The following is a 57671-nucleotide window of genomic DNA, read 5'->3' as shown; positions in this document are numbered from 1 at the left end:
AAGTCATGCGTGGCGCGAACGGATGCTTCCCAGATTTCCGCCAGCGCATCAAAATCCGCCGGGTTTGCTTGTCTTATCGTTAACATTCTTGTTCCAAAGGTCGTTAGTTAAACGGCGCTTCTTTCTTCAGGATCTTGTCGATCACATCCAGCACGCCTTGTTGATTGCAGTGCCCTGCCTGGTAGCTGGCAATGCGTTTGATTTTGTCCGGGGCGTTGGCCATCGCAAACCCGTATTGCGCCTGAGTCAGCATCTCGATGTCGTTGCCGCCGTCGCCAAAGGTCACCACTTCGCTGTCCTGGATGCCCCATTTTTCCTGCAGGATTCGCAGGCCGTTAGCCTTATGGATCCCCGGAATAATCAGGTCGATAGAGCCGTGCCCGCTGGTGACCGGCACCATAATGCCTTCCAGCTCTGCGCCCAGGGCGTCCATAGTTTCATCGAGCTGGCTGTCCGGCAGGTTCAGGGCAAACTTGAAGAACACGTCGTCGAGGCCGGAGAAGTTTTCCACGTGCTCAAGGCGGTGATAGTACTTCGCCGCCAGCGCTTTAAAATCGTCACTATAGCCGTTGAGGGTATAACCGTTATGCTTGCCGCAGGCGATGATCTCCACGTGCGGCAGGGTCAGCAGGTGATCGACCACCGTGTTGAACTCTTGTCTGGTCAGCTCGCCGTTGAACAGATCTTCGCCTTCGCTGACCACCCAGCCGCCGTTATCGGCGACAAAAGAGATCTCGTGGGCAATCTCCGGGAAGAAGGAGATAAGCTGAAAATACTGGTTCCCGCTGGCCACCACAAAGCGGATGCCTTGCTCTTTCATCTGCTGATATTGCGCGGCAAAGCGTTCGCGGTTGTAGGTTTTTTCATCATTAAGAAAAGTGCCGTCCATGTCTACTGCAATCAGTTTGATGCTCATTGAACTCTCCATTATTCAGTTTCTAAAGTCTGGCCGGAAGATTGCCCCGGTTTGGCCACGGCGCGGGCGACCAGCGCCGCAATCACCATTAGCGTCAGCACAACTAGCATGGCCTGGCGCAGCCCGTAATGCTCGCCGAGGAAGCCCAGCAGCGGCGGCCCGACTAAAAAGGCGACATAGCCCGAAGCGGCAACGACGCTGACGCGGCTGGCCGGATCGGGGCCGGTATCACCCGCCGCTGAAATGGTCAGCGGGAAGCCTAAAGAGGTGCCCAACCCCCACAGAATCACCGACACGCCGGCAAGGAAGGCGTTGTCGACAAACACAATGGTGCCGATGCCAATAATGCCCATGATCGCACAGGCGCGGACCACAATAACCCGGCTGTAGCGGTCAATAAACCAGCCGCCGGTGAAGCGCCCGACCGTCATGCCGAGGGTAAAGCCTACGTAGATAAGCGACCCGGAAGTTGGGCTAAAGCCGTGCCCGTCCACCATCAGCAGCGGCAGCCAGTCGTTGGCCGAGCCTTCGGCAAAGGCCATCGCCAGCACGACAAAACCAATCAGCAATAGCTGAATATCTTTGTAAAACGGTCGGTGCGGCTCGTGGGCTTCGGTGTTCTCCGGGTTATCTTTGCCCACGCCGTGCGGCACGGCGATAAGCGCGATGGCAATCGGCGCAATGGTCAACAGACCAATCAGCAGCAGGTGCCCCCAGGACACGACGTTCCACGCGGTTAACGTCAGGCCAATCCCGGCGCCAACGAGCGTGCCGAGGCTAAAGAAGCCGTGCATCATCGGCAGCACAGTTTTCTTCATCAGGCTCTCGATAATGGCCCCTTCGACGTTCATAGCCACTTCTGATGAACCCATCCCGCTGCCGAGCAGCGCCAGGCCGAAGGCAAACAGCACCGGGGAGGCGAGGTACAGCGCGAAGCTCATCATTAACATTCCGGCGACCATCAGCGTCATGCCGCTGCGAATAATGGTACGGGTGCCAAAGCGTTTCACCAGCCAGCCGGAACAGAGAATACCGCCCATCGAGCCTATCGACAGGCCAAATAATACGATGCCCATCCCGGCCGTCGAGACGCTGAGCGTATCGCGGATGGCGGGCGTGCGTGTGGCCCAGGATGCCATCACCAGGCCCGGAAGGAAGAAGAAGGTGAATAACGCCCAGGTACGGAGCTGTAGGGCTTTTCTCTGCGAAACAGACATGAACAACAACCAGTGAAAGAGAAACAGGGGAGCAGACTAGCAAGCTTGTGTACATTTGTACACATCCCGGTATAGACTCTTTGTCATACTCTAAATTCAGGTAGGTAATGATGAGCAAAGCCCCGCGCCGTAATGACCCCGAACGTCGCTCGCGTATTTTGCAGGCGACGCTGGATATGGTGGTAAAGCACGGCATCAGCGATATCACGCACCGCAAAATTGCCGCTGAGGCTGGCGTTTCGCTGGGGTCAATGACCTACTATTTTGCTGGGATTGAATCGCTGCTTTGCGAAGCGTTTACCCTGTTCGCCCACCAGATGTCGGACAGCTACCGGGAGCGCATGCAGCAGGCCACCAATCGCGATGAGGCCTGCGAAGCGATTGTCGATATGATTTGCGGCGGCTGCGTGGCCACGCCGTATAACATGCAGGTGATGTACCAGCTTTATGCTTATGCCAGCTGTAATCCGCAGCTAAAAGATATCATGCAGGAGTGGATGATTCGCAGCCAGCAGGCGCTGGAGCCGTTTTTCGATCCGCTAACCGCCCGGGCGCTGGATGCTTTCCTGGAAGGCATGACGCTGCACTACGTCACCGATCGCGAACCGATGGGGCGCGATGATATGCGGGTGATGGTGCGCAGGATTGTAGGGACAGGGGATGCAAAATAAAGCGAGTGGAGGGGTTAGTAAGCGTTTGTTATTGATACCCTAAAAAATAAAAACCCATCAACCTTGAACCGAAAGCGGCGGGGTTGATGGGCTCCACAAATTGGGGACATCAAAGAAAAGCAGTGGCACTAATTCAGACTGACGCCCCGAAAGAAAGTTCGCTCAGGCATAAAAAAAAAGTATTTTTCTTTGTCTGTGGTTGCGATCACAAACCTGGCCATATCACAACAATTAATGTACCGGCCAGTGTTAACAACACGTTAGCGATGGCATAGGTGCCGGCGTACCCCAGCGCAGGAATGTTGCTGCGGGCGGTGTCGCTGATGATTTCCATCGCTGGCGCACAGGTTCTTGCCCCCATCATCGCGCCAAACAGCAGGGCGCGGTTCATTCGCAGCACATAGGCGCCGAACAGGAAGCAGATAATCACCGGCACCAGGCTCACGATAAGCCCGGAAATTAGCATCTGGCCGCCTACCGCACCGAGGCCGTTGCTGATGCCACTGCCGGCGCTCAAGCCAACCCCCGCCATAAACACCATCAGGCCGAACTCTTTCACCATATTTAGCGCCCCCTGCGGAATGTAGCCGAAGGTGGGGTGGTTGGCGCGCAGGAAGCCAAGCATGATGCCCGCAAACAACAGGCCAGCGGCGTTCCCGATGCCGAAGCTGAACGAGCTGAACTGGAAGGTGACCATGCCCACCATCAGGCCAATAACAAAGAAGGCGCAGAAGGCCAGCAGGTCGGTTATCTGGCTGTGAATGGAGATAAAGCCGATGCGCTCGGCAACGGTTTTCACGCGTCTGGCATCGCCGCTGACCTGCAGGACATCGCCTTTGTTCAGCACGATATTGTCGTCGATGGGCATTTCAATCTGGCTGCGGATCACGCGGTTCAGGAAGCAGCCGTGGTCGGTGAGCTTGAGCTGCGCCAGGCGACGGCCCACGGCATTGTGGTTTTTCACCACAATTTCTTCGGTGACGATGCGCATATCCAGCAGATCGCGATCGAAAACCTCTTTGCCGTTTCTGAAGCTTGGGTCGAGGCGCGAGTGAGAATCCGGGTAGCCCACCAGCGAGATTTCATCACCCATTTGCAGCACGGCATCGCCGTCCGGGTTAGCCAGAATGCCGTTGCGGCGAATACGTTCGATGTAGCAGCCGGTCTGGCGATAAATACCCAGTTCGCGCAGATTTTTACCGTCGGCCCAGGCAACCAGCTCAGGCCCGACGCGATAGGCGCGGATCACCGGGAGATAAACTTTGCGGCTCGCGTCGGTATCCAGACCGCGCTCGCGGGCAATTTGCTGGGCGCTGGTCTGCAGATCCTGATGCTGCAGCTTCGGCAAATAGCGAGCCCCCACGATCAGGCTGACCAGGCCAATCAGGTAGGTCAGGGCATAGCCGAGGCTCAGGTTATCCAGCGAGGTCGCAAGCTGCGCGGCGGGGATGCTTGAATGGCGCAGGGTATCGCCCGCGCCGACCAGTACGGGCGTGGAGGTCATGGCGCCGGCGAGCATACCGGCCGTCAGGCCAATGTCCCAGCCAAACAGTTTGCCCAGCCCCAGCGCAATCAGCAGGGCGCTGCCAACCATCACCAGGGCCAGCATCAGATAATTTTTGCCGTCGCGGAAGAAAATAGAAAAAAAGTTTGGCCCGGCTTCGACGCCTACGCAGAAAATGAACAGCATAAAACCCAGATTTAGCGCGTCGGTATTGATCGAGAAATGCTGTTGCCCGAGTAATAAAGAGACCACTAAAACACCAATGGAATTACCCAGTTGCACCGGACCGAGGCGTAATTTCCCCAGGCAAAGTCCGAGCGTTAGTACAACAAATAACAAAAGGATGTAATTCCCGTTTAACAAATCTGCGACGTTTATATTCACGAAGGCTAACTTCTTGTTTACCAGTAAGTTGTTGAAAGAGATAGAGTTATGCGCTAAGGTTTTGACGGTTCCGTCAGCGGCGACCGGCAAATTATCACGCATATAAATATCTCACGCGACGACCGAATTTCTGCCGCTAGTTTAATCTTTCTCTGTATCAGCGGCTAGTAAGAATATTGTGCTAAATGTGGCAATGCTTTATCGGCACGGATGGCCAGGCATTATCAAATCGGGTAAAGACGCTGCTGAATTTTCCGGCAGGGTATTTTCGAGCAAAAGCAGATGTCAGGAGGTAAAATGCACAGACGTGCGCAAAAGTGGTTAGGAATTACCTGCTGCTTCGTGCTCTTTATTCTGGTTTTTCTTTCTCTGCGCCTGAACGTGATGGGGCGGTTTATTGCCACCGGGCACTATGAGCTTGGGCTGCTGTTTTTCCTTCTCCCGGGTGCCGTGGCCAGCTTCTTTTCCCAAGGCGATCGAGTGGTCAAACCGCTGGTGGGAGCGATGCTTGCTTCGCCGTTCTGCCTGTTGATTGCCCACCTGTTTTTCCCCGTCACACGCTCGTTCTGGCAAGAAATGGCCTGGCTACTGAGCGCTGTCTTCTGGTCGTCCCTCGGTTCGCTGTGTTATCTGCTATTTTTTATGTGTAAGAACCGGAGTCGTACGCATAAAAAAACCGACTACTGAGAGTCGGTTTTCTGCATTCGTAAAGTTTACTGCGCGGTCTGGAACAGGTTCAGATGTTCTTTCGCGTAAGCTTCAAAATCGGTGCAGCCACCAATGTGCTTCTGATCCAGGAAGATCTGCGGCACGGTTTCAACCGGTTTACCCACGGTTTTTTCCAGATCAGCTTTGGTGATGCCTTCTGCGTGGATGTCAACATAGCGGAAGTTGAAGTCATCACGCTCGGCGGTCAGTTTCTCAGCCAGTTCTTTAGCGCGAACACAATATGGGCAGCCAGGGCGTCCAAAAATTACTGCAAACATGCTCTCTCCTCAGTTTTTATGGCCGATACGAACCGGCGAATGCGCTTATAATGCCGATATCCGTCACATTTTTAAAGAAGGTCGTGCCTGTTAGTTCGATGCCCGTAGGCTATCTCCTTTCAGTGGGAGGGGCGCGGACTCGATGATAGCTGGCCTGAACGCAGGAGGTGCCGCTATGCGCGCGGTCGGATCGTTACCCAAATCGGTGATTGTGCTGGAAGCGGTGGGGATAGGTTTTTTGGCGCTAGCTTTTCTCTCGCTGCAGGGATACCTGACGCTGCCCGCACCTGTGGCCACTGCAACGGCGGCCATAGTCATGGTATTTATTGGCCTTGGGCTGATGCTGCCGGCGGCAATCATCATGACGTGGCATATTGCTAAACGTCTTGCTCCGCAGCTGATGCAGCCTGATTCTGCTTCAAAACTCTCTGATATAAAAAAGCCAAAGGAAAATCGCGATGACGCCGACCATTGATCTGCTTCGTGCCCACCGTTCCATTCGTCATTTTACCGGGGAACCTATTACCGACGAGCAGCGCGAAGCCATTATTGCCAGTGCACAGGCAGCTTCTACTTCCAGCTTCCTTCAGTGCAGTTCAATCATTCGCATCACGGATAAAGCGCTGCGCGAGCAGCTGGTGCCGCTGACCGGCGGGCAAAAGCATGTGGCGGAAGCCGCCGAGTTTTGGGTGTTCTGCGCCGACTTTAACCGCAATCTTCAAATCTGCCCGGACGCCCAGCTTGGGCTGGCGGAACAGCTGCTGCTTGGTGCGGTCGATACCGCGATTCTGGCGCAGAATGCGTTTACCGCCGCAGAATCGCTGGGGTTGGGCGGGGTCTATATTGGCGGCATCCGCAACAACATTGAAGCGGTGGGAGAGCTGTTGGACGTGCCGAAATACGTGTTACCGCTGTTTGGCCTTTGCCTGGGCTGGCCTGCTGCCACGCCGGATATCAAGCCGCGTATGCCCGCTGCGATGCTGGTGCATGAAAACCGCTATCAGCCGCTGAACAGGCCGCTGCTGGACGAGTACGACGAGCAGCTGGCGCAGTATTATTTGAGCCGGGACAGCAATACACGGCGCGACACCTGGAGCGACCACATCAGCCGTACCATCATTAAAGAAAGCCGGCCTTTCATTCTGGATTACCTGCACAAGCAGGGCTGGGCGACACGCTGATTCACGCGGCTGCCAGGCCATCAAATCGGCGATCGATACATTTTCAGTATTAATCGTGGCCTCAAACGGTATTGGTTTCATCCGTCGGTGAGTCGTTATAACTGCTGAAGTTATAACGACAATCTGTCAAGGAACCTTCTATGCCAACCTCTGCTTTTGATAATTCGCCTTTCTACGCCGCCGACATTATTCGCGCCCGCATTAACGGTCTGGTACCCCGCATCGCTTTTATTCTGGGCTCCGGGCTGGGGGAGTTGGCGGAAAAAATCGACTCCCCTGTAACATTTTCCTACGAAGAGCTGCCCGGGTTTCCCGTCAGCACTGTCCACGGCCATGCGGGCGAACTGGTTGTCGGCACGCTGGCTGGCGTGCCTGTAGCCTGTATGAAAGGGCGGGGGCACTTTTATGAAGGGCGTGGAATGTCGGTGATGACCAGCGCAATTCGCACTTTTAAGCTACTGGGATGCGAAATACTGTTTTCTACCAACGCCGCCGGTTCTCTGCGCCCGGAAGTGGAACCTGGAAGCCTGGTGGCACTCAGCGATCATATTAATACGATGCCGGGCACGCCGACCGTTGGGCCAAATGATGAGCGGTTTGGTGAGCGCTTTTTCTCGCTGGCAAACGCCTATGATGCCGACTATCGCGCCGTACTACAGCAGGTTGCACATGAGCAGGGGTTCCCGCTGCACGAGGGAGTATTTGTTTCTTATCCAGGGCCAAACTTCGAAACCGCAGCGGAAATTCGCATGATGCAAATCATTGGCGGCCACGTGGTGGGGATGTCGGTTGTGCCGGAGGTGATCAGCGCCCGCCATTGCGGCCTGAAGGTGGTTGCCGTCTCGGCGATTACCAACCTTGCCGAAGGGCTGGGGAGTATTCAGCTTTCCCATGAACAGACGCTGAAAGCGGCTGCGCTGTCGCGGCAGAACTTCATTAACCTGATTTGCGGCTTCCTCGGCAAACTGGCCTGATCCTCACTGAGCAAGGCAGGGAAAACAGATGGCGATTAAACTCCGCTTAAAAATCATGCTGTTTTTACAGTACTTCATCTGGGGGGCGTGGCTGGTCACTTTGGGATCTTACATGATCAATACGCTCGGCTTTAAGGGGGCAGATGTTGGCATGGTTTACAGTACCAAAGGGCTTGCGGCGCTGCTGATGCCGGGTCTTATCGGAATTGTGGCCGATAAATGGCTCCCGGCCAATCGGGTGTACTCTCTCTGCCATCTGGTGGGGGCGGGGATGCTGGTCTGGGCGGCCAGCATCGACCAGCCGGGGTTGATGTTTTGGGCAATGCTGGGTAATGCCCTGGCCTTTATGCCGACCATTGCGCTGTCCAATACGGTGTCTTACGCCTGCCTGGAAAAAAACGGACTGGATACGGTGACGCATTTCCCGCCTGTGAGGGTGTTCGGTACCGTGGGCTTTATTGCGGCGATGTGGACCGTTAGCCTGATGTGCATAGAGCTGAGCAGCATACAACTCTATATTGCCGCAGGGGCTTCCGGTCTGCTGGCGCTGTATGCGCTCACATTGCCGACTATCCCGGTGATAAAAAGCCAGGCCACGCGCAGCTGGGTGAGCCGCCTGGGGCTGGACGCGTTTGTGCTGTTCAAAAAGCCACAAATGGCGGTTTTTTTCCTGTTCGCCATGCTGCTTGGGGCGGTGCTGCAAATCACCAATACTTTCGGTAACCCTTTCCTGCATGATTTTGCCCGTCAGCCTGAGTTTGCCAGCAGCTTTGTGGTGCAGTATCCCTCGATTTTGCTGTCCGTCTCGCAGATGTCGGAAGTGGTCTTTATTTTGACGATCCCTTTCTTCCTGCGGCGTTTTGGCATTAAACAGGTCATGCTGATGAGCATGGTCGCCTGGGTGCTGCGCTTTGCGCTGTTCGCCTGGGGCGATCCTTCTGTCTTTGGTTTTGTGCTGCTGTTGCTGTCGATGGTGGTGTACGGCTGCGCCTTTGATTTCTTTAATATCTCTGGCTCCGTGTTTGTTGAGCAAGAGGTGGAGTCACGTATTCGCGCCAGCGCTCAAGGGCTGTTTATGACGATGGTGAACGGGGTTGGGGCGTATTTCGGGGCGATTGTCAGCGGTTATGTGGTGGATTATTTCACCACCGATGGCGCCAAAGACTGGCCGACTATCTGGCTGGTTTTTGCTGGCTATGCGCTGGTGCTTGCCGTCGTCTTCCACTTTAGCTTCCACTATCGCCACCGTCAGCAGAGTGATTCTTCGGCATCGCTCGCACATTAAGGCTCCTGGCCTTACAGCAAGCGTAAGCGATGGTAATTTATGAGGCTTGCCACTCAGGGAGCCTCATGAATACATCTCAGCGTATCTATCGCACCGATCTTAAGCTGCTGCGCTATTTTCAGGCCGTAGCCGAGGAGCTGCACTTTGGCCGGGCCGCCGCGCGGCTGAACATGTCGCAGCCTCCCCTGAGCTTTCATATCAAAGAACTGGAAGCTCAGCTGGGGACGGTACTGTTTATCCGCCATTCCCGGCACGTGGCGCTGACTCACGCAGGCGAAGTCCTGCTGGAAGAGACAAAACAGCTGCTGAACAACGCAAGCCTTGCGCTGGCCAGGGTTGAGCAGATTGGCCGTGGTGAAGGCGGTCGAATTCAGCTAGGGATTGTTGGCACCGCTATTTGGGGTGGGCTGCGGCTTGGGCTACAGCGGTTTATTGCTGACTATCCCGCCATTGATGTGACCTTCCGCGAAAAGTCCCCGGGGGATCAGCTTGCTTTGCTTGAACGTCACGAGATTGATGCCGGGATCTGGCGGATGGAAACCAGCCCGCCCGGTGGCCTTAAGAGCGAAAAGTTGCATGAGGCGACATTTATGGTCGCGCTGCCGGAGCAGCACCCGCTAGCCCTGCAGCAAACGGTGGACATTACCCAACTGCGGCATGAAGCGTTCGTGACGATGACCGCCATTCACTCTGACTGGACTTTCCTGCAACGTGTTTGCCGTGAAGCTGGTTTTACCCCGAGGGTTGTCCGTGAGGCGGTGGAGCCGCAAACCGTCCTGGCGCTGGTGAGCATTGGTTTTGGGCTAACCATCATCGCCGACAGCTACGCACAGATGAACTGGCCTGGCGTGGTGTTTCGCCCCCCGGCGAGGCCGATACCCGCCGACCTGTATGCCGTTTTTGATCCCGTCCATCTCACCTCGACCACAAAGCAATTAATTGAGGCACTTAAGATGTCTCCCACCGATTAGTCCGTCGTTGAAAGGTGAAGGCAGTGGTATGATTAGCGGGCGGTTAATTTTGGTCTGGTTGCTCAGAGGTGCAGGTTGAAAATCGCTATTTTATCCCGGGATGGAACGCTCTACTCATGCAAGCGCCTGCGCGAGGCGGCAACGCGTCGTGGTCATCAGGTGGAGATCATTGATCCCCTTTCTTGTTATATGAACATTAATCCGGCCGCGCCTTCCGTGCATTACAAGGGGCGTCAACTGCCGCATTATGACGCGGTTATCCCGCGTATTGGCTCGGCTATCACCTTTTACGGCACGGCGGTGCTGCGCCAGTTCGAAATGCTGGGAAGCTACCCGCTGAATGAGTCGGTGGCGATCACTCGCGCGCGGGACAAGCTGCGCTCGCTGCAATTGCTGGCGAAGCAGGGGATTGATTTGCCGGTGACGGGGTTTGCCCACTCGCCGGACGACACCAGCGATCTTATTGATATGGTGGGTGGCGCGCCGCTGGTGGTGAAGCTCGTTGAAGGTACGCAAGGAATTGGCGTTGTGCTGGCTGAAACGCGGCAGGCGGCGGAAAGCGTGATTGATGCGTTTCGCGGTCTTAACGCCCATATTCTGGTGCAGGAATACATCAAAGAAGCGAAGGGCAGAGATATTCGCTGTCTGGTGGTGGGGGATGAGGTTGTGGCCGCCATTGAACGGCAGGCCAAGCCCGGCGATTTCCGCTCAAACCTGCACCGTGGCGGCGTCGCGCATCAGGTCACAATTACCGATCTTGAGCGAGAAGTGGCGCTAAAAGCGGCCAGCACGCTGGGGCTGGATATTGCCGGGGTGGACATTTTACGCGCCGAACGCGGGCCGCTGGTGATGGAAGTGAACGCCTCGCCGGGGCTGGAAGGCATTGAAAACACGAGCGGGGTCGATATCGCCGGACTGATGATCAAATGGATAGAGCGGCAGGCCCGCCCTGGGTACTGTCTTAAAACCGGGGGATAATTACCAAATCGGCGCTAATGCATAGTATGACGTGTCATTTTTGCGTAAGATGGCACGTTAATTTTTGAACAGGTAATGAGGTTTTTGCGTTTATGGATTCACTCGTGGTCCCGACTCTGGACACTTTACGCCGCTGGCTGGATGAAACTGGCGTAACCTTTTTCGAGTGCGATACCTGCCAGGCATTGCATTTGCCCCATATGCAGAACTTCGATGGCGTATACGACGCGAAAATCGATCTCGTGGACAACATTATTCTGTTTTCCGCATTGGCAGAAGTTAAGCCGTCGGCGCTGCTGCCGTTGGCGTCCGATCTCTCCTCGATCAACGCCAGCTCGCTGACGGTGAAAGCGTTTCTCGACATCCAGGATGATAACCTGCCCAAGCTGGTGGTGTGTCAGTCGTTGTCTGCCTCCGTGGGCATTACCCGCGAGCAGTTTGCCGCCTTTGTTCAGCAGAGCGAAGAGCAGGTTTCGATGGTGATCCTCGAGGCTTGCGCTAATCAGCTGCTTTTTGTGGCCGAAGAAGAAGAGCGCGACGGCACAATTATTCACACCCACTCTCTGCACTGATCCTTTCTTTTTTTAACGCAGCGGCCACCAGCGCCGCTGCGTTCTGCATGTTTTTATTCTGTCATAAAGCCGTCACAGCCAGACAAATCCCTGCCATAAGGCGCGTTTTTGCCGCCTGAATAGACGAAAGATGTCTAAAAAGTTGATAAAAGGCGTTTTTTCATCCGGGCTATAGTCGCCAACCCTGGCTACAGTTATTCTTGCTTGGCCGTAAAAACGAGCAACGTCTGCGTGAAGATTACCCAAATTCTTTTTCAGCAGAATGAATAGAGATGCATGAATTTTGCATGCTAAAAAAGCGTGCGGCGAATGCGGATAAGCCACATTGCGTAAATTCGGCTCATTCGAGTCTGGTTTGGCCTTTATTCAGAAGGAATGAAATTATGCTCTACCTACGTAAAAAAGGGTTGTTGGGGATGGTTGCTGGCGCGCTGATGGTGGCTTCTGCCGCCAGCTCTGCCGCCGAACAAAAGACGCTGCACGTTTATAACTGGTCTGACTATATAGCCCCGGATACCCTGGCAAACTTCACGAAAGAGACCGGCATCAAAGTGGTCTACGACGTGTTTGATTCCAACGAAGTGCTGGAAGGGAAGCTGATGGCGGGCAGCACGGGCTATGACCTGGTGGTGCCGTCTTCGCAGTTCCTTGAGCGCCAGGCGCAGGCCGGCATCTTCGAGCCGCTGGATAAAAGCAAACTGCCGAACTACAAAAACCTCGACCCGGAAATGCTCAAGCTGGTGGCGCAAAACGACCACGACAACAAATACGGCATTCCGTACATGATGGTGACGACCGGCATCGGCTACAACGTCGATAAAGTGAAAGCCGTGCTGGGGAAAGACGCACCGGTGGACAGCTGGGATCTGATCTTCAAGCCGGAAAACCTTGAAAAACTGAAAAGCTGTGGCGTGTCGTTCCTGGACGCGCCAAGTGAAATTTACGCGACCGTGTTGCACTACCTGGGCAAAGATCCGAACAGCACCAACGCCGCGGACTACACCGGGGCGGCTAACGATCTGCTGATGAAGCTGCGGCCAAATATTCGTTACTTCCATTCGTCGCAGTACATCAACGACCTTGCCAACGGTGACATCTGCGTGGCGATTGGCTGGTCCGGGGATATTCTGCAGGCGGCAAACCGCGCCAAAGAAGCTAAAAATGGCGTGAATGTTGCTTATTCCATTCCTAAGGAAGGCGCGATGGTCTACTTCGATATGTTTGCCCTGCCGGTAGATGCGAAGAATAAAGACGAAGCGTACCAGTTCCTGAACTACCTGATGAAGCCGGACGTTATCGCCAACATCAGTAATCATATTTACTACGCGAACGCCAACAAAGAAGCTACGCCGTTACTGAGCGAAGAGGTCCGCAGCAATCCGGGAATTTACCCGCCGGCGGATATTCGTGCCAAGTTGTTCACACAAACGGTGATGCCAGCGAAGATTGACCGGGTTATCACCCGCGCGTGGACTAAGGTTAAAACAGGCAAATAGTCCTGTGACACCCTGCACCGGGCGGTTGCACCAGAGTTGTGCAATCGCCCCAGCCTGAACGGAAGCCCTTGTTTCCAGAATGGCGAAAAGTACGGCAACCGGGCCGTATCTTCTTTTTGCTTTTGCCGGAGAGCAACAGAATTGAACGACGCAATCCCTCGCCCGCAGTCCAAAACACCCAAAGCGCTGACGCCGCTGCTGGAAATTCGTAACCTCACTAAATCGTTTGATGGTCAACATGCCGTGGATGACGTCAGTCTGACCATCTACAAAGGCGAAATTTTTGCTTTGCTGGGCGCCTCGGGCTGCGGCAAATCCACGCTGCTGCGCATGCTGGCGGGGTTTGAACAGCCAAGTGCCGGGCAAATCATGCTTGATGGCGTCGATTTGTCGCATGTGCCGCCTTACCAGCGCCCAATCAATATGATGTTCCAGTCCTACGCGCTGTTCCCGCACATGACCGTGGAGCAAAACATCGCCTTTGGCCTGAAGCAGGACAAACTGCCGAAGGCGGAAATTACCAGCCGGGTGGCAGAAATGCTGACCCTGGTACACATGCAGGAGTTCGCCAGGCGCAAGCCTCACCAGCTGTCCGGCGGCCAGCGTCAGCGCGTGGCGTTAGCCCGAAGCCTGGCCAAGCGTCCCAAATTATTGCTGCTCGACGAGCCGATGGGGGCGCTGGATAAAAAGCTCCGTGACCGGATGCAGCTGGAAGTAGTGGACATCCTTGAACGCGTCGGCGTGACCTGCGTGATGGTGACCCACGATCAGGAAGAGGCGATGACCATGGCCGGGCGAATAGCCATCATGAATCGCGGCAAGTTCGTGCAAATTGGCGAGCCGGAAGAGATTTATGAGCACCCAACCACCCGCTATAGCGCAGAGTTTATCGGGTCGGTAAACGTCTTCGAAGGGCTGCTGAAAGAGCGTCAGGACGACGGGCTGGTGATAGACAGCCCTGGACTTGTGCATCCGCTGAAGGTGGATCCTGATGCTTCCGTGGTGGACGGCGTACCGGTCTTCGTTGCGTTGCGCCCGGAAAAGGTGATGCTTTGCGAGGAGCCGCCCGCCGATGGCTATAACTTTGCCGTCGGAGAAGTAGTGCATATCGCCTACCTCGGCGATCTCTCCATCTACCACGTTCGGCTGAAAAGTGGGCAGATGATCAGCGCCCAGCTGCAAAATGAGCACCGCTACCGTAAAGGAGCGCCCACCTGGGGGGATGAAGTTCGCCTGTGCTGGGATGCCGACAGCTGCGTGGTTCTGACGGTTTAAGGGGGCAAGATGACAACACTTTCTGAAGGCCCGGCAGAGACGGCGGTTCCTCAGCCCTCGGGCGTGAAGCGTTTGCTTGCCCGTTTGCAGATGGCGCACGGGCGCAAGCTGGCGATCGCGCTGCCCTATTTGTGGCTGATCCTGCTGTTTATGCTGCCGTTCCTGATCGTCTTTAAGATCAGTTTTTCGGAAATAGCCCGGGCGATCCCGCCTTACAGCGATCTGGTAAGCTGGGCCGATGGCCAGCTGTCGATCACCCTGAATCTGGCGAACTACTTCCAGCTGACGGACGATCCGCTCTACTTCGAGGCTTATCTGCAATCTTTGCAGGTCGCTGCGGTGTCAACGCTGTGCTGCCTGGCGCTGGGCTATCCGCTCGCGTGGGCGGTGGCACACAGTAAACCCTCAACGCGAAACATCCTGCTGTTGCTGGTGATCCTGCCTTCATGGACCTCGTTCCTGATCCGCGTGTATGCGTGGATGGGCATCCTGAAAAACAACGGCATATTGAATAACGTGCTGCTTTGGCTCGGGGTTATCGACCAGCCGCTGACGATCCTGCACACCAACCTTGCAGTCTACATCGGGGTAGTTTATGCCTACCTGCCTTTCATGGTGCTGCCGATTTATACCGCGCTAACGCGCATAGATTATTCGCTGGTGGAGGCTTCGTTAGATCTCGGCGCGCGGCCGCTGAAAACGTTCTTCAGCGTGATTGTGCCGTTGACCAAAGGCGGGATTATTGCCGGTTCGATGCTGGTGTTTATTCCGGCGGTAGGGGAGTTTGTTATCCCGGAACTGCTCGGCGGGCCGGACAGCATCATGATTGGCCGCGTCCTGTGGCAGGAATTCTTTAATAACCGCGACTGGCCGGTGGCCTCAGCCGTGGCGATTATCATGCTTCTGCTGCTGATCGTGCCGATCATGTGGTTCCACAAATACCAGAACAAAGCGGGGGAGGACCACGCATGAACAACTTACCGGTTGTGCGCTCTCCGTGGCGTATTTTGATTCTGGTGATTGGCTTTACCTTCCTGTATGCGCCCATGCTGATGCTGGTTATCTACTCGTTTAACAGCTCTAAGCTGGTGACGGTGTGGGCCGGCTGGTCAACGCGCTGGTACGGGGAGCTGTTCCGGGATTCGGCGATGATGAACGCCGTTGGCCTGAGCCTGACCATTGCTGCGGCGGCCGCCACGATGGCCGTTATCCTGGGGACGATTGCTGCCGTGGTGATGGTGCGTTTTGGTCGCTTTCGTGGCTCAACCGGCTTTGCCTTTATGCTAACGGCACCGCTGGTGATGCCGGATGTGATCACCGGGCTTTCGCTACTGCTGCTGTTCGTGGCGCTGGCGCACGCGATTGGCTGGCCGAGCGACAGGGGAATGCTTACCATCTGGCTGGCGCATGTGACGTTCTGCACCGCCTATGTTGCGGTTGTCATTAGCTCACGCCTGCGGGAACTGGACCGCTCCATTGAAGAAGCGGCGATGGATCTGGGGGCGACGCCGCTGAAAGTGTTCTTTGTGATCACCGTGCCGATGATCTCGCCCGCCATTATCTCCGGCTGGCTGCTGGCGTTCACGCTTTCGCTTGATGACCTGGTTATCGCCAGCTTCGTGTCCGGGCCGGGTGCGACCACGCTGCCGATGCTGGTGTTCTCGAACGTGCGCATGGGGGTTAACCCGGAAATTAACGCCCTGGCGTCCATTATTCTCGGCGTTGTGGGCGTTATCGGCTTGATTGCATGGTGGTTTATGGCGCGGGCAGAAAAGCAGCGGCTGCGCGATATCCAGAGTGCAAGACGTGGTTAAAACGCCTAAAATCTGCAATGATGTGCCTCCGGTGCCGCGCTTGTCGCGGCACCGTGACGTAAGGAACGCGAGGTTGTGGAAATTATCAGGAAACAGCGGTCATCCCATGCAAAATTAAACGTCCCCACGCTGGTGATGGTGGCGGCTATCGGCATCGTCACTACCCGATGCCTCGACCTGCTGCTGCTGTTTAATATGCTCGGAGTTAGCGGGGTGATGGATTTTGTCCATCGCAGCGTGCAAACCTGGCCCCTGACGCTGGTTTTTCTCGGCAGCCTGTTGATGCTGTTTGTCGAACTGCGTTGCGCGTTCGTCATCGTCAAAGGGCGTAACTGGGGACGCTGGCTGTTCCTGCTGACCCAAATTATTTCCGTGACCTGGTTGTCTCTGTCCTCCCTGGGCTGGGGATACCCTGAATTATTCAGCGTTGCCGGGGGCACTAAGCGCGAGATCTTCCGTTCGCTGTTTACCCAAAAGCTGCCCGATATTCTGGTGCTGATTTTGCTGTTTGTCCCCGCCCGCAGCCGGCTTTTTTTCAGACTTCAGTAAGCGCGGAGTGCTACAATCTGCGCCCTCGTTTTTTCTCAGGGTTTTTCTATGCAATGCGCGCTCTATGATGCCGGCCGCTGTCGTTCCTGCCAGTGGATTGAACAACCGGTGGAAGACCAGCTTCTCGCTAAAATGACCGATCTCCGGCAGCTGCTGGAAGGCATTGCCGTGGGCGAGTGGTGCCAGCCGGTCAGCGGCCCTGAGCAGGCATTTCGCAACAAAGCTAAAATGGTGGTTAGCGGCAGCGTGGAAAAACCGCTGCTGGGGATGTTACACCGCGACGGCACGCCCGAGGATTTAACCGACTGCCCGCTGTATCCTGTTTCATTTGAGCCTGTTTTTGCGGCATTGAAGCCCTTTATTGCCCGTGCGGGATTAACGCCCTACAGCGTGGCGCGTAAGCGTGGAGAGCTGAAGTATCTCCTGCTGACCGAAAGCCTGGCGGATGGCGGCATGATGCTGCGCTTTGTGCTGCGTTCGGAAAGCAAGCTGGGGCAGTTGCGAGCGGCGCTGCCGTGGTTACAGCAGCAACTCCCTCAGCTCAAGGTGATTTCGGCCAACATTCAGCCCGTACACATGGCGATTATGGAAGGCGAGCAGGAAATTCTGCTGACCGAACAGCGTGCGCTCGAAGAGGTTTTCAACGGCGTACCGCTCTATATTCGTCCGCAAAGTTTCTTCCAGACTAACCCTCAGGTTGCTTCCCGGTTGTATGCCACCGCCCGTGACTGGGTGCGCGCGCTACCCGTCAACCATATGTGGGATCTGTTCTGCGGCGTGGGAGGTTTTGGCCTGCACTGCGCCACGCCGGAGATGAAGCTTACCGGGATTGAAATTGCCCCGGAGGCGATAGCCAGCGCACAGCAGTCGGCTGAAAAACTGGGCCTGCATAATATTCATTTTCAGGCGCTGGATTCCACTCAGTTTGCCGTCGCCCAGCAGGATATCCCGCAGCTGGTTTTGGTGAACCCGCCGCGCCGTGGGATCGGTAAAGCGCTGTGCGATTATCTGACGCAGATGGCTCCGGCGTTTATCGTCTACTCAAGCTGCAACGCGCAGACCATGGCGAAGGATATTCAGATGCTGCCGGGTTATCGCGTGGTGCGTACCCAGCTGTTTGATATGTTCCCGCATACTTCGCATTACGAAGTGTTGACGCTTCTGGTCCGGGACTAACATTTGGGAAGCGGAAGCCGCCGGGTTGGTGCCGTCACGATGCGTGTTTCCGCTTTTATATGTAGCCGTTAAGACTGTCAGAAGCCAGTAATCATGATATCACCCAGCCTGTGTTTAATGACGTTCATCTCTTTGATAAATAATGTGTTCCAATTTTTTGAACCATCTTTAAACAATTTAGCAACTTGCTGACGTAAGGGCAGCTCAGGCATTTCCGTTTCAGAAATCTCAATAGCGTTGCTGAGCATTTTGTTATTTTCAAGCATCAGTCCCAGTTCCCATGGGCTGGCGAAATGAACGGGATTGGTCGCTTTGTCGCTATACCAGATGCTAATACTGCCTGTGGGTGAGGAGGCCAGAGCCTGCATGCCCTGAAGCACAATTTTTAGATAACGGCGGGTAGCTTTTAATGCCACCGACTGATTCATTTTTTCCTCTAAATTTTTCAATCGCAGGGAATCATTGGCGAGTGGAAGCTGCCTGAACAAAATGTCATGTGCCTTTGAAACATAAGTTTCCTGCGAGGATATGGCTTCAATCAATGCGGCCAGCGTTAAAGATGTATCGATAACGTCAGGTTCAGTAGAAACATATTTGTCGAGCGCCGCGTCAAGTTTTTCATTTACTTCCAACTGGTAGATAAAGTCTCTTGTAGCGGCATGACTGCTGAGATATTTGGTGTTGGCCAACTGTTCGTTGTGCCCTTCAATAGGCAGTACCAGCAGACGGGATTTACATGGAGTATTACGATGTAAGTAACTGAATTCTCCGTTGGTACCAGCCCCTGCGGTGGTAATGCCATCAGCATCGGCCAGGTAGGCCAGATGCAGTGCGTTATAGTTTCCAACTGCTTTTGCACCGCAGAATAAAAATATGCGCCGGGAATAATGCTCATCGTTCTGACTGATTTTAGACAGAACATGCTGGGCAATGAGATTGCTTTTCTTATGCGCGTAAACATAAACAATGTTGCGTAGAGCCATGTTTGCCATGCATCTGCTCCCTGCTATCACTCCCGCAAAGAGAGCACCGCTCCCTAAGGCACTCGCGACCGCATTCAAGGGGAGAGCGTGAGCCTGCAGCAATTGAATAATTTTCGTATGTGCTTCTCTTATTCCGCTGGCGGAGGTGATCCGCAGCATGTCGGCGGTAGATTTGACCGAACTCAGCGTATTTTTTTCGCCAAGGGATATATGAGAAATATTTTCGAAAGTACCGCCCAATACCTTTGCTAACAACGCATATTTTGGCAGTAAGTTCATTGCCGAATTTTTGGGATCCAGCAGAATGGCGTGATTTTGCTGATCCAGACGGTGTATAGCCGGCACGCCAGCTTTGGCGGCTGATTTTTGCAGGGAATAATCCATATCAGTAAGTACATAGATACGTTTTTGAAACGCTTTTATGTCGAGATATTTTTTCAGATGGCTAAAAAGATCGGCGCTTTCAATAACGGGAAGTTTATTGATGTCGAGGATATTACTAAGAAACGTTTCCGGGGATAGGGTTCGCGTACGATGAGATATATCAGGTAGTAAGGCGGGACGATTGTTGCGATATCGTAAAGGGTTACTGGCCAGTCTTTCAAGTATTTTTGCATCGTCTGACCCTCCAGTTTTATCATCCAGATAACCGTAGACGGGCTTAGTTGACTCTGTCAGTAAGACGTGAATTCCTCGGCTTGCCAGCTTATTTGCAAGCGTCTGCAGTTCTCCCCGGCGCTGGACATTCTCCCAGGCGGGAGGTGCATGAAATATTACTATGGAGTCTTTAGGTAGCGTGTCTTGCTGAAGGGCATGATCGATTATTTGTAATAGTCGACCGGTATGCCCTCCACCCGTAGGCGAATAGCCGACGATTAGGAGCTTTGTTGTTTTTTCCAGATTAAATTGAGTTAATAGACGCGAAAGTGAGGATGCAGCAAGTGGCATAATTATCGTACCTCATCGATATTTCATTGTGGGCGCATTCCAGCCGGTGAACCGGTCGGAATTAGTTATCATTAACGATTCACTGAGCGGGCGATTCGGCTGTAGGTATGCCTGACTCCTCTGATAGCTATCCCGTAGGCGAAAATATTTTCTGGCAGCGCGATCCCCATATAACCGGTATCGCCAATATGATGCAGATCGGCACCGGCCATTTTGCTCATCAAGGCTATCTGGCGAACGGTATCCCGATCGGCACCTTCCTGAGAGGTACCAATAGCCGTCATTGCCATCATGCCGGCCGAGTGTGCGCAGCGAATTAGTGAGCTGGCTGCCTCAATACTCATGCCCGGTACAGTACCCGGGGCTGGGATCAGCGCAATATCAACGCCCTGGCGGGCAAATTCATGGAGATCGCTTTCATTTATAATGGCTGCACCGCTTTCCTGGACCACGCCCGCACCGTGCATTTTTCCACTGATAATGACGGCCTCGTCGCCAATGGCACTGCGGATTTTTCCTGCCGACTGAGCCAGAGCCATATTGCTGACGCCATTGTTTGGGTTACCAGTAAGAACTAAAATTTTTGCCCCCATCTGTACCAATTTGCGGGCATTCTCAGGTGTCGCCGCACGGCCTGGCTTCATTTTCCATAACTCATCATGTTCCGTGGCAAACCGTGGATCGACGGCTTCGAGATTGACGCCAATTACGCGGCCGGTTAGCTGTTGGAGCACATGTAAGGTCTGTGCCGGATCAATATCACCCGGCATGCCCTGTATCAAAGGTTGTTGGCAGTCGAACATATTGATCAGCAGAATATCGGCACCCTGAGAGGCTGCAAGTTCAGCATTCGTGATGTTCGCGAGCAGAGGTGGAGTGATAGCGATGGTTTCACTGACCATGACCCGACCCTCGCTAGCGCGGATAGCGTGAAGTAGCTGCGGTTTGGTGAGCGCAGCCAGCTCAGAAGCACTGCAGTCGAGTAAACGTTTCGATGTCATCATAGATTTCCTCATTGGCGCAGTAGTTAACGAAATCCTCCTGCGTTCTGCAGGGTATTTGTGTGGGAAAAAAACGGTATTTCACCGTAATAAACGTTCCTGCATAAAAACCATTTTCAAATTCAAATGTTCACTATGTACCGGTTGTGTACCACTTGTGTACCATAATGGTAATGTGGGGAATTTTCATACTTATTTTGTCTTTTTTGTGATCTTGTACGGCTCTTTAGATCGCCAGAACGATCAAAAATCACGTCGTTGATATTTGTGTTGTTAATAAGTGGTATAGTTGAATCGCTACCTGGCAAACTGGACGTAAAGAGAATGAAGTTGTTGCAACCTGCTGATTTAAAAATCGATGGTTCAAATGCCATGCCGCTGTATCTGCAACTGGCGAATGAGATCCAGCGCGTGATTGATGAAGGTCAGCTTCGCCCTGGAGATGCATTGCCTTCAGAGCGCACGCTGATGGAGGCGTTAGGTATTTCTCGGGGGACCACCAGAAAAGCTATTGAGCAGCTTATCGAGGATCGAAGCCTTGTCCGAAATCCTGGATCCGGGACCTATGTTGCTCCTCACGTTCGCCAGTCATTAGTCCAGCTGGAGAGTTTCAGTGAAATAGCCTTTGCCAGCGGGGGGGAGGCACAAAGCGAATTGGTGGGCTATGTTCGTCGAGCTGCGACTGAAAAAGAACAACAATTTTTACAGCTCGCAGAAAGTCATAAAGATATTGTCGAGCTGACGCGCCTGCGTAAAATTAGTGGCACCGTCGTTTCGGTGCAGAGGGCGATATTACCCGCGCCGTTGCTGAATAAAATCAACGAATTGAATGAATCGCTCTATCGCTATCTTGAGGAAAAAGGCGTCCCGGTGTTATCAGCCACCCAAAAATTTAGCGCAGTTGCCGCAGATAAGCACTTGGCCTATTACCTGAATATCTCGGAACGCGATCCTATATTATTGGTCACCCGTATCGGGTATAGCCATAATAATATTCCCGTGGAATATACGCAGACATGGTGTCTGAACGAATATTACGATTTCAAAATTGAACTCAAAACGACAGGTAAATAATCCATCAGGAAAATAAAATGCTACCCATTAGTGCCAGCATAATGTTATTTATTTTAAATTACCTGATGAATAAATATTATTTATCCAGAAGGGGATTTTATTATTCAGATTATTTTTTTTGTATTCAGAATAACTAGCGTCGAGCATGTGGCTTGCCGATTAGATGAGTGGCGGCTCGCAGATGTGAGCAGGGATAAACCTGAGAGTGTGTTGCAACCTCTCAGGTTAGAAGAATAGCTAATATAGATCAGGCTAATAACCGGGTACGAAAGGCCATCATTTATAATGAATACAGGAGTTATCAGCCTGGGAACCACTGAGTACTGATCTTCTGGTAAGTCCCGTCCGCTTTAATCGCCGCCAGCGCGTCGTTCAGCTTCTTCAGCAGGGCCTGATTATCCGGGCGAACCGCAATCCCTAAACCGGTGCCAAAGTACTGTGAGTCGGTCACATGCTTGCCCACGGTGCCCAGCTGCGGATTGGTCTTCAGCCATTCGTTCACCACGGCGGTATCGCCAAACACGCCATCAATACGGCCATTTTTCAGGTCAATAATCGCGTTCTGGTAACTGTCGTAGGAGACGGTTTTGATCTCAGGATGTTTATCCTGCAGGTATTTCTGGTGCGTGGTGCCGTTTTCCATCCCGATACGTTTGCCTTTGAGATCGTCCAGCGAAGCAAACTGGCCTTTTTTCGCAATCACCACCGCCGAGTTGGCGTAGTAAGGGTTGGTAAAGGCGACCTGTTTGGCACGCTCAGGTGTGATATCCATCCCGGAAATCACCGCGTCGTATTTACGAAACTTCAGGGAAGGGATCAGGCTGTCAAATGCGTGGTTGGTGAAGGTACATTCTGCCTGCATTTGTTTGCATAATGCTTTGGCCAGATCGATATCGAAACCGACGATCTGATTGCTGGCGTCCAGAGATTCAAAAGGAGGATAGGTTGCCGAAGAGCCGAAGTTGATTTTCTCCGCTGCGGCCGCGCTGAATGCGGTTGTAGCGAACATGGCGGCTAACAGTAACTTTTTCATGCGTGTTGCTCCTGTCTGTCAATATTGTTTTAAGTCGCCGTTTCCGGGCGTCAAACCACCATGCCAAAGAGTGAATTTATATGCAATAAAAATGTATATTTATAATTAAATGAGCGTAAAAAAAGCGGGTTGCCCCGCTTTGTCTGTTAGCTTGTCTAGCTGCGATGTTCAAAGGCCAGTGCCCGGCGTTCAATCAGGCGCATCAGCAAGGTAAGCAGCCCGTTGACGATGAGGTAGACCAGACCGGCTGCGCCGAAAACCGCCACATCATAGGTGCGGCCATACAGAAGCTGCCCGTAGCCCATCACTTCCATCAGCGTAATGGTGTAGGCCAGCGAGGTGCTCTTGAACACCAGCACGACTTCGTTCGAGTAAGAAGAGAGTGCGCGCTTGAAGGCGTACGGCAACAGGATGGCCAGCGTATCTTTCTTGCTCATCCCTAAGGCGCTGCAGGACTGCCACTGACCCTCCGGTATAGCGCGAATTGCCCCGTAAAACAGCTGCGTGGTGTACGCGGCGCTGTTCAGAGAGAGCGCAATCAACGCGCACAGCCACGGTTCGGAAAGCAGATGCCACAGCACCGGATAATGCTGAAGCGACGGGAACTGCCCTGGACCGTAGTAAATCAGGAAGATCTGCACCAGCAGCGGCGTGCCGGTAAACAGCGTGATGTAGGCGCGCACAATATGCACCAGCCCCGGCGTTTTCAGCGTCAGAACAATGGTGAACAGCAGCGACAGCACGAGCGCAACGGCAATGGAAGCGGCGGTGAGCGTCAGGCTGGTGTGCAGACCCTTCATCAGCTCCGGTAAATACTCGAGCATCAGCCAGGTCTCCGTTCAAAGCGCGTGGCGCGCAGGTCAATGCGCTTCAGGATGTACTGACTCAGCAGGGTGATGACCAGATAAATCGCCGCCGCAATCACATACCAGGTAAACGGCTCCTGGGTGCGCGTGGCGATACTTTTGGTTTGCAGCATCAGGTCATTCACGCTGATAAGCGACACCAGCGCGGTGTCTTTCAGCAGCACCAGCCACTGGTTACCGAGGCCCGGCAGCGCGTGACGCCACATCTGCGGCATGACCAGCCGGAAGAAAATCGCAGTTTTGGATAAACCCAGCGCCTGGCCCGATTCCCACTGCCCAACCGGCACCGCTTTCAGCGCGCCGCGCAGCGTCTGTGACGCGTAGGCGGAATAGAGCAGGGAGAGGGCAATCACGCCACAGAGAAACGGGCTGACGTCAAAGTTCTCAATCTCCATTTTGACCGGGATCGCGGTAAAACCGAGGTTGAGGGTGAAGCCATCAGAGAGTATCAGCAGCAGCTGGGAGGAGCCGAAGTAGATAAACAGCACCACCAGGATTTCAGGCAGGCCGCGGAAAAGCGTGACTACCCCGGAGCCTATCCATGCCACCGGGCGCCATTTGGCGGATTCCCAGACGGCAAAAATCATCGCCAGCACGAGGCCGACGATGAGGGCACAAACGGCAAGGCCGACGGTCATCCCGGCGGCGCTTGCTAATGGAAACAATTCGTTCATCGAGTCGATTACTTCTGGAACCATTTGTCGTAGATGGCTTTGTAGGTGCCATCTTGTTTCACTTTATCCAGCGCGGCGTTGAATTTGCTCTGCAGGTCAGTGTTGCCCTGGCGCAGGGCGATGCCGAGGCCGGTGCCGAAGTAATCTTTGTCGGTCACTTTGTCACCCACGGCAACCAGTTCCGGGCTGGCTTTCAGCCACTCGGTCACCACGGCGGTGTCGCCGAAGACCGCGTCGATACGACCGTTCTGCAGATCCAGCTTAGCGTTCTGGTAGCTGTCGTAAGGCACGGTGGTGATTTCCGGGTGTTTGTCGGTGATGTATTTCTGGTGGGTGGTGCCGTTCTGGATGCCCACTTTTTTGCCTTTCAGCGCGGCAATATCAGCGTACTTGCCCTTCACGCCAACGAACAGCGCGGAGTTGTCATAGTAAGGTTTAGTGAACAGTACTTGTTTTTCACGCTCAGGGGTGATGTCCATCCCCGCCATTACCGCGTCAATACGGCGGAATTTCAGGCTTGGGATCAGGCTGTCGAAGGCCTGGTTGGTGAAGGTACAGGTGGCATCGATCTGCTTGCACAGGGCGTTAGCGAGATCAACGTCAAAGCCGACGATCTTGTTGTTGGCGTCGATAGACTCAAACGGAGGGTAAGAGGCTTCGGTAGCAAAACGGATAGTCTGTGCGGCGGTAGCAGAAAGGCTCAGAGTGGCTAAAAGAGTGGCCAGCAAAACTTTTTTCATTGTCGTTTTCCCGTTCAACATCAGTGAGAGAGATAGAATTTAAACGCATCGGTTTGCGGGTTAGCAAAGCAGCTGGCATCACCTTGTTCGATGATGTGGCCGTTTTCCATATACACCACGCGGCTGGCGGTTTTACGCGCCACTTCTACTTCATGGGTCACGATGACCTGAGTAATGTTGGTTTCCGCCAGTTCGCGGATAATGCTGACGATCTGCGCGGTGATTTCCGGATCCAGAGCGGCGGTAGGCTCATCAAACAGCAGAATCTGCGGCTCCATCATCAGGGCGCGGGCAATGGCAACGCGCTGCTGCTGACCACCGGAAAGGTGCAGCGGATAGCGGTCCATGTACGGCTTCAGGCGCAGGCGTTCAAGCAGTTTATCGGCGCGTTCACGCGCCCGATCTTTGCTTAATCCAAGCACGCGGCACGGTGCTTCAATCAGGTTTTGCAGCACGGTTAAGTGCGGCCACAGATTGTATTGCTGGAAGACCATGCCGACGTTCTGGCGCAGATCGCGAATCGCTTTGTCGCTGGGGGCTTTGGCAAAATCGAAAGTTGTGCCCGCAATGCTCAGCTTACCGGAACGCGGCATCTCAAGCAGGTTAAGGACGCGCAGCAGAGAACTCTTACCGGCGCCGCTCGGGCCCAGCAATACCAGCGTCTCGCCCTGCGGGCAATGTAGTGTGATATCGAACAGCGCCTGATGGGCACCGTAAAAGCAATTAATGCTGTCTAGTTGAATACTCATGCGCTGAAGTTGAATAGCAATTGAGGCCGCAAAGGGTACCTTTAACAGAATAGTTATGCAATCTTTGTGCGTTAAAACTTATAAGCAACCACTTACACTGCCTAAAGTTAGCACAAAATAGTGAGGCGGGTGGTGGCTAAGTATAAAAAACCGGGATCCCTGAATATACCAGATTATTTACAGGGGTTACGTTTCTTCCACCCGCATAGCGTCAGAATAAATTGCCGCTATTTGCCTTCAACTGCCTGACGCAGCGTGCCGGTTGGTGCATGGCTCGCCGCGCCGAGGTAACGCACATCGTCCACTGCCCAGCATTGGCCTTCACGGACCATCAACACTTCATCTTTCCAGGTCTGGCTGCCGCGGGTCAGCTCGACGCGCAGAGGAATATTTCGCGCATCGGTGTTGGGGATAGTTGACGCCGAAGCCACGCTGGCTTTGTCAGGGCCTTCAGACTGGCTGGAGAAGATATCGCTGCGGGTAAACGCGCTTTGCGCCGCCGGAGAGGTGCTGGATTTTTGCAGAAGCTGGTACAGGGAATCGCTCAGATAGGGGCGCAACGCGGCAACGGAACTCAGGCCTTCGCCCTTGTGCGCGATACGGTAATCATAGAACTGCTGAGCGACATCATCCGGGCCGCCGCTGATGCAGGGGCCGCTGCGGGTGCCGATGTCTTTGAAGGCCGGAGTGACGGTGGTACAGGCCGACAACACCAGCGCACAGGGGAGAAGAGCCAAAGCTGAGCTGCGCATTTTTATTTCCTTATTTTCTCAGGAGGACTACCTTAGCATAGCGTATTGGCTCAAAATCGCGTGGCGATTGCCGGGCTAACATGTTGATGGCAAAGAGAGGAGAACGTGATGCAGTTTACAACGACGCCAGGCCTGGAAGGCCACACAATTACTGAATACTGCGGCGTAGTGACCGGGGAAGCTATCCTGGGTGCCAATATTTTCCGCGATTTTTTCGCCGGGGTTCGCGATATCGTCGGCGGCCGCTCCGGGGCTTATGAAAAAGAGTTACGCAAAGCGCGGGACATCGCGTTTCGTGAAATTCAGGCACAGGCCGAAAGCCTGGGCGCTAACGCCGTGGTCGGGATTGATATCGACTATGAAACCGTCGGCAAGGACGGCAGTATGCTGATGGTTTGCGTCAGCGGGACGGCGGTGAAAACGCGCAAATGAAAACCAGGATCTTAGCGCTTGCCCTGGCGCTGTTACTGGCGGGCTGCGCCGGGCAAAAAGGGATTGTCGATCGAGGCAGCTATAAAGTGGACACCCTGCATCAGGCTCAGGCCGCTTATCCGCGGGTGAAAATTCTGGTGATCCATTACACGGCGGATGATTTTTCAAGTTCGCTTTCCACGTTGACCGATCGTAACGTCAGCGCCCACTATCTTGTTCCCGCCGAGCCGCCGCTGTCCGGCGGGAAACCCGTTGTCTGGCAGTTGGTGCCGGAAGAGCAGCTGGCCTGGCATGCCGGGGTCAGTTTCTGGCGAGGGGCTACGCGGATTAACGACACGTCCGTAGGTATTGAGCTGGAAAACCAGGGCTATACCCGGGTTGGCGGTGTTCAGCGCTTTTACCCCTTCAGCCAGCCGCAGATTGCGGTGCTTGAGGATTTAGCGAAGCAGATTATTGCGCGCTATAACATCGTGCCGCAGAACGTGGTCGCTCATGGGGATATCGCGCCGCAGCGCAAGGTTGATCCTGGCCCGCTGTTCCCCTGGAAGCAATTTGCGGAAAAAGGGATTGGCGCATGGCCGGACGCCGCTAGAGTGGCGTTTTATCTTAACGGCCGCGGCCCGCTGCAGCCTGTGGATAAATCCGAGCTGCTGGATGTGCTTTCCCGGTATGGCTACGAAGTGCTGCCGGGCATGACCGAGGCGCAGCAGAAAAGAGTGATTACCGCCTTCCAGATGCACTTCCGCCCGGCCAACTACAGCGGCGAGGCGGATGCGGAAAGCCTGGCGATCGCCGAGGCATTACTGGAGAAATACGGCCAGGGTTAGCCCCGGTGCAGCGTGCCGTGATCTTTCAACCACAGCGCGGTACGGCGAATGCCTTCATCAAGGGTGACGATAGGCTGATAGCCCAGCTCCGTTTCCGCACGCGTGGTGTCCAGCGTTAAATCGAAGTTCAGCTTGGAGACGCCGTAGTGCGTGAGCACCGGCTCTTTGGCAGACTTATTGCCAAAGTGCTCCAGGCTGCGGGCGATGATATCCAGCATCGGGTACGGCACCGAGCGAATGCGGCATTTAATGCCCAGCTCGTCGATCAGCTTCTGCACGATGGTCCGCAGCGGGCGGGCTTCCATGTTGGTGATGTTGTAGGCGCGGCCAGAAGGTAAATTCTGTTTCTGTGTCGCCAGCCACATCGCGTGTACCGCGTTTTCCAGATAGGTCATATCCACCAGCGCATCGCCGCCGCGCGGCAGCAGCACGCTGCCGTAGTGGCGCATCATCTGCACAAGGCGCGGGAAAAACACTTTGTCGTGCGGCCCAAACAGGCTTTGCGGGCGCAGAATGGTAAAACGGGTGTTCGGGTTGGCCTGCGCCAGCAGCTGAATCACCTCTTCGCTGGCGGCTTTGCTGCGGGCAAATTCGTTGGCGAAGCGCACCGGGCGAAAATCTTCGCTGATGTTGCGGTGGTGGTGGTAGTCGAAGTAGAGCGACGGCGACGAGATATGAATAAAGTCACGCACGCCCCAGGCCACGGCCCATTCGCCCAGACGGCGTGTGGCGCGGACGTTGGCGAGGTCGAAGGCTTGCTGGGTTCCCCACGGCGAGGTGAAGCTGGAGCAGTGCCAGAGCGTGTCGACGTCCGCAAGCATCACTTTCGCCTGGGAAGAGACCAGCTCCGTCAGGTCGGCATGGACAAATTCAGCGCCCATTTTCTGCAGCAGTTTGCCCATCGCTTCGTTGCGCCCGGTGGCCCGAACGCTGATGCCTCTGGCGCGTAAATACTCGACCGCGTTTCGGCCTAAACCGCTGGTGGCGCCCGTGACCAGTACCTTCATGTGACCAACTCGTTATGTTTTGGATTAACGCTGCGCATTTTTCCGTGAAACGGCAGCGCATGCAATGGGAATACTGAAAGATTAGGAGCTAACTTCTCTTTTTGATCGAGTTTTGTTCCGCTAAATGAACAATTCGCCGCGCCATTCCCCTAAAGATAAATAAATGGGCGGGGATCATCGCCAGCCAGTAGATCAAACCGGCGCAGCCGTGAGGATGCCACCAGGCTCTGACGTCCAGCCGACGCTGCTTGCCATCATCCTGCAAGGTCAACGACAGCCGCCCCAGGCCTGGGGCCTTCATACCAAACAGCAGCGTTAGCTCTTTTTCTGGTTCAGCGATAATCACTTTCCAGCTATCGACGGTGTCGCCCACTTCCAGCGTGGCTTTATCAGGCCGCCCTTTAGCAAGCCGATGCCCGACCAGCAAATCCATCAGCGCCCGAGTTTTCCACAGCGCATTGCCAAAAAAGTAGCCTTCTTTACCGCCTAGCTGGTTGATCACCTGCCAGAGCGAAGAGAGTGAGGCCTGGGTGGCCAGCGTGCAGCCCGCCTGTTTAGCAAAAAAACCGTAGTCAGGTCGCCAGCGGGCAAACGCCTGGGCATCGTAGCCCCAGTCCTGGGAGTTGGCGAGCCGGTGTTCGTTGGCCAGCGTCAGGCGCACGGCGTCGTCAAAGCTGATGAGCTGCTGCGGGATGCGTTCGCGCAGGCTACGGTCATCCGCCAGCAAATCGTGTTCCAGACCCTGAATCAGCGCCTTAGCAATACCGGGCGGCACCGAGGTAATGACATTCAGAAACCACACGGAAATCCAGCTGGTGGGGAGTGGCACGGGGATCAGCGGGCGGCGGCGGCCGCTGATAGCCATAAAGCGCTCGAACTGCTGCTGATAGCTCAGAACTTCCGGTCCGGCGGCTTCAAACAGGCGATGTTCTGTGGCCGGATGGTCCAGCAGTGCGACGAGGTAGTGCAGCAGGTTATCCAAAGCAATGGGTGAAGTACGGGAGCGAACCCAGCGCGGCGGCGTCAGCACCGGCAGGTTGTACACCATATCTCGCATGACTTCGAAGGCCGCCGAGCCCGCGCCAACAATAATCCCCGCGCGAAGTTCGGTGACAGGAACGCCGGAATCTCGCAGGATATCTGCGGTGATTTGCCGGGCTTTCAGGTGCTTTGAATGCGTTTGCCCGCTTTTGGCCTGCAAAGCGCTGAGGAAAATGACCTGCTTGACCGGATGTTCGGTCAGCGCGTCGCGCATGTTCAGCGCCGCCTGACGTTCGAACTCCATAAAATTATCGCCGTCGCCCATGCTGTGGATCAGATAGTAGACGGTATCCGCCCCTTCGAGCAGGGCACCCAGGCGGTGCGGCCAGTGCAAATCTACGTGCCGGCATTCTACGCCTGGCCAGGGCTGTTTTTTTAGCCAGTCAATGCGGCGGGCTGCGGCGGTGACGTGATGTCCCGCCGCCACGAGTAACGGCACCAGATGCTGGCCAATGTAGCCGCTGGCGCCGAGGACCACTATCCTTTGAGGTTCTGCCATCGTCCCTGAGTCCCGTTAGTTTTGCAGGAAGCTGCGCCAGTGGGCGACGACTTCAGCCAGCTGGCTGCGGGTGACGTCCAGATGGGTGACCAGCCGAGTTGCCGGACCTGCGCTGAGGATGATGCCGCGCTCACGCATGTAGGGCCCTAAATCTTCTGCTTCTTCCGCCGTCATGCGCACAAAGACCATGTTGGTGTCCTGACGCATCACATCGACGCCGATTTCGCGCAGCTCGCCTGCCAGCCAGTGGGCGTTGTCGTGGTCTTCTTTCAGCCGTTCGACGTTATTTTTCAGCGCATACAGGCCTGCCGCCGCCAGAATACCGGCCTGACGCATACCGCCGCCGGTCATCTTGCGCCAGCGTACAGCGCGTTTGATGTACTCTTTACTGCCCACCAGCAGGGATCCCACCGGCGTGCCAAGACCTTTCGACAGGCAAATGGTGAAGCTGTCGCAGTAGCGAGTAATTTCTTCCAACTGGCAGCCGTAGGACACCACGGCGTTAAAAATACGTGCGCCATCTACGTGCAGAGCCAGATTGTGCTTGCGGGTGAATTCCCAGGCCTGCTGGATATATTCGCGCGGCAGCACTTTGCCGTTATGGGTGTTTTCAAGGCTCAGCAATTTAGTGCGGGCGAAGTGAATGTCGTCCGGTTTAATTTTTGCCGCCACTTTATCCAGCGGCAGCGTGCCGTCACGATCCGCTTCAATGGGCTGAGGCTGAATGCTGCCCAGCACCGCTGCGCCGCCAGCTTCGTAGAGGTAGTTATGTGCGGCCTGGCCAACGATGTACTCTTCGCCGCGCTCGCAGTGGCTGAGCAAAGCTACGAGGTTGGCCTGCGTGCCGGTAGGTAAAAACAGGGCAGCTTCTTTCCCGCTGATTTTTGCCGCGTATGCCTGAAGCTCGTTAACAGTGGGGTCATCGCCGTAAACATCATCCCCGGTCGGGGCGGCCATCATTTGCTCCAGCATGGCGCGGGAAGGGTGGGTAACGGTATCGCTGCGTAAATCGATCATGACGGGTCCTTTATCGAGAGGCTGCGCCCGGACGGTTATCCGGGCGCCTGAGGCAACCTTCTTTTTTACCGGAACCAGTTGGTTTTCGCCAGCTCGATCACTTCATCTCCTCGCCCGCTGATGATGGCGCGCAGCATATACAGGCTGAACCCCTTGGCCTGCTCCAGCTTGATCTGCGGCGGGATAGCCAGCTCGTCTTTGGCGACGACAACATCGACCAGCACCGGGCCATCGGTGCTGAAGGCCCGTTCCAGTGCAGCGTTCAGCTCCTCAGATTTTTCAACGCGGATGCCGGTAATGCCGCAGGCCTCGGCGATACGGGCAAAGTTGGTGTCGTGCAGTTCGGTACCGTCGGTGAAGTAGCCCCCGGCTTTCATCTCCATCGCCACGAAACCGAGCACGCTGTTGTTGAACACCACGATTTTAATCGGCAACTTCATTTGTGCTACGGACAGGAAGTCGCCCATCAGCATGCTGAAGCCGCCGTCACCGCACATCGCCACCACCTGGCGATCGGGCGCGGTGGCCTTGGCGCCCAGCGCCTGCGGCATAGCGTTAGCCATTGACCCGTGGTTAAACGAGCCCAGCAGGCGGCGTTTGCCGTTCATTTTCAGGTAGCGCGCGGCCCAGACGGTGGGCGTGCCTACGTCACAGGTAAAAATGGCGTCATCGGCGGCGTAATGGCTTATTTGCTGCGCCAGATATTGCGGGTGAATTTGCTTGCCTTCCGAGGGTTTGGCCAGTTCATCCAGCCCTTCACGCGCTTTGCGATAATCCTCCAGCGCTTTGTCGAGGAAGCTGCGATTGGTTTTCTCCTCCAGCATCGGCAGCAGGGCGGACAGCGTGGCTTTGATATCGCCCACCAGCGCCATGTCGACCTTGCTGTGCGCGCCTATGCTGCCGGGGTTGATATCAATCTGGATAATTTTTGCGTCCGTCGGGTAGAACGCGCGGTAGGGGAACTGGGTGCCGAGCAGGATCAGCGTGTCGGCGTTCATCATCGTGTGGAAGCCGGATGAGAAGCCTATTAATCCGGTCATGCCAACGTCGTAAGGGTTGTCGTACTCAACGTGTTCTTTGCCACGCAGGGCGTGAACAATGGGCGCTTTCAGGGTTGCCGCCAGCTGCACCAGCTCAGTATGTGCCCCAGCGCAGCCGCTGCCGCACATCAGGGCGATATTGTCGTTGTAGCGCAGAAGTTGGGCGAGTTTTTTAAGCTCATCGTGAGGGGGAACCACGATGGGCGGCGGTGCAGGATACCAGTGCGTCGTGGCATGCTCTGGCGCGGGTTTGAGCGCCACGTCGCCGGGCAGTACCACCACGGAAACGCCCCGGTTCAGAATGGCTTTGCGCATGGCAATCGCCAATACCTGCGGGATCTGCTCCGGGTTAGAAACCAGTTCGCAATAGTGGCTGCATTCGCGGAAAAGCTCTTCGGGATGCGTTTCCTGGAAGTAGCCGCTGCCAATTTCGCTGGAGGGAATATGGGCTGCAATGGCGAGAACGGGCACGTGATTGCGGTGGCAATCGTACAGGCCGTTAATCAGGTGCAGGTTACCTGGCCCGCATGAACCGGCGCAGACAGCAAGCTCGCCGGTGAGATGCGCTTCGGCCCCGGCGGCGAAAGCGGCCACTTCCTCATGGCGAGTTGGCATCCATTTAATCGTGCCCATCCGGTTGAGGCTGTCGCTGAGGCCGTTCAGGGAATCGCCGGTGACGCCCCAGATACGTTTCACGCCCGCGCTCTCAAGGGTTTTGGCCAGCCAGGCCGCTACGGATTGTTTCATCGGTTTTCCTTGTCCAGTGTGATAGCGCTTACAAGCTTAGTTCAATTCTGCGTAACGGCAGGGAATGGCCTCCCTAAAATTGGGGCTATTTGTTAGCAAATATTAAGCGTAAATTATTCTCGTTATCATTTTAAAAGGGTGGCAATTCATATGGTTACTAAATTGTTAAATACAGTGAATGGCGCGCTAAACAAAGACGATCTGGGAAAATTGTTACTGCGTCTGGCGGTAGGCGGCCTGATGCTGTTTCACGGCCTGCACAAGCTGTTTGGCGGCGTGGACGGGATTAAGGGAATGCTGGCGGCGCATGGCATCCCGGAGTTTGTCGCCTATGGCGTGCTGCTGGGTGAGGTGCTTGCCCCGCTGCTGATTATTTTAGGGATCCTCACTCGCCTGTCCGCGCTTGGGCTGGCGTGCACGATGATTGTGGCCTGGCTGCTGGTGGGCGTGGGGGAAACCTTCATGCTGGATAAAACCGGGGCCTGGGGCGTTGAAAGCCTGATGTACTTTTTCCTCGGCGCGCTGGCGATAGTCTTTTGCGGCGCAGGGCGTTACGCGTTTGGCAAGTCGGCCTGGCGGTAGAAAAAGAAAAGGCACCGTGAAGGTGCCTGTTTAGATCAGGCGAGCACCAGGTCGCTCTGTGGATGGCAGGAGCATGCCAGCACGAAGCCGCTGGCAATTTCTTCTTCCGTCAGTGTCATGGTGCTGGAGACGGTATAGTCGCCAGAAACCACTTTTGTTTTACAGCAGCCGCAAACTCCGGCGCGGCAGGCGGCATTCACCGGCACGCTGTTGCTCTCCAGCGCGGCAAGCAGCGTGCTGCCCACCGGTGAGTAGAACTCACGCATCGGCTGGAGCGTGGTGAACTTCAGGCCGCCCGCTGAGGGTGCAGCGGCTGGCGTGAAGAACACTTCCCGATAAAACGCCGTGACTCCCAGCGCTTTCACTTCTTTCTCAACCATGTCCATATAAGGCGCAGGCCCGCAGGTCATAACCGTCCGGCTGGCGATATCCGGCACCGCGGCCAGGATCTCGCGAGTCAGTCGCCCGGCGATAAAGCCGTGGGTGGCGTTGTTTTCTGCCACCAGCGTGACCGGGTAATGCCGCCATTCGTCAGCAAAAATCACGTCCTGCGGGGAGCGCACGTTGTAGATGACCTGCACGTCCGCTTGCGGGCGGTGTTTTGCCAGCCAGCGGCGCATGGCCATAATCGGCGTGACGCCGCAGCCCGCCGCCAGCAGCAGATAGCGCTCCGACACGACGTTTTCACAGCTGAACTCGCCCTGGGCTTCAGACAGCCACAGGTAGTCGCCGACTTTCACTTCTCCGGTCAGCCACTCTGAGCCAGCGCCGCCGTCGATGCGCCGTACCGTCAGCGTGATGAACTCACTCAGACCCGGAGTGGAAGAGATCGTATAGGCCCGCAGCGTCTCGCTGCCGTTGCGAATGCTCACCAGGGCATATTGCCCGGCTTTGTAGGGATAGAAGTCGTGGTTGATCAGCGACAGCGTCCAGACATCCGGCGTTTCCTGGTGAATATGGTGTACCTGCATACGGTGCGGGCACAGCGGCGTTGGCATGGTCATGGCTGCTCCTTAAGCGCTCATTAACTGTTGGATATCTTGCTCAACGGTGGTGATGGCGCGCAGGCCAAATTTCTCGTTCAGCACTGCCAGCAGGTTTGGCGTCAGGAAACCCGGCGCGGTTGGCCCGGTGACAATGTTGGTGACGCCGAGCGACAGCAGCGTGAGCAGAATTACAATCGCCTTTTGCTCAAACCAGGAGAGCACGAGACTCAGCGGCAGGTCGTTCACGCCGCAGCCCAGTTTCTCTGCGAGGGTGACTGCCAGAATGATCGCTGAATATGCGTCGTTGCACTGGCCGGCATCCACCAAACGCGGCAGCCCTTCGATGTTGCCGAAATCCAGCTTGTTGAAGCGGTATTTACCGCAGGCGAGGGTCAGGATCAGGCAGTCCTGCGGCACGCTGGTGGCGAAGTCGGTGAAGTAGTTACGTTCTCCGCGTGCGCCGTCGCAGCCGCCGACCAGGAAGATGTGGCGAAGTTTTTCGCGGCTAACCAGATCGATGAGCGTGTCTGCCGCACCCAGTAACGTCTGGCGGCCAAAGCCGACGGTGATCAGGTGTTCGATTTCGCTGTACGGGAAACCGGCCATTTGCTGGGCCTGGGTAATCACCGGGCTAAAATTGTCGCCTTCGAGGTGGCTGACGCCCGGCCAGCCGACGATGCTGCGGGTCCAAATTCGGTCATCGTACGAGCCCACGGTTGGGTCGATGATGCAGTTGGAAGTCATGACAATAGGGCCTGGGAAGCGGGCGAATTCCGTTTGCTGGTTCTGCCAGCCGCTGCCGTAGTTGCCGACCAGGTGTTTGAATTTCCGCAGTTCTGGATAGCCGTGCGCCGGGAGCATTTCACCGTGGGTGTAGACGTTCACGCCGGTGCCTTCGGTTTGCTCGAGCAAGTTATAGAGATCTTTCAGGTCATGGCCGGAAATCAGGATGCACTTCCCGGCAACCGGGCGTACGTTAACCTGGGTTGGGGTTGGATGGCCGTATTTGCCGGTTTCCCCCTGATCCAGAATGCTCATCACTTTGAAGTTCATCTGGCCGATTTCCATGGAACAGTCCAGCAGCGCGCCCATATCCGCAGGCCAGGTGCCGAGCCACGCCATGATGTTGTGGTACTGGGCGTAAATATCGTTGTCGTACTGGCCCAGCACATATGCGTGTTCCATATAAGCGGCGGCGCCTTTCATGCCGTACAGGCACAGCAGGCGCAGGCCGAGAATATCTTCGCCAATGTCGGCTTTGTCACGATTTGGCATGAATTCAGCGGCCTGGCGCTGAAGTTCACCGAGGTCACTGCTGACCAGTTGAAGCTCTGCCATCGGGTGAGTGACGATGGCCGCAGGATCGACAGCCAGCGTACGGATTTTCAGATCTTCGCGCATGGCAATGGCATCTCGGGCATAGCCAACGATGCGGCCGGAGTCGAAGTTCACGTTGGTCAGCGTTGAGAAGAAGGCGCGGGGAGCAAAGTTATCAATCTCGTGGTCGATAATACCGCGTTCGCGTGCGGCAACGGCCCAGGCGGACAGCCCCTGCAACGTCGCGATCAGCAGATCCTGTAGATCGGAAGTCTGGGCCGTTTTACCGCAGACGCCCTGGGCATAGGCGCAGCCGTCGCCGGCCGGGGTACGAATGGTCTGTTCACACTGCACACAAAACATGATGTCACCTTAAAGTTATATTTTAAATGCATGTTTAAGGTTAGGCTCCGGCTCAACAGGTTAAAAGGACTTTTTGGTGCAACTTAAAGGGAGATTGATATAGCTCAACTTTGGCGGCAGCAGGCTACCGCCAGAGAGGTATCAGGCGGCGAAGAAGGCGATGAGCAGCGGGGTCAGCAGGCTAAGAATAAATCCGTGCACAATGGCGGCAGGCACGATTTCCACACCGCCGCTGCGCTGCAGCACCGGCAGGGTAAAGTCCATCGAGGTGGCGCCACAAAGGCCCAGAGCCGTTGAGCGGCTGCGGCGCACCAAAGCCGGGATAAGCATAATAGCCAGTAATTCCCGCACCAGATCGTTAAAGAAGGTTGCGCTGCCAATCACCGGCCCGTAGGACTCGGTCATCAGGATCCCGGACAGCGAATACCAGCCGAACCCAGAGGCCATAGCCAGACCTGTTTTTATCGGCAGGCCAAGCAGCAGGGCGTTGATCGCCCCGGCGACCATTGAGCTGAAAACGACCACAATGGCGACAATAATGCCGCGGCGGTTGAGAACGATTTGCCGGAAGCTCATGCCGCTGTTGCGAAGCTGGATCCCGACCAGCAGCAGCAGGAAAATAAGCGTATATTCGCTGGCCTCTGTGGCGTATTTAAGCACCTCAAATCCGGTCAGCCCCAGCAGGAAGCCCAAAGCCACTACCCCGCAAAGCTGTAAGGACTCCAGGGCCATCGCCAGGCGCGAGGGGAGTTTTTCCTGTTTGTGCTGATGCCGCCACGGGAGAGCACGTTCCAGCAGCAAGAGGCCGGCGATGTTACACAGCAGGATCACCCCGACGCTTATCACCGAGTAATGCAGGATAGTCAGCAGGTTGCTGGCGAGATTATCGAGGAACGCCAGGCTAATGCCCATCAGGAAGAGGATCACGTAAACAATCCAGCCCAGCAGGCGGTGAATCAGCCTGAGCAGGTGGATTTGTTTCAGCGGAATCAGGTAACCGACGAGCAACGGCACCAGGATAATAAGTAATCCTGACAGCATGGGAGGGACAGTCCTTGTAGTTAAAATGTTACGACGGATGTCACACTACCGAAAGAAAGGAATTGAGTCGAGTAGGGGCGAAGAAAAAGGTTTATGCGGGGAAAAGAAAACGGCAGGCTTACCCGAGTAAGCCTGCCTCGGGGCCTAGCTGCGTTTTTCCAGCAGGGTGCGGTAAATAATACCGCCCAGGATCCCGCCAATAATAGGCATCACCCAGAAAAGCCACAGTTGATCCAGCGCCCAGCCGCCCTGGAAAATAGCCACTGCGGTACTGCGCGCAGGGTTTACTGAGGTGTTGGTAACCGGAATACTAATTAAGTGAATTAAGGTTAATGCCAGGCCAATGGCTATTGGCGCAAAACCCGGTGCAGCAAATTTGTCCGTTGCACCGTGAATAACAATCAAGAATCCACAGGTTAATACGATTTCAATCACAATGGCGGACAGCATGGAATATCCACCCGGAGAATGTTCGCCGTAGCCGTTAGAAGCAAAACCGCTGGCTGCGGCATCAAAGCCTGCTTTACCGCTGGCGATTAAATAAAGGATAGCGGCAGCGACAATCCCGCCAATCACCTGGGCAATAATATAGCCTATCACTTCTTTAGCCGGGAAACGGCCACCGGCCCAGAGGCCAAGTGTGACGGCCGGGTTAAAGTGACCACCGGAAATATGGCCGACGGCAAAAGCCATGGTCAGCACGGTTAAACCAAATGCCAGCGCGACGCCGACAAAGCCAATGCCTAATTCCGGGAATGCTGCCGCTAATACTGCGCTACCACAGCCACCAAATACCAGCCAGAATGTCCCGAAGAACTCGGCTGCTAATTTTCTAAACATAACCACCTCTGATAAAAGCCAGAAACAATGCAAGGTTCACGCGCTAAATCACATGACCCTGACTGTCGCTAATTCACCGTCATCAAGTGAATGACGAAAGTAATATTAAATGCGCGTTAATATTAGGTATTTCGCCATTTCGCCACCAGTACAATAAATTCTAGTTTTTTGATTTAGGGCAATGAGGTGTTATTCCTTTTTTGAGGAGAGGTAGCAGAAGTATAGGTTATCTTTGAATGAAGTAAGAATATTCCGGATAATAAAAAAATACGCCTCAGCACGAATTGATTATGGTAAAGGCGGCGTGCGTTTATCGCGTAACGCTTTGACATTGTGTGGTTACATTGCCTTCCGGGTTGCCGCTATACTCGAAAAGGACGCTGGATGAAAGCGGATGCACAGGAGGCGGTATGTTTCTCGAGCGAGTTGAGATGGTTGGTTTTCGCGGTATTAACCGTTTGTCGTTAATGCTTGAGCAAAACAACGTGCTGATTGGCGAAAATGCCTGGGGTAAATCCAGCCTGTTAGATGCGCTGACTTTGCTACTTTCCCCGCACCGGGAGCTGTACCATTTTGTTCGCGAAGATTTCTATTTTCCCCCCGGCGAGCTGCATGGCCGTGAAAGTCACCTGCAAATCATCCTGACCTTCCGCGAGGCGGCGCCTGGCCACCATTTAGGGCGGCGGTATCGTAACCTTTCCCCGGTTTGGGTGGCGGGGAACGACGGCTTCCATCGTATTTATTACCGTCTGGAAGGAGAGCTTGGGGATGAAGGGACGGTTTTAACGCTGAGAAGCTTTCTCAATGCCCACGGGAAGCCGCTGGCGCTGGACGAAATTGACGACATGGCGATGAATATCACGCGGCTGAACCCGGTGCTGCGCCTCAGAGATGCCCGATTCATGCGGCGGCTGCGCAACGGAAGCATGCCCGAAATGCCGGAAACGGAGCTGACCGCGCGCCAGCTGGATTTCCTGGCGCGAGAGCTGGTATCAAGGCCGCAAAACCTCACCGATGCGCAGCTGCGGCAAGGGCTGTCGGCCATGGTACAGCTGCTTGAACACTATTTCTCTGAGCAGGGCGCGATAGCCCACCAACGCCTGATGCGGCGGCGTTCTCATGATGAGCAGCGCAGCTGGCGCTATCTGGATGTGATCAACCGGATGATCGACAAGCCAGGCAGCCGTTCGCACCGCATGATCCTGCTGGGCATGTTTTCCACGTTGCTACAGGCGAAGGGCAGCATTGCGCTCGACAGGGACGCTCGCCCGCTGCTGCTGGTGGAAGATCCTGAAACCCGGCTGCATCCGATTATGCTGTCTGTCGCCTGGCACCTGCTGAATCTGCTGCCGCTACAAAAAATTACCACGACCAATTCCGGAGAGCTGCTCTCTCTGACGCCGGTAGAACAGGTTTGCCGGCTGGTGCGTGAATCCTCCCGAGTGGCCGCGTGGCGGCTTGGACCGGGCGGTATGAACGCGGAAGAGAGCCGGAGAATTGCTTTCCACATTCGTTTTAATCGCGCGTCGTCACTCTTTGCCCGCTGTTGGCTGCTGGTGGAAGGCGAGACCGAAGTGTGGGTGATGAACGAACTGGCGCGCCAGTGTGGGCACCATTTTGATGCCGAAGGCGTGAAGGTCATCGAGTTTGCACAATCTGGCCTGCGCCCGCTGATTAAGTTCGCTCGCCGGATGGGCATTGAATGGCATGTGCTGGTGGACGGGGATGATGCCGGTAAAAAATATGCGGCAACCGTACGCGGCTTGCTGGACAATGACCGGGATCAGGAGCGCGATCATCTTACAGCGCTGCCTGCGCTGGATATGGAACACTTTATGTATCGGCAGGGATTTTCGGATGTGTTTCATCGCGTGGCTCAGTTGCCCGAAAATGTGCCGATGAATTTGCGCAGGATTATTACGAAAGCTATTCATCGTTCGTCAAAGCCGGATTTAGCTATCGAAGTGGCTCTGGAGGCGGGGCGTCGCGGCGTGGATGCGGTTCCGCCGCTGTTTCGTAAAATGTTTTCGCGGGTGCTTTGGCTGGCGCGTGGCCGGGCGGATTAGCGCCCGGCTGGAAATGCAGATCTAGAAATGACCGTTGATGCTGTTCATCATGCCGTCGAGCAATTCATAACGGCGGCGATATTCTGCACGTTTTTTGCTGGCAATGTCTTCCAGCGGTTTGCGTTCCACGCTGGATGGCAGGGCAAACAGGCCGTCGGCGCGAGGTTCACCGCTCATAGACTGCCAGAAACTGTCATAGTCCGCATGTAGACTGTCTTTTTTCTTCTTCTCGTAGCGCCATGAACGGTAAATATGCGTCCCGTTGCCGACGGCCAGAATGCGCTCTGCGTCGAGAAGCTTCGCCAGTTCACAGGCAACCTCAAGCAGCATGCGTTTCGGGAACAGCCCGTGGCAAGCCTTTGTGGCAGCCTGAATGGCTTCATGAGGCACCCAGGTTTTGGCTCCCTGCAGGCAGCCAATAAAGAAGGTGTTCTTGCCTTCAAACTGGTTGAGAGTAAAGGTCATACGCGCCAGGGGAACGCCCTCTTCATTACAGAAGTTCAGGAAGGCTTCGCCTTCTTTACCTTCAATATCGTGAGAGGTGAGATCGATAAACATCAGCTCGTTGTTTTTACCCACCAGCGTGGCCAGGCGGTAACCTTCTGCAGAGAAATGCCCGTTAAGCATTTTTTTCGGCATTTTCTCGGCAATTTTCTGGTAGTGGTAAGCGATAGTATCCCGCGTATGCTTGCGTTTTAGCGGCAGCGCAAGGTAAGGGCGATGCAGGCGGCAAGGCAGACCAGGCTGAGCGTTCAGCATGCTGGCAAGATGAGGCTGGCTTGCGAGGTTGTTCATCAGGCTGACGGTGTGCAAAGGCATCGCCAGTGAGCGTAAAATAAACTTGCGGCGGTAAGCCTTCTTGCCCCAGGATGCTCCCGGCTGCCATTCCCCCGTCGCGAGGGAAAGGAAGAGTTTCCAGCCTGTTTGAGGCAGGGCTTCGGTAACATGCGCGGCAGCGATCTGGGACATAATAACAACCTGATATTCGGGAAAGATGGCACTATTTCAGCACGCCGGATGTCAACCGACGTTCAATAACTGTTACATATCTTCACATTGTGCAGTTTGTTTAAGAACCGTTTAATCATGCGCTAGCTATTTCAGGATTTATATGAAAATTAAGGGAAAATTTAAAAAACGTTATTGGCTTTACGCGCTGCTGGTGGTGATATTTTTCCTCTGGCTTTGGCAGTTTTTGCATGTGCCAGCCCCACAATATCAAACGATGATCGTGCGTAAGGCTTCGCTTCAGCAAAGCGTTCTGGCCACCGGAAAGCTCGATGCCGTGCGCAAAGTTGACGTCGGGGCGCAGGTGAGCGGGCAGTTAAAAACGCTGTCAGTTAGCATCGGCGATAAAGTAAAAAAAGATCAGCTTTTGGGGGTTATCGATCCCGAACAGGCAGAAAACCAGGTCAAAGAGGTTGAGGCCACGCTGATGGAGCTGCATGCCCAGCGTATGCAGTCCGAAGCTGAAAGTAAGCTTGCCGCGGTGACACTTTCCCGCCAGCAGACGCTGGCAAAAACTCAGGCGGTGTCCCGCCAGGATCTTGATAAAGCGGCAACCGATTTGGCGGTAAAACAGGCTCAGATTGGCACCATTGACGCCCAAATTAAGCGCAATCAGGCTTCTTTGAGCACCGCGAAAACTAACCTCGAGTTCACCCGTATCGTCGCGCCAATGGCGGGGGAAGTGACGCAGATAACGACGCTGCAGGGGCAAACCGTGATTGCGGCGCAGCAGGCGCCAAATATTCTGACGCTGGCGGATTTAAGCACGGTGCTGGTGAAAGCGCAGGTCTCTGAAGCCGATGTTATCCATCTCAAACCGGGCCTGAAAGCCTGGTTTACGGTACTTGGCGACCCGATGACGCGCTATGAAGGCGTGCTGAAAGATATCCTGCCGACGCCAGACAAAGTCAATGAGGCCATTTTCTATAATGCGCGTTTTGAGGTGCCGAATCCGAAGGGCATTCTGCGCCTGGATATGACCGCTCAGGTGCATATTCAACTCGGCAGCGTAAAAGATGTACTGACGATTCCGCTGGCCGCGCTGGGCGAACCGATCGGTGATAATCGCTATAACATCACGGTGTTGCGCAACGGGGAAACCAAAACCCGTGAAATAACTATCGGGATGCGAAACGACACCCAGGTTCAGGTCGTTAATGGGCTGGAAGAAGGCGAAGAGGTGGTGACTGGTCGCGCCAATGCCGGGAGTAGCAAATGACGGCGCTGCTTGAATTAAAGGACATTCGCCGCAGCTATCCTTCTGGTGAAGAGCAGGTTGAGGTCCTGAAGGGCATCAGCCTGACGATTGAAGCCGGGGAAATGGTGGCGATTGTCGGTGCGTCCGGTTCCGGTAAATCGACGCTAATGAACATCCTCGGTTGCCTGGATAAACCCAGCAGCGGCAGTTATAAGGTCGCGGGCGTGGATGTGTCGGGGCTGGATAACGATGCGCTGGCGACGCTGCGTCGCGAGCATTTCGGTTTTATCTTCCAGCGTTATCACCTGCTTTCTCATCTGAATGCTTCGCAAAATGTTGAAGTCCCAGCGGTGTACGCCGGGACAACGAGAGCCCAGCGTCAGCAGCGGGCGCATGAGTTGCTTGGGCGTTTGGGGCTAAAGGAGCGGGTGGAATATCTGCCGTCACAACTTTCGGGCGGGCAGCAGCAGCGCGTCAGTATCGCCCGTGCGTTAATGAACGGCGGGCAGGTGATTCTGGCGGATGAACCCACGGGTGCGCTGGACAGTCATTCCGGCGAAGAAGTGATGGCCACGCTGAAGCAACTGCGCGAGCGCGGGCATACGGTGATTATTGTGACTCACGATCCGGCCGTGGCGGCGCAGGCTCAGCGTATTATTGAAATTCGCGACGGAGAAATTATCAGTAATCCTCCGCCGGTTCATCAGCCTGCGGCGCGGATGGTTGAAAATCAAACGCTGCGAAGCGGTTCGTCGATACAGCAAGTCATCAGCAGTTTCCGCGAGGCGCTCGGCATGGCCTGGCTGGCGATGGCTGCGAACAAGATGCGCACGCTGCTGACCATGCTTGGCATTATTATTGGCATTGCCTCGGTGGTCTCCATTGTCGTGGTGGGCGATGCCGCCAAGCAGATGGTGCTGGAGGATATTCGCTCCATCGGCACCAATACGATCGATGTCTACCCCGGTAAAGATTTTGGTGATGACAATCCGCAGTTCCAGCAGGCATTAAAATATGATGATTTGCTGGCTATCGGCCAGCAGCCTTGGGTAAGTTCGGCCACGCCTTCTATTTCCAGCAATTTACGCCTTCGCTACGGCAACGTGGATGCGGCGGCCAGCGTCAATGGCGTCAGCGGCGACTATTTTGATGTTTACGGTATGACTATGAGCCAGGGCGCAAGCTTTAACGACGAGCAGATGAAGGGCCGTGCGCAAGTTGTGGTGCTGGACGCCAATAGCAAAAGGCAGCTATTCCCGAACAAAAGTGATGTTGTCGGGGAAGTTGTGCTGGTGGGGAATATGCCGGCCACGGTGATTGGCGTGGCGGAAGAGAAACAGTCGATGTTCGGCAGCAGCAAAGTGCTGCGCGTCTGGCTGCCTTATAACACGATGGCCGGGCGCGTGATGGGGCAAAGCTGGCTCAACTCAATAACCGTACGTGTTAAAGAAGGGTACGACAGCCACGAAGCCGAGCAGCAGCTTAATCGCCTGCTGTCGCTGCGTCATGGCAAGAAAGACTTTTTCACCTATAACATGGACGGGCTATTGAAAACGGCGGAAAAGACCACACGTACTCTTCAGATGTTCCTGACGCTGGTAGCGGTTATTTCGCTGTTGGTTGGGGGGATTGGGGTCATGAATATTATGCTGGTGTCGGTCACTGAACGTACCAAAGAGATCGGTATCCGTATGGCGGTGGGCGCCCGAGCCAGCGATGTACTGCAGCAGTTTTTAATTGAGGCGGTGCTGGTTTGCCTGGTCGGTGGCGCGCTGGGGATATCGCTGTCGCTGGTTATCGCGTTCACGCTGCAGCTGGTGCTGCCGGGCTGGCAGATAGGTTTCTCGCCGGTGGCGCTGCTGACCGCGTTTGGCTGCTCCACGGCCACGGGGGTGCTCTTTGGCTGGTTGCCGGCCAGAAACGCGGCGCGCCTGAACCCCATCGATGCACTAGCTCGTGAGTAATCCCGGCGGTTGGTCATAAAAATGCCAGCCTTATGGGCTGGCATTTTATTTGCGGGATGTACACAATTAATGGGGAACTACGCGACCGCTTCCGCCTCGTGGGGAACGATCAGGCTGGCATGGTTGCCTTTAGGTCCCTGATGCACATCAAACCTGACAAGCTGTCCGGCTTTTAACGTTCTGTACCCGTCCATTTGAATGGTGGAGTAGTGAGCGAAGATGTCTTCGCCGCCGCCTTCCGGGCAGATGAAACCGAACCCTTTGGCGTTATTGAACCATTTAACAGTACCCGTCTCCATGCTTCGACATCCTTCGTAACTCTTAATAGTGAGATGGAATCAACCGGTGGGTAAGGGCGGGCTGTTCAAAACCTCGCCAACTCACCCCGCTACAATGTAGATATTTTATACACTGCGTCAAGCGTCTGGCGGGGCAGGTAAGGCAACAATGAGTCAAAAATTTGAAGCAGTTAACGCTATTGCTATTAATGTGATGTAGCTCGCTTACGGAGATTCGTTACGGGATCGAATACGTTGTCATACGTTTGCGAAAAGCGTATTACACTCAATATAAGGCCTTGCCTGACAGTATGTTGGGCTTCAACAAACGATGATAAATCGCAATGGGTAAGACGAACGACTGGTTGGACTTTGACCAAATGGCGGCGGATAAACTGCGCGAAACGCTAAAACCGCCCTCCATGTATAAAGTTATACTGATGAACGATGACTACACGCCAATGGAATTTGTTATTGACGTACTGCAAAAGTTCTTTTCTTATGATGTTGAACGTGCCACGCAGTTGATGCTCACGGTTCACTATCAGGGTAAAGCTATCTGTGGCATCTTTACTGCAGAAGTAGCGGAAACCAAAGTGGCGTTAGTGAACCAGTATGCAAGGGAGAACGAGTACCCGTTGCTGTGTACGCTAGAAAAGGCCTGACAAGGCCGATAATTTGGGGAGGTGCCTATGCTCAATCAAGAACTGGAACTCAGTTTAAACATGGCTTTCGCCAGAGCGCGCGAGCACCGACATGAGTTTATGACCGTCGAGCATCTATTACTGGCATTGCTCAGTAACCCATCTGCCCGCGAAGCGCTGGAAGCGTGTTCTGTGGATATGGTGGCGCTGCGGCAGGAGCTCGAAGCCTTCATCGAACAAACTACACCGGTCCTGCCACCCAACGTTGAAGAGCGCGACACGCAGCCGACGCTAAGTTTCCAGCGTGTGCTGCAGCGAGCGGTGTTCCATGTGCAGTCCTCCGGGCGCAGTGAAGTGACCGGTGCCAACGTGCTGGTTGCCATTTTCAGCGAACAGGAATCCCAGGCAGCCTACCTGCTGCGCAAACATGAAGTAAGCCGCCTCGACGTGGTGAACTTTATCTCTCACGGCACGCGCAAAGACGAACCGAATCAGTCATCGGGTTCTGAAAATCCGGTCAACGAAGAGCAAGCAGGCGGGGAGGAACGTATGGAAAACTTCACCACCAATCTTAATCAGCTTGCGCGCGTGGGCGGGATCGATCCGCTGATTGGCCGCGATAAAGAGCTGGAGCGTGCTATCCAGGTTCTGTGCCGTCGCCGTAAAAATAACCCGCTGCTGGTCGGTGAATCTGGCGTGGGTAAAACGGCTATTGCCGAAGGGCTGGCGTGGCGAATTGTGCAGGGCGATGTGCCGGAAGTGATGGCCGACTGCACCATCTACTCGCTGGATATCGGTTCTCTGCTGGCCGGTACCAAATACCGCGGCGATTTTGAAAAACGTTTTAAAGCGCTGCTGAAACAGCTCGAGCAGGATCAAAACAGCATCCTGTTTATCGATGAAATCCACACCATTATTGGCGCGGGCGCGGCTTCCGGTGGCCAGGTCGATGCCGCTAACCTGATTAAACCGCTGCTCTCCGGCGGTAAAATTCGGGTGATTGGCTCGACGACTTATCAGGAGTTCAGCAACATCTTCGAAAAAGATCGTGCCCTGGCGCGCCGCTTCCAGAAGATTGATATTACTGAGCCAAGCGTTGAAGAAACGGTGCAGATCATCAACGGACTGAAACCGAAATACGAAGCGCACCACGACGTTCGCTATACCGCGAAGGCGATTCGCGCGGCGGTTGAGCTGGCGGTGAAATACATCAATGACAGGCATCTGCCGGATAAGGCTATCGACGTCATTGATGAGGCGGGCGCACGTAGCCGCCTGATGCCGGTCAGCAAGCGTAAGAAAACCGTTAACGTGGCGGACATCGAAACCGTGGTCGCTCGCATTGCGCGCATCCCGGAAAAAAGCGTTTCCGCGAGCGATCGCGATACGCTGAAAAGCCTGGGCGATCGCCTGAAAATGCTGGTGTTTGGCCAGGATAAAGCGATTGAAGCGCTGACCGAAGCGATCAAGATGAGTCGTGCCGGTTTGGGTCAGGATCATAAACCTGTCGGTTCGTTCCTGTTTGCTGGCCCTACCGGGGTTGGTAAGACGGAAGTCACCGTGCAGCTGGCGAAGTCGCTGGGCATTGAGCTGCTGCGCTTTGATATGTCTGAGTATATGGAACGCCATACCGTGAGCCGCCTGATTGGCGCCCCTCCAGGCTATGTTGGTTTCGATCAGGGTGGGCTGCTGACGGATGCGGTGATTAAGCATCCACATGCGGTTCTGCTGCTTGATGAAATCGAAAAAGCGCACCCGGATGTCTTTAACCTGCTGCTGCAGGTAATGGACAACGGTACGCTGACCGATAACAACGGACGCAAGGCGGACTTCCGCAACGTGATTCTGGTGATGACCACCAACGCCGGGGTGCGAGAAACCGAACGTAAATCTATCGGGCTTATCCGCCAGGACAACAGCACCGATGCAATGGAAGAGATCAAAAAGATCTTTACGCCGGAGTTCCGTAACCGTCTCGACAACATTATCTGGTTCAACCACCTCTCTACCGAGGTGATTCATCAGGTGGTGGATAAGTTTATTGTCGAGCTACAGGTTCAGCTGGATCAGAAAGGTGTTTCGCTGGAAGTGAGCCAGGAAGCGCGTGACTGGCTGGCAGAGAAGGGCTATGACCGCGCGATGGGCGCTCGCCCAATGGGGCGTGTTATCCAGGACAACCTGAAAAAACCGCTGGCCAACGAACTGCTGTTCGGCACCCTTGTTGACGGTGGGCAGGTTACGGTTGCGCTGGATAAAGACCAGCAGCAGTTGACCTTCAACTTTGCGAGTGCGCAGAAGCACAAGCCGGAGGCCGCGCACTAGCGCTGGCTGAGGATGTAAAAAAGGCCGGGCATTGCCCGGCCTTTCTATTACAACGAACTCTCAACGCCGCCCATCTCAGGCCGCGGAATAAAAACTATCAACGGCTACGGAAGACAATGCGGCCTTTGCTCAGGTCGTACGGGGTCAGCTCAACGGTGACTTTGTCGCCCGTCAGAATGCGGATGTAGTTTTTGCGCATTTTACCGGAGATATGAGCGGTAACCACGTGCCCGTTTTCCAGCTCAACGCGGAACATGGTGTTAGGTAACGTATCAAGTACGGTACCCTGCATTTCAATATTGTCTTCTTTGGCCATCTAATCCTCTGGGGTATCACTACCGTAGTTTGAACCGGCAAGATAATGCCGAAGTTCGCTTATCATGTAAAGAATTGTTGGTGAAATCACCAGTGAAAGTGCATTTTGCTTATTACCCGCCGCTTAGCAGCTTGCCGCATGGCAACGTCTGCGACGAAGAACGCAAGGAGATAAATGAGAGGGTATTCCCTTAAACAATAAATCCCAGACAACGGCGGGGTAGCAGGCAAAAGCCACTTAGCGGCGCTAATTATAACACCCTCACATAAAATGTGTTGTTAAACATTATTGCTCAGCATCTGCGGAACCCAGCAATGAGAGCCCAAGTGCTGGAGGCGAAGTTCCGCTAATGCCTGGAGATACTCTCTACGAGGAATTTCAATCACGCCCAGCGAAGCCGTATGCTCATTTAATACCTGGCAGTCGATCAATTTGCCGCCATGGCGAATAAAGTGCTGACAGAAAACCAGCAGCGCCGTTTTGGAGGCATTCACCCGGCGGCTAAACATAGATTCGCCGCAAAATAATGCCCCCTGCGCCACGCCGTACATGCCGCCTACCAGCTCTTTTCCTTCCCATACTTCAACGGAGTGGGCATGGCCTAATTCATGCAGGCGCAAATAAGCTTCTACAATGTCTGCGGTGATCCAGGTGCCTTCATTTCGGTCGCTGGCGCAGCCGTAGAGTACGCGCTCAAAAGCGTGGTTGAGCGTGACGGTATAAGGCGAAGTGCGATGAAAGCGCTTCATGCTGCGGCTAAGGTGAAACTGTTCCGGGTAAAGAATGGCGCGGGGATCGGGCGACCACCACAAAATAGGGTCGCCGGGAGAAAACCACGGAAAAATGCCTCGCTGATAGGCCATCAGCAGGCGTGCGGGGGTCAGGTCGCCGCCAAGCGCCAGTAACCCATTAGGTTCACGCAACGCCCCTTCCGGCGAAGGAAAGGCTATCGAGTCACGAGACAGCTGTACCAGGCGCATGACGACCAATACTCCAGAGCAATAGAGCAATAATAAATTGATAATAGTCTATTCAGAACGCCTACAGGCGCTGGCGAAATTGATAATAACGTCCGCCGGACGCCATTAATTCAGCGTGATTACCTTGCTCAATTATTTGCCCGTTGTCCATCACAATTATGCTGTCAAAAGCGTTCAAACCGCGCAGGCGGTGAGTGACCATCAGCACCGTTTTATCTCTGGTGACTTCAGCCAACAAATCAAGGATTTGGCGCTCTGTTTCTGCATCCAGGCCTTCGGTAGGTTCATCCAGCAGCATAAGAGGGGCGTTATGCAATATTGCTCTGGCAATCGCAAGGCGACGAAGCTCCCCGCCGGAAAGCTGACGACCACCTTCGCCAAGCCAGCTATTAAGCCCGCCGTCTTCAAGCAGTTTTTCAAGTCCTACCTGAGTCAGAGCGGTGCTGAGTTGGGTATCGCTGGCCTCTGGAGATGCCAGTAAAAGGTTATCGCGAAGCGTGGCGCTAAACAGGTGTACGCGCTGAGGGACAACGCTCGTTGCTTTGCGCAGAGTGACTTCATCAAAAGCGCTAAGGGCGATGCCGTTAAGTTGAATTTCGCCCTGCTGAGCATCCCATGCGCGGGTCAGTAATTGCAGTAAAGTGGATTTACCGCAGCCGGTTTTACCGAGGATTGCTATTCTCTGCCCGGCGCTGACAGACAGTGAAATGTCTTTCAGTGCAGGCTGACTCTGGCCTGGATAAGTAAAACTCAGCTCACGAATGTCCAGAGTTGCCCGCCGTTGCTCGGGCTGCGTTGCTTCAGGAAAAATAACTTCAGGTGTCTGGCTGGTGATTTGCGTCACGCGCAGCGCGGAGGCAATGACCTGGCCAAGATGCTGAAAGGCGCCGGTAACCGGGGCCATCGCTTCAAATGCCGCCAGGGCACAAAAGACGAACAGGGCAATCAGCGCGCCGGGAGATTGGCTTTCGCCTACGCCTGCGGATGCCATCCATAGCATCGCCAGTACGGCAATACCACTGATAAGCAGCATGATAGCCTGCGACAGGGCAGTTAACCCGGCCTGGCGACGTTGCGCTTCCTGCCAGCTGTTTTCCGTGGCATCTAACTGTTCGCGCGCGCGGTTTGCTGCGCCGAAAATGGTTAATTCCGCGTGGCTTTGAAGCCAGGAGGTGAGCTGCTGGCGATAGTTACCGCGTTGAACGGTTAGCGCTTCCCCGGTTGGCTGCCCGGCGCGGTAGAACAGCGGCGGCAGAAGGAGCAGGGTCGCGAGTAAAATTCCGCCAAGCGTTAAGGCAAGGGAAACATCAAGGAAACTCAGGCCAAAAGTCACCACCAGGATAACGACAAAAGCGCCGACGAGCGGGGAGATAACCCGTAAATAAAGGTGATCGAGCGTATCGACGTCTGCCACCACGCGATTGAGCAATTCTCCCTGGCGAAAGCGCGCCAGCCCGGCAGGGGAGAGGGGCAGCAGCTTGCTAAAGGTTGACACGCGTAAATGCTGCAGGACGCGGAAGGTAGCATCGTGGCTGACCAGACGCTCAAAATAGCGACCCGCTGTGCGGGTGATAGCCGCCCCGCGAACGCCTGCGGCAGGCAGCATGTAGTTAAAGCTGTAGAGCCCGGCAACGCCCACTACGGCCGAGGCAGAAAGGAACCAGCCGGAGAGCGTTAACAGACCAATGCTGGCAAGCAGCGTGATAATCGCCAGAACAACGCCTAAAGACAGTAACCATTTGTGGCGGCGATAAAGCGCCAGATAAGGCAGCAATGCGCGCATTAGATCTCCTCCTGGCGACTGGCCAGTAATAGAGCAAAGGGGCCTTCTTCAACGGAAAGCTGTTCGAAGTTTCCCTGCTGAACAATCAGCCCGTTCCGCATCACCCAAATTTGATCCCAACTGCTGATGTAGTCCAGTTGGTGAGTCACCATCAGTGTGGTTTGTTTCTGGGACGCTTCCGTGAGCGCTTCCATTACACGCTGTTCGCTGTGGGCATCCAGGCTCGCGGCAGGCTCATCCAGCAATAAAACACCGCAAGGGGAGAGTAACGCTCTGGCTACTGCTACTCGCTGTGCCTGACCCACGGATAAGCGGGTAGACTGATCGCCGATTGGGGTATCAATGCCTTCTGGCAGCTGCGACAGAAACTCTGTTACCGAGGCTTTATCCAGAGCTGCCTGCAAACGAGTGCCGTCCGCTTCTGGCATCCCAAGAAGTACGTTGTCACGTAGGGTAGCCGCCGGTAGCTGCGGATTTTGCCCCACCCAACTAAGCTGTGTGCGCCACCATTCAGGTGAAAGCTGTGCCAGCTCGACGCCATTGACCAGCAACTGCCCCTGATAGGGCAGGAAGCCGGACAGGACATTCAGCAGGGAGCTTTTGCCCGCACCGCTTTGGCCCACCAGCGCCACGCGTTGCCCGGCGGGAAGCATAAAATTCAGCGGCCCGGCCAGCACTTTCCCCTCTGCGGATAGAATTGTCATCTCTCGGGCTTCAAGAGTGAAAGTCCCGTTGCCCGAAAGCTGCACGGTTCCCTGCTCAGGGTGTTGCAGCGGCGCGTCGAGGAAGGTCTTCAGGGTCTCTGCCGCGCCCACGGCCTGAGCCCTGGCGTGATAGAAGGTGCCCATATCACGCAGCGGCTGGAAGAATTCAGGGGCAAGAATGAGCGCCAGGAAGCCAGCGAATAAAGTGACTCCAGCACCATAATGGCCGAAATTCAGCTCGCCAAGGTAAGAGAAGCCGAAATAGACGGCCACCACGGCGATAGATAACGAGGCGAAAAACTCAAGCACGCCGGAAGAAAGAAAGGCCATACGCAGCACTTCCATGGTGCGCTGACGAAAGTCCTGGCTTGCCGCGCGAATATTTTCAGTTTCCGCCGCGCCACGGTTAAATACACGAAGTGTTTCCATCCCGCGAAGACGATCGAGGAAATGGCCGCTGAGCCTTGCCAGCGCCTGGAAATTACGGCGGTTCGCATCGGCTGCGCCCATGCCTACCAGCGCCATGAAAATAGGGATAAGCGGCGCGGTGCCTAGCAAAATGAGTGCGGCTGCCCAGTTGATCGGGAAAATGGCAATAATAATCAGCAAAGGCACCATGACCGCCAGCGACATCTGCGGCAGGTAGCGCGCGTAGTAGTCGTGCATGTCTTCTATTTGTTCAAGAACCAGCGTAGCCCAGCTCCCCACTGGTTTGCCCTGAATCCAGGCTGGGCCTGCCTGATGTAATCTGTCGAGTACCTGGCGGCGAATTTCCTGGCGAATGTGCAATCCGGCGTGGAATCCGACCTTTTCGCGCAGCCACACGATCCACGCGCGCAGCACAAATACCAGAACCAGCAAAATAAACGGCATGAGCAGTGCTTCACGCGGAATATTTTCCATGATCATGTGCTGGAGAATGCGGGCGAGCAGCCAGGCCTGGGCCACAATCAGTAAACCACTGACCAAACCGAGCAGACGTGACAAGCCGAGCCAACGGCGAGAGATAAGACTTTGCTGTTTTAGCCAGAGGCTAAGTTCTTGCTGACGGGTTTTATTCATCGCGTGCCAGATTCTGGTAGAAGAAGGAATTCTCAGGCAATTTTGACAGGCAATGTTACATGGCAGAAACAAGAAAGGCGACCAGCAAGGCCGCCTTTTTTAACATCTTTAGATTATTTACACTGTTCGGCCAGGCCGTCGAGATAGCGCTCGGCGTCCAGAGCGGCCATGCAGCCGGTTCCGGCAGAAGTGATGGCCTGACGATAAATATGATCCATCACATCGCCTGCGGCAAATACGCCTGGAATACTGGTCTGGGTAGCGTTGCCGTGAATACCGGACTGCACTTTAATGTAGCCGTTTTCCAGCTCCAGCTGGCCGTTGAAGATGGCGGTGTTCGGGCTATGACCGATAGCCACGAACAGCCCTGCAACTTCCAGTTCTTCGGTAACATCGGTGTTTTGCGTGTCGCGCAGGCGAAGGCCGCTGACGCCCATTTGATCGCCTGTGACTTCTTCCAGCGTGCGATGGGTGTGCAGCACAATGTTGCCATTCTGCACTTTATCCATCAGACGATTAATCAGGATCTTCTCCGCGCGGAAGCTGTCGCGACGGTGGATCAAATGCACTTCTGAAGCGATGTTTGCCAGATAAAGCGCTTCTTCAACTGCGGTATTCCCGCCGCCGATAACCGCGACTTTCTGGTTGCGGTAGAAGAAACCGTCACAGGTGGCGCAGGCAGAAACGCCGCGGCCTTTGAAGGCTTCTTCGGAAGGCAGGCCAAGGTAGCGTGCAGATGCGCCGGTCGCGATGATCAGCGCGTCACAGGTGTATTCGCCGCTGTCGCCCACCAGGCGGAAAGGACTGTTCTGCAGATCGACGCTGGTGATGTGGTCGAACAGAATTTCAGTTTCGAACTTAGCCGCATGCTCGTGCATACGTTCCATCAGTAACGGACCGGTCAGGTCGTTAGGATCGCCAGGCCAGTTTTCGACTTCGGTTGTGGTGGTCAGCTGACCGCCTTTTTCCATCCCGGTAATCAAAACCGGTTTTAAGTTGGCGCGTGCAGCGTAGACCGCTGCGGTATAGCCCGCAGGGCCGGAGCCAAGAATAAGCAGCTTACTGTGTTTAGCTGTGCCCATGAGATCCTCATTGAACGTTTACAGACAATGGGGGTGATTGTAGGGAATTCGTTGCAGTAAAAAAAGAGTGCAGCAATGTTGTTAACGATGTGTGTCATTGATGCTGCCTATAAGCCCAATGAATATCGCCGTCATGTGCATAAATAATCATTGTAATAGCACGGTAATCACGGTGCGAAAATGATGAATAATCATCAGCCAAAAGGAATATCTGGCACGTTCCACTAAAAATAGATGTTTTGCTTTGACAATCCCCTAAGCATTTGCGAAAACATTCGAGGAAGAAAAACATTTGGTGATGTGGAAGCCGCGTGCTCTCGCGCAAACCTGATGCAAATTTACCGAGTTATTGAAATTTACGCATGACGTGGACAGACGCTATGCGTGATGTCGATAGCAGCCGCAAGGCATCGGTCTTCTCACGTACACCCTGAACATTGACGTCACCAGGGTTATGGCAGGTGAAGGAAGGAATAGAGAGAGACAATAATAATGGTAGATAGCAAGAAGCGCCCGGGCAAAGATCTCGACCGTATCGATCGCAATATTCTCAACGAATTGCAAAAGGATGGGCGCATTTCTAACGTTGAGCTTTCAAAGCGTGTTGGGCTTTCGCCGACGCCGTGCCTTGAGCGCGTTCGTCGTCTGGAACGTCAGGGTTTTATTCAGGGCTATACGGCGCTGTTAAACCCGCATTATCTGGATGCCTCGCTGCTGGTATTTGTTGAGATTACTCTGAATCGTGGCGCCCCGGATGTGTTTGAGCAATTTAACGCCGCAGTGCAGAAACTTGAAGAAATTCAAGAGTGTCATCTCGTATCCGGTGATTTCGACTACCTGTTGAAAACACGCGTGCCGGATATGTCGGCGTATCGTAAACTCTTAGGTGAGACCCTGCTGCGTCTGCCGGGCGTGAACGACACCCGTACTTATGTTGTCATGGAAGAGGTCAAACAGAGTAACCGTTTGGTCATTAAGACCCGTTAATACGGGCCAGGTGCAAAATTGGCGTATTTTGGTTACACTCCTGGGAATCCATACAGCAACAGCTCCGGCAGGCCGCCGGTGCTGTTGTCTCCATTGAGTTTAAGGACCTGGAGAGCCTTTCTTGAGCCAGGAATATACCGAAGATAAAGAAGTAACATTGCGGAAACTGAGCAGCGGGCGCCGTTTACTCGAGGCGTTGCTGATCCTTGTTGCCTTATTCGCCATCTATTTGATGGCTGCCTTGCTAAGCTTTAACCCCTCAGACCCTAGCTGGTCGCAAACCGCGTGGCATGAGCCCATCCATAATCTGGGTGGTGCGCCGGGAGCGTGGTTTGCTGATACGCTGTTCTTCATTTTTGGCGTGATGGCCTACACCATTCCGGTGATTATCATCGGGGGCTGCTGGTTCACCTGGCGCCAGCGCGACAGTGAAGAATTCATCGATTATTTTGCCGTTTCGCTGCGCCTGATCGGCGTACTTGCGATGGTGCTGACCTCTTGTGGCCTGGCGGCCATCAATGCGGACGATATTTGGTACTTCGCTTCGGGCGGCGTGCTGGGTAGCTTGCTTAGCACCGCTATGATGCCGCTGTTGAACAGCAGCGGCGGCACAATTGCGCTGCTTTGCGTTTGGGCTGCTGGTCTGACGCTGTTCACCGGCTGGTCCTGGGTCAGCATTGCTGAGAAACTTGGCAGCGCGGTGCTGACCGTGCTGACTTTTGCCAGCAACCGCACCCGCCGGGATAACACCTGGCAGGATGAGGACGAATACGAAGAAGAGCATGACGAAGACGAAGCGCCGCGGGTTTCTGCTGAGAAACGCGAATCTCGCCGGGCGCGTATTTTACGCGGGGCGCTTGCGCGTAAGCAGCGCTTATCTCAGAAGTTTGCTAATCCTAATGGTCGCAAAACGGATGCGGCGTTGTTCTCCGGCAAGCGTATGGATGACGCTGAAGACGATGTGTTGTTCAGCGCTCGTGGTGTAGAAGCGGATCCGAACGATGTGCTGTTCTCCGGGCATAAAGCGACTTTGCCAGAAGATCAGGAATACGATCCGCTGTTCAGTGGACACTCTGCCGTTGAGCCTATTGCAGCGGCTGCCGCGGCAACAACCGTTCACCAGTCGTGGGCTGCACCGGTACCGCCGGTTGCTTCAATGCCTCCAGTATCAACACCGGCACCTGCCGTTGACGCTGAGCATGCTGCCCCAGCGATTGCCTGGGAACCGGCACCGACAACGGTCACGCCAGAACCGGTTATTGCGCCTGCACCGGATCATTACACGTCGCCGCACCCGGCAAGCATACAACAGCAGGTTGTTCCTGAGACGCATCAAAGCTGGTCTGAACCCGTTGTGCCAGTGGCTCAGCCAGCCGTTGAACCACAGTCCGTGCCTGAGCCGGTAGAAGAGGTGAAATACGTTCGTCCGCCGATGTACCACTTTGAAGAAGTGGAAGAGAAGCGAGCCCGGGAACGTGAACAGCTTGCGGCGTGGTACCAACCAGTCAATGAGCCAAAGCCTGATCCTTACAGCTATGCGCCAGTAAAACCCGCTAGCCCGGAACCGGTTCAACCTTTGATACCGACATCTGCGCCCGCTTCCACGCCGTTATTGGCACCAGAAATGCCAGTGCCGGATATAACGCAGACTGCATCTGGCATTCAGCAGGCAGTAAAAACTGGGGCTGCAGCGGCAGCATTTTCACCCGTGTTCAGTATCGCCAGCGATGCGCCACGTCCTCAGGTAAAAGAAGGTATTGGCCCTCAACTGCCACGTCCAAACCGGGTACGCGTTCCGACTCGTCGTGAACTGGCGTCCTATGGCATAAAACTGCCTTCCCAGCGAATGGCAGAAGAGCAGGCGAGACTCGCCGAGAACCAGCAGTCTGAAGACAATTACGGCGATGAAGGCGATGCGCTGCAGCAGCACGAACTGGCCCGCCAGTTTGCGGCCCAGCAACAGCAGCGCTATGGCGAAGAGTACGAAGACGAAAGCTGGTCTGAAGAACAGCAGGCCGAGGCGGAAGAGGCAGAACTTGCGCGTCAGTTTGCTGCACAGCAGCAACAGCGCTATAGCGAGCAGCCACAGCAGAATAATGCGCCGTTCTCTCTTGACGACTTTGATTTCCAGTCATCGTTGAAGGAACTGGTGGATGATACGCCGAGCGAGCCGCTGTTTACCCCGAGCTTTGAACCGGCCCCGCAGCCAGTTCAGCACAGTCAACCCGCGGCACAGCCTTCTCAATATGCTCAGGCGGCTCAGCATCAGCCTGCTGCGCCAGAGCCAAAAGAGAGCCTGATCCACCCGTTCTTGATGCGCAACGGTGACGATCGCCCGCTTCAGAAACCGACCACGCCGCTGCCGTCGTTGGATCTACTGACTTCTCCTCCAACTGAGGTTGAACCGGTAGATACCTTTGCAATGGAGCAGATGGCGCGCCTGGTTGAAGCGCGTCTGGCGGATTACCGCATTAAAGCGGATGTAGTGGATTATTCCCCTGGCCCAGTCATTACCCGCTTCGAGCTGGATTTGGCTCCGGGTGTAAAGGCTGCCCGCATCTCTAACCTTTCCCGCGACCTGGCGCGTTCGCTCTCCACCGTCGCCGTGCGTGTGGTTGAGGTTATTCCGGGTAAACCTTACGTAGGCCTTGAGTTGCCTAACAAAAAGCGCCAGACCGTTTATCTGCGTGAAGTGCTCGACTGCGCTAAATTCCGCGACAACGGCTCTCCGTTGACCGTGGTTCTGGGTAAAGACATCGGCGGTGAGCC

Annotated in this window: 54 protein-coding genes (2 of these 54 running past the window's edge); 26 read left to right on the top strand and 28 right to left on the bottom strand. The window is 54.9% G+C overall.

From position 1 onward, the window contains the following. The 3 genes in view from WFK85_RS02475 to WFK85_RS02465 are tightly spaced (at most 17 nt apart) and all read right to left on the bottom strand, a layout consistent with a single transcriptional unit that may run on beyond the window. Positions 1-86 carry the start of an acetyltransferase gene (locus WFK85_RS02475; RefSeq protein WP_166995445.1) on the bottom strand. The gene continues 355 nt to the left of window position 1, outside the view, so the window shows 86 of its 441 coding nt (coding positions 1-86); it begins with the start codon at positions 84-86; the stop codon falls past the left edge of the window. Between the two features lie 17 nt (positions 87-103). Next, the gene (locus WFK85_RS02470; protein WP_166995447.1) at positions 104-916 is read right to left on the bottom strand and encodes a Cof-type HAD-IIB family hydrolase; all 813 of its coding nucleotides are present in this window, start codon (positions 914-916) and stop codon (positions 104-106) included. A gap of 11 nt (positions 917-927) precedes the next feature. Continuing rightward, complete coding sequence (locus WFK85_RS02465; RefSeq protein WP_008461044.1) at positions 928-2133, bottom strand: MFS transporter; 1206 nt, start codon at positions 2131-2133, stop codon at positions 928-930. A 110-nt stretch (positions 2134-2243) separates the two neighbouring features. On the opposite strand from WFK85_RS02465, the gene WFK85_RS02460 reads away from it, so the two are divergent. Then, positions 2244-2804, top strand: a complete 561-nt coding sequence (locus tag WFK85_RS02460) for a TetR/AcrR family transcriptional regulator (RefSeq protein WP_008461046.1) — start codon at positions 2244-2246, stop codon at positions 2802-2804. 205 nt (positions 2805-3009) lie between these two features. Here WFK85_RS02460 and WFK85_RS02455 read toward each other — a convergent pair whose 3' ends face one another. Continuing rightward, positions 3010-4692 (bottom strand): aspartate:alanine antiporter, encoded by a 1683-nt coding sequence (locus WFK85_RS02455; protein ID WP_008461047.1) that lies wholly within the window; start codon positions 4690-4692, stop codon positions 3010-3012. Positions 4693-4989: 297 nt separating this feature from the next. On the opposite strand from WFK85_RS02455, the gene ybjM reads away from it, so the two are divergent. Beyond that, positions 4990-5379, top strand: coding sequence for an inner membrane protein YbjM (gene ybjM, locus WFK85_RS02450; RefSeq protein WP_336708553.1), 390 nt, complete (start codon positions 4990-4992; stop codon positions 5377-5379). A gap of 26 nt (positions 5380-5405) precedes the next feature. On the opposite strand, the gene WFK85_RS02445 is transcribed toward ybjM, so the two are convergent. After that, a complete protein-coding gene (locus WFK85_RS02445) occupies positions 5406-5678 on the bottom strand; it encodes a GrxA family glutaredoxin (protein ID WP_008461049.1) in 273 nt (90 codons plus the stop codon). Between the two features lie 175 nt (positions 5679-5853). On the opposite strand from WFK85_RS02445, the gene WFK85_RS02440 reads away from it, so the two are divergent. The 13 genes from WFK85_RS02440 to rlmC all read left to right on the top strand — a co-directional run bounded on the left by WFK85_RS02440 (position 5854) and on the right by rlmC (position 17949). Next, complete coding sequence (locus tag WFK85_RS02440; protein WP_008461051.1) at positions 5854-6153, top strand: YbjC family protein; 300 nt, start codon at positions 5854-5856, stop codon at positions 6151-6153. Continuing rightward, entirely contained in the window at positions 6137-6859 is a 723-nt protein-coding gene (gene nfsA, locus WFK85_RS02435; RefSeq protein ID WP_336708550.1) for an oxygen-insensitive NADPH nitroreductase, read from the top strand. The genes WFK85_RS02440 and nfsA overlap by 17 nt, the downstream gene beginning before the upstream one ends. A gap of 140 nt (positions 6860-6999) precedes the next feature. Further along, positions 7000-7833, top strand: coding sequence for a xanthosine phosphorylase (gene xapA / locus WFK85_RS02430; RefSeq protein ID WP_336708549.1), 834 nt, complete (start codon positions 7000-7002; stop codon positions 7831-7833). Between the two features lie 28 nt (positions 7834-7861). Beyond that, entirely contained in the window at positions 7862-9118 is a 1257-nt protein-coding gene (locus WFK85_RS02425) for a nucleoside permease (RefSeq protein WP_336708547.1), read from the top strand. 65 nt (positions 9119-9183) lie between these two features. Then, on the top strand, positions 9184-10089 hold the full coding sequence (locus WFK85_RS02420) for a LysR family transcriptional regulator (RefSeq protein WP_336708544.1): 906 nt from the start codon (positions 9184-9186) through the stop codon (positions 10087-10089). Between the two features lie 75 nt (positions 10090-10164). After that, positions 10165-11067 (top strand): 30S ribosomal protein S6--L-glutamate ligase, encoded by a 903-nt coding sequence (gene rimK, locus WFK85_RS02415; protein ID WP_008461057.1) that lies wholly within the window; start codon positions 10165-10167, stop codon positions 11065-11067. Between the two features lie 92 nt (positions 11068-11159). Continuing rightward, positions 11160-11639 carry a YbjN domain-containing protein gene (locus WFK85_RS02410; RefSeq protein WP_008461058.1) on the top strand — a complete coding sequence of 160 codons (480 nt, stop codon included), beginning with the start codon at positions 11160-11162 and terminating at the stop codon, positions 11637-11639. Positions 11640-12022: 383 nt separating this feature from the next. Further along, positions 12023-13135 (top strand): spermidine/putrescine ABC transporter substrate-binding protein PotF, encoded by a 1113-nt coding sequence (gene potF, locus WFK85_RS02405; protein ID WP_008461059.1) that lies wholly within the window; start codon positions 12023-12025, stop codon positions 13133-13135. Between the two features lie 141 nt (positions 13136-13276). Next, the gene (potG, locus tag WFK85_RS02400; protein WP_166995454.1) at positions 13277-14410 is read left to right on the top strand and encodes a putrescine ABC transporter ATP-binding subunit PotG; all 1134 of its coding nucleotides are present in this window, start codon (positions 13277-13279) and stop codon (positions 14408-14410) included. A gap of 9 nt (positions 14411-14419) precedes the next feature. After that, the gene (gene potH, locus WFK85_RS02395; protein ID WP_008461062.1) at positions 14420-15382 is read left to right on the top strand and encodes a putrescine ABC transporter permease PotH; all 963 of its coding nucleotides are present in this window, start codon (positions 14420-14422) and stop codon (positions 15380-15382) included. Next, positions 15379-16224 carry a putrescine ABC transporter permease PotI gene (gene potI, locus WFK85_RS02390; protein WP_008461065.1) on the top strand — a complete coding sequence of 282 codons (846 nt, stop codon included), beginning with the start codon at positions 15379-15381 and terminating at the stop codon, positions 16222-16224. Before potH ends, potI begins: the two co-directional genes overlap by 4 nt. 75 nt (positions 16225-16299) lie before the next feature. Further along, positions 16300-16773 carry a YbjO family protein gene (locus WFK85_RS02385; protein ID WP_166995456.1) on the top strand — a complete coding sequence of 158 codons (474 nt, stop codon included), beginning with the start codon at positions 16300-16302 and terminating at the stop codon, positions 16771-16773. 48 nt (positions 16774-16821) lie between these two features. Beyond that, the gene (gene rlmC, locus WFK85_RS02380; RefSeq protein ID WP_166995457.1) at positions 16822-17949 is read left to right on the top strand and encodes a 23S rRNA (uracil(747)-C(5))-methyltransferase RlmC; all 1128 of its coding nucleotides are present in this window, start codon (positions 16822-16824) and stop codon (positions 17947-17949) included. A gap of 77 nt (positions 17950-18026) precedes the next feature. Here the strand turns inward: rlmC and WFK85_RS02375 are convergent, their stop codons facing one another. After that, a complete protein-coding gene (locus WFK85_RS02375; RefSeq protein WP_336708540.1) occupies positions 18027-19880 on the bottom strand; it encodes a hypothetical protein in 1854 nt (617 codons plus the stop codon). A gap of 71 nt (positions 19881-19951) precedes the next feature. Further along, positions 19952-20881: a DUF7916 family protein gene (locus tag WFK85_RS02370; protein WP_166995564.1), complete on the bottom strand. Its 930-nt coding sequence runs from the start codon at positions 20879-20881 to the stop codon at positions 19952-19954. 324 nt (positions 20882-21205) lie between these two features. On the opposite strand from WFK85_RS02370, the gene WFK85_RS02365 reads away from it, so the two are divergent. Beyond that, the gene (locus WFK85_RS02365) at positions 21206-21955 is read left to right on the top strand and encodes a GntR family transcriptional regulator (RefSeq protein WP_008461071.1); all 750 of its coding nucleotides are present in this window, start codon (positions 21206-21208) and stop codon (positions 21953-21955) included. A 301-nt stretch (positions 21956-22256) separates the two neighbouring features. Here WFK85_RS02365 and artJ (WFK85_RS02360) read toward each other — a convergent pair whose 3' ends face one another. The 6 genes from artJ (WFK85_RS02360) to WFK85_RS02335 all read right to left on the bottom strand — a co-directional run bounded on the left by artJ (WFK85_RS02360) (position 22257) and on the right by WFK85_RS02335 (position 26769). Continuing rightward, positions 22257-22988: an arginine ABC transporter substrate-binding protein ArtJ gene (artJ, locus tag WFK85_RS02360; protein ID WP_008461072.1), complete on the bottom strand. Its 732-nt coding sequence runs from the start codon at positions 22986-22988 to the stop codon at positions 22257-22259. A 155-nt stretch (positions 22989-23143) separates the two neighbouring features. Continuing rightward, a complete protein-coding gene (gene artM / locus WFK85_RS02355; RefSeq protein WP_008461074.1) occupies positions 23144-23812 on the bottom strand; it encodes an arginine ABC transporter permease ArtM in 669 nt (222 codons plus the stop codon). Further along, complete coding sequence (gene artQ / locus WFK85_RS02350; protein ID WP_008461075.1) at positions 23812-24528, bottom strand: arginine ABC transporter permease ArtQ; 717 nt, start codon at positions 24526-24528, stop codon at positions 23812-23814. Before artQ ends, artM begins: the two co-directional genes overlap by 1 nt. Before the next feature lie 8 nt (positions 24529-24536). Next, positions 24537-25268, bottom strand: a complete 732-nt coding sequence (gene artJ, locus WFK85_RS02345) for an arginine ABC transporter substrate-binding protein (protein ID WP_008461077.1) — start codon at positions 25266-25268, stop codon at positions 24537-24539. 20 nt (positions 25269-25288) lie between these two features. After that, positions 25289-26017, bottom strand: coding sequence for an arginine ABC transporter ATP-binding protein ArtP (gene artP, locus WFK85_RS02340; RefSeq protein WP_008461079.1), 729 nt, complete (start codon positions 26015-26017; stop codon positions 25289-25291). A gap of 227 nt (positions 26018-26244) precedes the next feature. Continuing rightward, positions 26245-26769 carry a lipoprotein gene (locus WFK85_RS02335; protein WP_166995460.1) on the bottom strand — a complete coding sequence of 175 codons (525 nt, stop codon included), beginning with the start codon at positions 26767-26769 and terminating at the stop codon, positions 26245-26247. A gap of 108 nt (positions 26770-26877) precedes the next feature. On the opposite strand from WFK85_RS02335, the gene WFK85_RS02330 reads away from it, so the two are divergent. Both WFK85_RS02330 and WFK85_RS02325 read left to right on the top strand, forming a co-directional pair. Further along, positions 26878-27201 (top strand): heavy metal-binding domain-containing protein, encoded by a 324-nt coding sequence (locus tag WFK85_RS02330; RefSeq protein WP_166995462.1) that lies wholly within the window; start codon positions 26878-26880, stop codon positions 27199-27201. After that, positions 27198-28028, top strand: a complete 831-nt coding sequence (locus WFK85_RS02325; RefSeq protein WP_166995464.1) for an N-acetylmuramoyl-L-alanine amidase — start codon at positions 27198-27200, stop codon at positions 28026-28028. Before WFK85_RS02330 ends, WFK85_RS02325 begins: the two co-directional genes overlap by 4 nt. Here the strand turns inward: WFK85_RS02325 and WFK85_RS02320 are convergent. The 4 genes from WFK85_RS02320 to poxB all read right to left on the bottom strand — a co-directional run bounded on the left by WFK85_RS02320 (position 28025) and on the right by poxB (position 33379). Then, positions 28025-29035, bottom strand: a complete 1011-nt coding sequence (locus tag WFK85_RS02320) for an NAD-dependent epimerase/dehydratase family protein (protein ID WP_008461085.1) — start codon at positions 29033-29035, stop codon at positions 28025-28027. The two genes, WFK85_RS02325 and WFK85_RS02320, sit on opposite strands and share 4 nt — an antisense overlap. Before the next feature lie 88 nt (positions 29036-29123). Beyond that, positions 29124-30575 carry an SDR family oxidoreductase gene (locus tag WFK85_RS02315; protein WP_336708534.1) on the bottom strand — a complete coding sequence of 484 codons (1452 nt, stop codon included), beginning with the start codon at positions 30573-30575 and terminating at the stop codon, positions 29124-29126. A gap of 15 nt (positions 30576-30590) precedes the next feature. Next, positions 30591-31592, bottom strand: coding sequence for a low-specificity L-threonine aldolase (gene ltaE / locus WFK85_RS02310; protein WP_336708533.1), 1002 nt, complete (start codon positions 31590-31592; stop codon positions 30591-30593). 65 nt (positions 31593-31657) lie between these two features. Beyond that, entirely contained in the window at positions 31658-33379 is a 1722-nt protein-coding gene (gene poxB / locus WFK85_RS02305; RefSeq protein ID WP_336708532.1) for a ubiquinone-dependent pyruvate dehydrogenase, read from the bottom strand. Between the two features lie 150 nt (positions 33380-33529). Here poxB and WFK85_RS02300 point away from each other — a divergent pair, with 150 nt between their 5' ends. After that, complete coding sequence (locus WFK85_RS02300; protein ID WP_336708531.1) at positions 33530-33961, top strand: DoxX family protein; 432 nt, start codon at positions 33530-33532, stop codon at positions 33959-33961. A gap of 35 nt (positions 33962-33996) precedes the next feature. Here WFK85_RS02300 and hcr read toward each other — a convergent pair whose 3' ends face one another. The 4 genes from hcr to aqpZ form a co-directional block, all read right to left on the bottom strand. Continuing rightward, the gene (gene hcr / locus WFK85_RS02295; protein ID WP_336708530.1) at positions 33997-34965 is read right to left on the bottom strand and encodes an NADH oxidoreductase; all 969 of its coding nucleotides are present in this window, start codon (positions 34963-34965) and stop codon (positions 33997-33999) included. A 9-nt stretch (positions 34966-34974) separates the two neighbouring features. Then, positions 34975-36627 carry a hydroxylamine reductase gene (hcp, locus tag WFK85_RS02290; protein ID WP_336708528.1) on the bottom strand — a complete coding sequence of 551 codons (1653 nt, stop codon included), beginning with the start codon at positions 36625-36627 and terminating at the stop codon, positions 34975-34977. Between the two features lie 141 nt (positions 36628-36768). Beyond that, positions 36769-37668, bottom strand: a complete 900-nt coding sequence (locus WFK85_RS02285) for a lysine exporter LysO family protein (protein WP_336708526.1) — start codon at positions 37666-37668, stop codon at positions 36769-36771. A gap of 144 nt (positions 37669-37812) precedes the next feature. Further along, a complete protein-coding gene (aqpZ, locus tag WFK85_RS02280) occupies positions 37813-38508 on the bottom strand; it encodes an aquaporin Z (RefSeq protein ID WP_039291469.1) in 696 nt (231 codons plus the stop codon). 410 nt (positions 38509-38918) lie between these two features. On the opposite strand from aqpZ, the gene WFK85_RS02275 reads away from it, so the two are divergent. Further along, positions 38919-40574, top strand: a complete 1656-nt coding sequence (locus WFK85_RS02275) for an ATP-dependent endonuclease (protein WP_336708524.1) — start codon at positions 38919-38921, stop codon at positions 40572-40574. A gap of 21 nt (positions 40575-40595) precedes the next feature. Here WFK85_RS02275 and WFK85_RS02270 read toward each other — a convergent pair whose 3' ends face one another. Further along, the gene (locus WFK85_RS02270; protein WP_166995474.1) at positions 40596-41543 is read right to left on the bottom strand and encodes a DUF535 family protein; all 948 of its coding nucleotides are present in this window, start codon (positions 41541-41543) and stop codon (positions 40596-40598) included. 142 nt (positions 41544-41685) lie between these two features. On the opposite strand from WFK85_RS02270, the gene macA reads away from it, so the two are divergent. After that, on the top strand, positions 41686-42801 hold the full coding sequence (macA, locus tag WFK85_RS02265) for a macrolide transporter subunit MacA (RefSeq protein ID WP_336708521.1): 1116 nt from the start codon (positions 41686-41688) through the stop codon (positions 42799-42801). Next, positions 42798-44744 carry a macrolide ABC transporter ATP-binding protein/permease MacB gene (gene macB, locus WFK85_RS02260; protein WP_166875463.1) on the top strand — a complete coding sequence of 649 codons (1947 nt, stop codon included), beginning with the start codon at positions 42798-42800 and terminating at the stop codon, positions 44742-44744. The genes macA and macB overlap by 4 nt, the downstream gene beginning before the upstream one ends. Before the next feature lie 77 nt (positions 44745-44821). Here macB and cspD read toward each other — a convergent pair whose 3' ends face one another. Then, positions 44822-45043: a cold shock-like protein CspD gene (cspD, locus tag WFK85_RS02255; RefSeq protein ID WP_008461102.1), complete on the bottom strand. Its 222-nt coding sequence runs from the start codon at positions 45041-45043 to the stop codon at positions 44822-44824. A gap of 323 nt (positions 45044-45366) precedes the next feature. Between cspD and clpS the strand changes: the two genes are divergently transcribed. Continuing rightward, complete coding sequence (gene clpS, locus WFK85_RS02250; protein ID WP_008461103.1) at positions 45367-45687, top strand: ATP-dependent Clp protease adapter ClpS; 321 nt, start codon at positions 45367-45369, stop codon at positions 45685-45687. A gap of 27 nt (positions 45688-45714) precedes the next feature. Continuing rightward, positions 45715-47988: an ATP-dependent Clp protease ATP-binding subunit ClpA gene (gene clpA, locus WFK85_RS02245; RefSeq protein WP_336708518.1), complete on the top strand. Its 2274-nt coding sequence runs from the start codon at positions 45715-45717 to the stop codon at positions 47986-47988. A gap of 97 nt (positions 47989-48085) precedes the next feature. On the opposite strand, the gene infA is transcribed toward clpA, so the two are convergent. From infA to trxB, 5 genes are all read right to left on the bottom strand, one after another. Then, positions 48086-48304, bottom strand: coding sequence for a translation initiation factor IF-1 (gene infA, locus WFK85_RS02240; protein ID WP_002211347.1), 219 nt, complete (start codon positions 48302-48304; stop codon positions 48086-48088). A 278-nt stretch (positions 48305-48582) separates the two neighbouring features. Next, the gene (gene aat, locus WFK85_RS02235; protein ID WP_336708517.1) at positions 48583-49284 is read right to left on the bottom strand and encodes a leucyl/phenylalanyl-tRNA--protein transferase; all 702 of its coding nucleotides are present in this window, start codon (positions 49282-49284) and stop codon (positions 48583-48585) included. 61 nt (positions 49285-49345) lie between these two features. Beyond that, positions 49346-51067, bottom strand: coding sequence for a heme ABC transporter ATP-binding protein/permease CydC (cydC, locus tag WFK85_RS02230; RefSeq protein ID WP_336708515.1), 1722 nt, complete (start codon positions 51065-51067; stop codon positions 49346-49348). Beyond that, entirely contained in the window at positions 51067-52833 is a 1767-nt protein-coding gene (cydD, locus tag WFK85_RS02225) for a heme ABC transporter permease/ATP-binding protein CydD (protein ID WP_008461111.1), read from the bottom strand. The genes cydC and cydD overlap by 1 nt, the downstream gene beginning before the upstream one ends. 113 nt (positions 52834-52946) lie before the next feature. Next, a complete protein-coding gene (trxB, locus tag WFK85_RS02220; protein ID WP_166995479.1) occupies positions 52947-53915 on the bottom strand; it encodes a thioredoxin-disulfide reductase in 969 nt (322 codons plus the stop codon). 492 nt (positions 53916-54407) lie between these two features. Between trxB and lrp the strand changes: the two genes are divergently transcribed. Both lrp and WFK85_RS02210 read left to right on the top strand, forming a co-directional pair. After that, a complete protein-coding gene (gene lrp / locus WFK85_RS02215; protein ID WP_000228469.1) occupies positions 54408-54902 on the top strand; it encodes a leucine-responsive transcriptional regulator Lrp in 495 nt (164 codons plus the stop codon). Between the two features lie 121 nt (positions 54903-55023). Beyond that, a protein-coding gene (locus tag WFK85_RS02210) for a DNA translocase FtsK 4TM domain-containing protein (RefSeq protein WP_166995481.1) crosses the window boundary here: on the top strand, positions 55024-57671 show its 5' portion. Its footprint extends 1066 nt past the window's final position; only the first 2648 of its 3714 coding nucleotides appear in the window; it begins with the start codon at positions 55024-55026; the stop codon falls past the right edge of the window.

Origin of the sequence: Cedecea sp. VD22 (assembly GCF_037150195.1) — a bacterium.
Classification (GTDB): Bacteria; Pseudomonadota; Gammaproteobacteria; order Enterobacterales; family Enterobacteriaceae; genus Cedecea.
The sequence above is the reverse complement of the archived record's forward strand: the minus strand, read 5'-3'. Positions and strand labels throughout refer to the sequence as shown.

Coding starts and splice junctions, on each gene's coding strand:
- cydD (WP_008461111.1), bottom strand. CDS start 52,833: ATGAATAAAACCCGTCAGCAAGAACTTAGCCTCTGGCTAAAACAGCAA.
- ltaE (WP_336708533.1), bottom strand. CDS start 31,592: ATGATCGATTTACGCAGCGATACCGTTACCCACCCTTCCCGCGCCATG.
- WFK85_RS02270 (WP_166995474.1), bottom strand. CDS start 41,543: ATGTCCCAGATCGCTGCCGCGCATGTTACCGAAGCCCTGCCTCAAACA.
- WFK85_RS02325 (WP_166995464.1), top strand. CDS start 27,198: ATGAAAACCAGGATCTTAGCGCTTGCCCTGGCGCTGTTACTGGCGGGC.
- WFK85_RS02285 (WP_336708526.1), bottom strand. CDS start 37,668: ATGCTGTCAGGATTACTTATTATCCTGGTGCCGTTGCTCGTCGGTTAC.
- WFK85_RS02375 (WP_336708540.1), bottom strand. CDS start 19,880: ATGCCACTTGCTGCATCCTCACTTTCGCGTCTATTAACTCAATTTAAT.
- artQ (WP_008461075.1), bottom strand. CDS start 24,528: ATGAACGAATTGTTTCCATTAGCAAGCGCCGCCGGGATGACCGTCGGC.
- rlmC (WP_166995457.1), top strand. CDS start 16,822: ATGCAATGCGCGCTCTATGATGCCGGCCGCTGTCGTTCCTGCCAGTGG.
- nfsA (WP_336708550.1), top strand. CDS start 6,137: ATGACGCCGACCATTGATCTGCTTCGTGCCCACCGTTCCATTCGTCAT.
- ybjM (WP_336708553.1), top strand. CDS start 4,990: ATGCACAGACGTGCGCAAAAGTGGTTAGGAATTACCTGCTGCTTCGTG.
- xapA (WP_336708549.1), top strand. CDS start 7,000: ATGCCAACCTCTGCTTTTGATAATTCGCCTTTCTACGCCGCCGACATT.
- macB (WP_166875463.1), top strand. CDS start 42,798: ATGACGGCGCTGCTTGAATTAAAGGACATTCGCCGCAGCTATCCTTCT.
- artJ (WP_008461072.1), bottom strand. CDS start 22,988: ATGAAAAAGTTACTGTTAGCCGCCATGTTCGCTACAACCGCATTCAGC.
- clpA (WP_336708518.1), top strand. CDS start 45,715: ATGCTCAATCAAGAACTGGAACTCAGTTTAAACATGGCTTTCGCCAGA.
- WFK85_RS02315 (WP_336708534.1), bottom strand. CDS start 30,575: ATGGCAGAACCTCAAAGGATAGTGGTCCTCGGCGCCAGCGGCTACATT.
- potI (WP_008461065.1), top strand. CDS start 15,379: ATGAACAACTTACCGGTTGTGCGCTCTCCGTGGCGTATTTTGATTCTG.
- WFK85_RS02335 (WP_166995460.1), bottom strand. CDS start 26,769: ATGCGCAGCTCAGCTTTGGCTCTTCTCCCCTGTGCGCTGGTGTTGTCG.
- cspD (WP_008461102.1), bottom strand. CDS start 45,043: ATGGAGACGGGTACTGTTAAATGGTTCAATAACGCCAAAGGGTTCGGT.
- WFK85_RS02470 (WP_166995447.1), bottom strand. CDS start 916: ATGAGCATCAAACTGATTGCAGTAGACATGGACGGCACTTTTCTTAAT.
- hcr (WP_336708530.1), bottom strand. CDS start 34,965: ATGACCATGCCAACGCCGCTGTGCCCGCACCGTATGCAGGTACACCAT.
- WFK85_RS02460 (WP_008461046.1), top strand. CDS start 2,244: ATGAGCAAAGCCCCGCGCCGTAATGACCCCGAACGTCGCTCGCGTATT.
- WFK85_RS02445 (WP_008461049.1), bottom strand. CDS start 5,678: ATGTTTGCAGTAATTTTTGGACGCCCTGGCTGCCCATATTGTGTTCGC.
- artP (WP_008461079.1), bottom strand. CDS start 26,017: ATGAGTATTCAACTAGACAGCATTAATTGCTTTTACGGTGCCCATCAG.
- lrp (WP_000228469.1), top strand. CDS start 54,408: ATGGTAGATAGCAAGAAGCGCCCGGGCAAAGATCTCGACCGTATCGAT.
- aqpZ (WP_039291469.1), bottom strand. CDS start 38,508: ATGTTTAGAAAATTAGCAGCCGAGTTCTTCGGGACATTCTGGCTGGTA.
- WFK85_RS02275 (WP_336708524.1), top strand. CDS start 38,919: ATGTTTCTCGAGCGAGTTGAGATGGTTGGTTTTCGCGGTATTAACCGT.
- artJ (WP_008461077.1), bottom strand. CDS start 25,268: ATGAAAAAAGTTTTGCTGGCCACTCTTTTAGCCACTCTGAGCCTTTCT.
- potF (WP_008461059.1), top strand. CDS start 12,023: ATGCTCTACCTACGTAAAAAAGGGTTGTTGGGGATGGTTGCTGGCGCG.
- WFK85_RS02420 (WP_336708544.1), top strand. CDS start 9,184: ATGAATACATCTCAGCGTATCTATCGCACCGATCTTAAGCTGCTGCGC.
- trxB (WP_166995479.1), bottom strand. CDS start 53,915: ATGGGCACAGCTAAACACAGTAAGCTGCTTATTCTTGGCTCCGGCCCT.
- aat (WP_336708517.1), bottom strand. CDS start 49,284: ATGCGCCTGGTACAGCTGTCTCGTGACTCGATAGCCTTTCCTTCGCCG.
- WFK85_RS02365 (WP_008461071.1), top strand. CDS start 21,206: ATGAAGTTGTTGCAACCTGCTGATTTAAAAATCGATGGTTCAAATGCC.
- infA (WP_002211347.1), bottom strand. CDS start 48,304: ATGGCCAAAGAAGACAATATTGAAATGCAGGGTACCGTACTTGATACG.
- clpS (WP_008461103.1), top strand. CDS start 45,367: ATGGGTAAGACGAACGACTGGTTGGACTTTGACCAAATGGCGGCGGAT.
- hcp (WP_336708528.1), bottom strand. CDS start 36,627: ATGTTTTGTGTGCAGTGTGAACAGACCATTCGTACCCCGGCCGGCGAC.
- artM (WP_008461074.1), bottom strand. CDS start 23,812: ATGCTCGAGTATTTACCGGAGCTGATGAAGGGTCTGCACACCAGCCTG.
- WFK85_RS02410 (WP_008461058.1), top strand. CDS start 11,160: ATGGATTCACTCGTGGTCCCGACTCTGGACACTTTACGCCGCTGGCTG.
- WFK85_RS02440 (WP_008461051.1), top strand. CDS start 5,854: ATGCGCGCGGTCGGATCGTTACCCAAATCGGTGATTGTGCTGGAAGCG.
- potH (WP_008461062.1), top strand. CDS start 14,420: ATGACAACACTTTCTGAAGGCCCGGCAGAGACGGCGGTTCCTCAGCCC.
- cydC (WP_336708515.1), bottom strand. CDS start 51,067: ATGCGCGCATTGCTGCCTTATCTGGCGCTTTATCGCCGCCACAAATGG.
- WFK85_RS02300 (WP_336708531.1), top strand. CDS start 33,530: ATGGTTACTAAATTGTTAAATACAGTGAATGGCGCGCTAAACAAAGAC.
- WFK85_RS02330 (WP_166995462.1), top strand. CDS start 26,878: ATGCAGTTTACAACGACGCCAGGCCTGGAAGGCCACACAATTACTGAA.
- poxB (WP_336708532.1), bottom strand. CDS start 33,379: ATGAAACAATCCGTAGCGGCCTGGCTGGCCAAAACCCTTGAGAGCGCG.
- macA (WP_336708521.1), top strand. CDS start 41,686: ATGAAAATTAAGGGAAAATTTAAAAAACGTTATTGGCTTTACGCGCTG.
- WFK85_RS02370 (WP_166995564.1), bottom strand. CDS start 20,881: ATGACATCGAAACGTTTACTCGACTGCAGTGCTTCTGAGCTGGCTGCG.
- WFK85_RS02425 (WP_336708547.1), top strand. CDS start 7,862: ATGGCGATTAAACTCCGCTTAAAAATCATGCTGTTTTTACAGTACTTC.
- WFK85_RS02320 (WP_008461085.1), bottom strand. CDS start 29,035: ATGAAGGTACTGGTCACGGGCGCCACCAGCGGTTTAGGCCGAAACGCG.
- WFK85_RS02465 (WP_008461044.1), bottom strand. CDS start 2,133: ATGTCTGTTTCGCAGAGAAAAGCCCTACAGCTCCGTACCTGGGCGTTA.